This is a genomic window from Ferrimonas senticii DSM 18821 (assembly GCF_000422665.1).
In the GTDB taxonomy this organism is placed as follows: Bacteria; Pseudomonadota; Gammaproteobacteria; order Enterobacterales; family Shewanellaceae; genus Ferrimonas; species Ferrimonas senticii.
On the sequence record NZ_AUGM01000020.1, the window covers coordinates 1 to 57,671 of the forward strand.

Sequence of the window (57,671 nt, forward strand, 5' to 3'; positions counted from 1 at the left end):
TTCGCTTCAACTCTTAAAGAGGAGCGCCATTTTATTAAGTTAACTTCCGAAGTCAAGGACTTATTTTGAAAGTTTTCTTAGTGGCTGCTGCCTTATCAACCGTGGCCAACCGCGTTACCGCTGTGCCCCGTCGACAGGAGGCGCATTATAGGGAGCCTTTGAATTAGCGCAACCCCTTAAGCCAGATAATTTGTCTAATTTAACGCGAACGCTCATTATAGCAACGATCTGCCGCAACAACGGCGCAAAAACCAACAAAAAGGAGCCTTTATGGCGATCAAATCTTTCCTTGGCCAGCAGCCAACCTTAGCAAATGGGGTTTATGTTGAAGAAAGTGCGGTGCTCTATGGGGATATCAAACTGGCTGAAGACGCCAGCGTTTGGCCTTTGGTGGCAGCTCGCGGTGATGTGAACTTTATCCGTATCGGTAAACGCAGCAACATTCAGGATGGTTCGGTGCTGCACGTCACCCGCAAACACGAGGCGGTACCGGAAGGCTATCCACTATTGATTGGTGATGAGGTTACCGTTGGCCACAAAGTGATGTTGCACGGCTGCACCATCGGCAATCGAGTGTTGGTTGGGATGGGCGCCATCGTGTTGGATGGCGCGGTCATCGAAGATGAGGTGATGATCGGCGCCGGCAGTTTGGTGCCACCAGGTAAGCGCCTGCAGTCTGGCTACCTATATTTTGGCAGCCCAGTAAAACAAGCGCGGCCATTAACGGATGCCGAACGGGCGTTTTTAACCGAATCCGCTGACAACTACGTCAAGCTAAAGCAGGTCTATCTAGATCAGCAAGGTTGATGGCCTAACCACACCTGCCCTTGGGGATCGAAACTTTCCTCTTCTATTAGCAGTTCCGCTTGTTCTTCAAGATCGAAGCGGCACTGCTCAAACGCGGCCGAGGCTTGCTCGATGTTCTCAATCTGGCAGTTGGCCAGTTTCGCCAACTGCGCAATGGTGATCAGGCAAGGCACCACCTGCCCGGCCCATTGCGCATCAAATTGGATCCACTGTTGCGACCAATCCACCTCGATGCGGTCATTAAATAGAATTTGCTGATTCATTGCGCTACCTCTTACTCGGCAATCAAGCGGCTTAATACCGTCGCGGTATCCGGTTGGATCTGACGCCACAATTGGAAACTGGCGGCGGCTTGCTCGACCAGCATCCCTATGCCGTTGTAGTTGGCGTTTAGCCCTTGAGCTTGGCCCCACTGCTGAAACGGCGTCAAGCCAGTGCCATAAGAGAGATCATAACTGACTGCCTGCGGGCTTAAGGCAATTTTTGGTAATGATGGCAGTTCACCGGTCAATGACGCGGCGGTGCCATTCAGCACCAAATCAAACTCCCCCACAATCTGCTGCAATCCGACCCCTTGCACCGAGCCCAAATCGGCAAAATCGTTAGCTAACTGCTGGGCGGTGCTTTCAGTACGGTTCGCTATAACAATCCGCTGTGGCTGTTGCGCCAACAACGGTGCCAAGATCCCACGTACCGCCCCACCAGCACCGAGGATCAAGATCCGCTGATCAGCCAATGCGACTCCCAAGCGGATCAGATCGGTCACCAGGCCAATGCCATCGGTATTATCTCCTAGCAGACTGCCGTCGGCTTGCCAGTAAAGGGTATTAACGGCTTCGGCGCGCCGCGCTCGTTCGGTTAATTGCTGACAGAGGGCAAACGCTTGCTGTTTAAACGGTGCAGTAACGTTAGCACCGCAGCCGCCGGCCAGCCGAAACTGGGTCACCGCCTCAGCAAAGTTATCTGGTTCCGCCAGGGTTCGGTCGTAGTGAATGCTCTGCTGGGTTTGCTCGGCAAATTGCTGATGAATTTGCGGTGACTTACTTTGACTGATGGGGTTACCGAAGACGGTATAGCGATCCATGGGCACACATAGCAAAAAGGGCAATGACCGAGTTATACGTGTCACTGCCCTTAGATGGCAACCTCGCAATTAGTGCTCGCTCAGCTCCGATAACCAATCCCGAGGTTTCAGGTAGTCGCTTAGCCGCGCTTCATCACTACCAGGCTCGGGCTGGTATTGGTATTGCCAGCGTACCAGTGGCGGCATCGACATTAAGATCGATTCGGTACGGCCACCGGATTGCAGGCCAAATAGGGTGCCGCGATCAAACACCAAGTTAAACTCAACGTAACGGCCGCGGCGATAGAGTTGGAACTGACGCTGAAGATCGGTAAACGGCAGATCCTTTCGACGCGCGACAATCGGCGCGTAAGCCTCGGTAAAGCCATTACCGACCGCTTGCATAAAAGCAAAGCACTGCTCAAAGCCGTTCTGATTAAGGTCATCAAAGAACAGCCCGCCCACACCACGGGTTTCCTGACGATGCTTGAGATAGAAGTAGTCGTCACACCACGCTTTGTATTTAGGGTAGGTCGTTGCACCAAACGGAGCACACAGATCCGCCGCCACTTGGTGCCAATGGCGTACGTCTTCATCAAACGGATAACACGGGGTTAGATCGAAGCCGCCACCAAACCACCACACCGGCGGTTCACCTTGTTTTTCAGCGACAAAGAAACGAACGTTGGCATGGCTGGTCGGCACATAGGGGTTATTGGGATGGACCACCAACGACACCCCCATTGCCCGCCAGCGCCTACCGGCGAGTTCTGGCCGTTGGGCGGTAGCCGATGGTGGTAGTGTTTCACCGGCGACCTCGGAGAAATTGACTCCGGCTTGTTCAAAAACCGCGCCGCCGCTTAACACTCGACTTTCGCCGCCACCGCCTTCTGGCCGTTGCCACTTATCCGCGACAAATTGCCCCTGACCATCGAGCTGTTCAAGCGTATTGCAGATGTGATCTTGCAGCTGCCGCAGATAGGCGTACACCGCTTGATATTGTGACGTCATCGCTTCCCTCGTGACTGAAGATAAAACAAAAAAGCGGACCAACAAGTTATGTTCGATCCGCTTTTGCTACCGGCTGTTAGCCGCGCAAGATGTCGCCGCTGCGAGCGTCCATAATGGTTGAAGGCGCGAGATTACCACCGACCTCCCCCATCACAACGCCGTCGAGCAGATGACCCAGTTGCTCGACCACCTCACCCCCCAAGGTCAACGCCGGTTGACCGCTAAGGTTAGCGCTGGTGGAAACCACCGGACCGCCAGCGGCACAGCAGAGATCTTGCACCGCAGGGTGATCGCTCACACGCACAGCAAGGGTGTCGAATTGGCCAGTTAGCCACTTAGGCACGCCGGCGCGTACCGGCATTACCCAGGTGTATGGGCCAGGCCAACGACTGAAAATCTGCTGCTGACGCGCTTCATCCAGCACACTTTCATCAACAAACGGGCGCAATTGGCCAAAGCTGGCGGCCACCAGAATCAGTCCTTTCTCTACTGGCCGCTGTTTGATCTGCAAGAGTCGTTCTACCGCTGCTTGGTTCATCGGATCACACCCTAAACCAAATACCGCTTCGGTTGGGTAGGCGATAACCCCCCCTTGGTTGATGGTTACACCGGCCTCGGCCACGGTTAACAAACGACTCATAGACAATTAGATCTCCGCTAGTTTGGCTTGCAGTGCTGCATCTTTGGCTTGCACTGCGGCGGCCGCTTCGGCCCGTTCATATTTAACTTTAGACGCCAACGCATCGTCACCGACCGCCAACATCTGCGCTGCCAGATAGCCAGCATTCTTGGCGCCGGCACTGCCAATAGCAACAGTCGCCACCGGTACGCCACCTGGCATCATCACAGTAGACAGCAAAGCATCATGCCCTTGCAATGGGCCGTTGTTGATTGGCACGCCGATCACAGGTCGGGTGGTGATCCCAGCCACTGCTCCGGCAAGGTGGGCCGCCAACCCTGCGGCACAGACAAATACCTTGCAGCCGCGGGCTTCGGCATCGGTAACGTAGGCGTGGGTAGCGGCTGGAGTGCGATGCGCTGACGTTACTTTCGCCTCGAAAGGAATTTCAAAGGCTTTCAGCACATCAAGGGTCGCTTGCATGATCGGCAGATCAGAGTCAGAGCCCATTAAAACTGCAACGAATGGGGTGGTCATAGGATGGATCCTTAGTAGGGTACGTCGCTAAAACGACTTATGGTTATTTAGATCGCCGCGATTATAACCACTCACTTTGGTACTTACATGTCCGTTGTGGGCAACACAATGTTCTGTTTCCACGTACCTTTTTGACTACTAATAACTTCCAGCCACACTCAGGGCAGGATTGGCCGACCGGTTGCTCGTTAAGCAGATATTTGCACTTCGGATAGTCGCTGCACGCGTAGAATTTCTTGCCAAAGCGGTTGGTGCGCTCTTGCAGTTGGCCTTCGCCGCATTGCGGGCAACTTGGCAGGTCTGGCGCTTGTTCTGGCTCATCTTGACGAACGATGTGATCGCACTCAGGATAGCCGGTACAGCCGATGTAGAAACCATAACGACCGGACTTTAGCGCCAACTCGCGGCCACACTTAGGGCATTCGGTGCCCTCCATCACTTCATCTTCGCTGTGGGACTTCTCCACCAATGGTCGATGATAACCACAATCTGGATAGCCACTGCAGCCGATAAAACTACCGTGCTTGCCATGTTTTAGCTGAAGAGCTTGGCCGCACTCTGGGCACGCGCCATGGTCATGCTCTAACGCATGCTCATGTTGAGAAAACAAGGTGCTATCGATTTTGGCCATTGGCTAAGTTACATCCACTACGAGTATTACCACCAATTTACCAAAAAAGGCGCCGCAGCGCCTTTTTCTCAAGCCGTTGACTTGCTCTGTTTAGTGCAGCAGTCCTTCCGGTTGCTCGAAGATCAGATCTTCCATCTGGCTGTAGGCTTGTTCGTTGCCTGGCGCATTGAACAGCACCATCAGTACCACCCATTTCAGATCATCCAGCGACAGCGGCTCGCCATCCAGTGCCATTACGCGGTCGATCACCATCTCGCGAGTGTGGGCATCGAGTACCCGTATGTTTTCTAAAAACTGCAAAAAACCACGGCTAGCAACATCAAGTTGTTGTTGCTCTTTGTCATGATAGATACGGAAACTGCTGCTGGCCGCCCCAACCAGATAGGGCTGTTGTTCCGACTGTTGCAGATCCGCCAGCTTCTCAATCCAACCCAGCGCTTTGCCAATCTCTTGTTTGTGGAAGCCTGCACGGCTTAACTCATCCGTTAGCTCTTCGCGATCAAACAGCAACTCGACGTCGCTCTGAACATAGGTCTCAAACAGATACATCAGAATATCGAACATATCAGCCTCCCTTAAGCCTTACATAGCCACCGGGCACAGCCGCAACAACCCCATCCAGTTCTAGCTCGGTCAGTTGTGTCATCACAACCTCTACCGGTAGTTCGCTGCGTTGTACCACTACATCAACCGGTGTGACCTCATAACCCACACTATCTAACAACGGCGAGTCAGGCAACTTAGCCGCCAATAACGACGGTTGATAAGGACGTTGTAATGTTAACTCCTCAATAATATCGACCGGATCAGTCACCAATTTGGCACCTTGCTGGATCAACTGATGGCAACCTTGGCGATTTGGCTCTAACACACTACCGGGCACCGCAAACACCTCCCGTCCCTGTTCGGCCGCCAACCGGGCACTGATCAATGAGCCGCTTTTTAGCCCCGCCTCGATAACAACCAAACCATAACTGAGGCCGCTGACGATACGGTTGCGTTCAGGAAAGTGATGCCGCAGCGGCGGTTGGTTAGGCCAGTATTCCGACACCAGAGCCCCCTGTTCGATGATCTGGGTCGCTAAGCTACGGTGTTGACGTGGATACACATTGCTTAAACCGCTGCCCAGCACGGCGCTGGTCGCGCCGCCGCCAGCCAGCGCCCCTTGATGGCTGGCACCATCGATCCCCAAAGCAAGGCCAGAGGTAATGCCCCAGCCGCTGCTGGCCAACTGTTGGCTCCACTCAAAGGCCAACTGGCGGCCGACATGGCTGGCTTTGCGGGCCCCAACCAGCGCGATACTGGCGGCGCTTAAGCACGTCAGCTGGCCTTCGACAAACAGCAGCAGTGGAGGATCATCGGTAACCCGCAACGATTGCGGGTAGGCTTCATCCATCAAGGTGATGATATGGCGCGAAGGTGAGTTATCCTGCCAAGTTAATGCCTGTTCCAGCGACGCCACTGGTGGCGGCGCGAAACGTTCACATTTGCCCATAAAGAAGCCGGGCAACTGCCCGGCTTGTAAGGATTCGATAATCTGTTGCGGCGCCGCTTGTTGTAGCCATCGCCGTTTTTGGCTGCGAGTTAGGCCGCGCAAAGCGGCCAATTGCAGCCAGCTTTCAAGATCAGCCACGTTTGCTGCCAAACACCATCGGGCTTGGGGCCAAGATATGGTCTTCCACTCGCACCGGATTACGGCCGTTGACGATCAATCCCATCGAGACCTTGTTATAGGTCTTAAACAGCATCAGTTCACCGCTATACACCATTGGCAACTCAACAGAGCGGCCGTCACTGGTTAGTGCCATCACCTTATCATAGGCGCGGCGTACCGTTTGGTCGCGATAAGGGATGTCATCCTCACCGGTTACTAGGATCTCTTCATTGTCCTTGTGAATCGCATAGACCTGGCCAATTTCAGCACCGTCATCGCTGCCGCGATTGACTATCGCCACTTGGAACGGTCCCATCTCCCGTGCCTTGGCATCGGATGCAATGATCTGCCCTGTAATACCTGCAGGTGCCGCATGCGGTTGGAAATATGCAGGCAGCATTGCTGCATCAGAGATCGGCATTACCCATTGTCCGGGCAACACCTCTTGATCGGAACTGGCTAGGGTCACTCGTGAAATCTTGCCGGATTCAGTCACCTGACCGGCGGCGGTAAGTTCCATCTCCAGCCCAAGCAAGGTCTTGCCATCGACATCACGCAGCACTCGGCCCTTGCGATAAACGCCGTAACGCTGACCGAGCTGCAGTTCACCGTCAACAAACAACACATCGCCGCTGGCATAACCAACCGCTTGCCGCTCGCCGCCCATAACTCTTGGAATGCCAACCAATTGCTCTTCAGTCAGTACCTGCTGAAAGCTCAAGTACGGTTCGATAATCGATAGTGGCACTGCCGGGATGGCACCACCTTTAGGCTGAATTCCCATCTCTGGGCTCATCCGTACTGAGGCTTTGCGCACTAAACGTGGCTTGCCATCGATGTATACCAACGTCAGTTGGTCACCCGGGTAGATTAGATGCGGGTTGGCGATCTGCGGGTTGGCCCCCCACAGCGTTGGCCAGCGCCACGGATCATCTAAGAACAACCCCGAAATGTCCCATAGGGTGTCGCCCTTTTTCACTACATAGGTGTCGGGGTGCCCTGGTTTTAGGGTGAGGGTATCGGCCCATGCTGAGCCAACTAGTGCTACTGCGAGAAACACCGCCAATCTTTTCATGCCACTTCCTTGTGCGTCGCTGGTTGCCGGTTTCTGTCATTCCCACCAGCAACGGGTTAAAATTACCCATCCGCTGCCAAAGTTACCCAAGGCAGACACTATTTTTCAATAACTTATTTACGAGATACGCCATGGCCATCAGAGAAGTGCTTCGTTTCCCAGACGAGCGTCTGCGCACTGTCGCGCAACCAGTTACCGATTTTGGCCCAGAACTGCAGGCACTGATCGACGACATGTTCGAGACCATGTACGAAGAGCGCGGTGTCGGTTTGGCAGCGACCCAGATCGATCAGCACCTGCAGCTTATCGTTATGGACCTGTCTGAAGACAAAAGCGAACCACGCGTTTTCATCAACCCAAAAGTGGTTAAGCAAAACGGTAAATTCATCAACGAAGAGGGCTGTCTGTCAGTACCGGGCGTGTACGCCAAGGTAGAGCGGGCAGAGACCATCACCGTTGAAGCGCAAGACCGTCAAGGTAATACCGTGGTCACCGATGGCGATGAACTGCTGTCCATCTGTCTGCAACACGAGATGGATCACCTGCTAGGCAAACTGTTTGTTGATTACCTGTCGCCACTGAAGCGTCAACGGATCAAACAGAAGCTGGAAAAGAACGCGCGTCTTGACGCCAAAATGGGATAAGCGACACCGTGACAGCCCTTAAAATCGTCTTTGCTGGTACCCCAGAATTTGCTGCCGATCACCTGCAAGCGCTACTGGATAGCGAACACCAGGTGGTGGCGGTCTACACCCAACCGGATCGTCCTGCTGGCCGCGGCAAAAAGCTGACCGCCAGTCCGGTGAAACTGCTGGCAACCGAGCACAATCTGCCGGTTTACCAGCCTCGCACCCTGCGCGACGAGCAAGCGCAGCAGGAGTTGGCGGCGCTGGATTTCGATATCATGGTGGTGGTGGCTTATGGCCTGATCCTGCCAAAAGCGGTGTTGGATCTGCCGCGCCTTGGTTGCGTTAACGTCCACGGCTCGATTTTGCCGCGTTGGCGTGGTGCCGCGCCAATTCAGCGTTCTATCTGGGCGGGCGATGCGCAAACTGGCGTAACCATCATGCAGATGGACGAGGGCTTAGACACCGGCGCGATGCTGCACAAAGTATTCTGCGACATCGAAGATTCTGACACCTCCGCCAGTCTTTACCTGAAACTGGCTAAGCTGGGGCCACAGGGCCTGGTGGAAGCGCTGGCGCAACTGGCCGACGGCACTGCCGTCGCCGAAGTGCAAGATGACAGCCAAGCTAACTACGCCGAGAAACTGTCAAAAGAGGAAGCGGCGATTGACTGGTCCAAATCCGCTGTGGCGCTGTGGCGTGAGGTTCGAGCCTTTAACCCTTGGCCAATCAGTCACTTCCAGTGTGAGGCGCAGACCATCAAGCTGTGGCAGGCCGAGGTAGTTGAAGGCCAGCACAACGCCGCTCCGGGCACCATCATCGCAGCCGATAAGCAGGGCATCGTGGTCGCCTGTGGCGACAACGCCTTGCGACTGCTGTCGATCCAGTTGCCAAACAAAAAGGCGATGGCCGCCGCCGATGTTTTGAACGCTCGTAAAGAGTGGTTTGCCGAAGGCAACCGTCTGTCATGAGCCAAAAGTCACGCGCTTATAACCTGCGTGCCGACGCCGCCAGCATCATTCTGGCGGTGATCGACCAAGGTCAATCGATGGGCACCGCCCTACCAAAAGTTCAGCAACGCTACCGCGACGGCCGCGACAAAGGTCTGCTGGCCGAGATCTGTTACGGCGTGATGCGCACTCTGCCACAGCTGGACACCCAACTGCGGCGGCAGCTGCAAAACCCACTGAACGGCAAAAAACGGATCATCCACTGCCTGCTGATGGCGGGACTGTACCAGCTAAAGCACACTCGGGTGGCCTCCCATGCGGTGATCAGCGAGAGCGTCGAAGCCTGTCGGACCCTGCGTGCGCCGGGGATGACCGGCTTGGTCAACGGCGTACTGCGCAGCATGCAGCGCAACCTTGAAGCGCTACAGAATGAGCAATTCGAGGCGGAAACCGTACAAACCATGCACCCAAGCTGGCTGCTAAAGCGGCTGCAACAGGCTTACCCACAACAGTGGCCGCAAGTGGTAGCCGCCAACAATCAGCAACCGCCACTGTGGCTGCGAGCCAACGTTAGCCAGCAAAGCCGTGATGCCTACATGGTTAAGTTAACCGAACAACAGATTGCTTGTGAAGCCGGTGATAGCGCCGATTCGCTGCGGTTGTTGGAACCGATGGACGTTACCCAACTGCCGGGCTTCGAAACCGGCGCGGTATCAGTGCAAGATCTGTCAGCTCAGCGCAGCGCCGAACTGCTGGATTGCCAAGCCGGCGATGAAGTGCTGGATGTCTGTGCCGCCCCGGGTGGCAAAACCTGCCACATGCTGGAACGGCAGCCACAAATCGCCAAAATGATTGCCGTCGATCTGCACGGTGATCGCTTAGCGCGGGTCCAGCAAAACCTTGACCGTATCGGCCTTAATGCCGAACTGGTTGAAGGCGATGCCCGCTTTCCACAACAGTGGGCGCCGGGACAACGCTTCGATCGCATCTTGCTGGACGCCCCCTGCTCCGCCACCGGGGTTATCCGTCGTAATCCTGACAGCAAGTGGCTGCGACGTGACAGCGACATCGAACAACTGGCACAGGTGCAAGCCGAGATCCTGCAAGCGATGTGGCAGATCCTCAAACCAGGGGGCACCCTGTTGTACGCCACTTGTTCGGTGTTACCAGAGGAAAACAGCAAGCAGATCAGCGCGTTTCTTCAGCAAACTGAGGATGCTATGCTGATCCCAATCCACGCCGATGAGCAGCTCGACAATCCCGGTTGGCAGATCCTACCGAGCACCACCGGCGGCGACGGCTTCTACTACGCCCGTCTGCAAAAACGCAGCTAACGTATAACGATAATCACATGAAGATCATCATCTTAGGGGCCGGCGGTGTCGGCGGCACATTGGCTGAAAACTTAGTCGATGAAAACAACGACATCACCCTAGTGGACACCAACCATGACCGCTTGATTGAGCTACAGAATCGCTTCGATCTGCGGGTGGTTCATGGTCATGCAGCACACCCTCATGTGCTGCGCAGTGCCGGCGTCGAAGATGCGGATATGCTGATTGCGGTCACCAATTCAGACGACACCAACATGGTCGCCTGTCATACCGCTTATACCCTGTTTGGCACCCCGACTAAGATCGCTCGGATCCGCTCACCGGAACTGCTCAGCCACGCTAAGGAGTTGTTCCAACAGGGTGGCTCCAACCCCGATACCCGCGGCCGCTTCTATATCGACGAGATCATCGCCCCCGAACAGCTGGTGACTAACTACATCAGCCGTTTGGTGGAGTATCCCGGCGCCTTACAGGTGCTGACGTTCGCCGATAAAGAGCAAGCCAGTTTGGTGGCAGTTAAGGCCTATTACGGGGGCTCCTTGGTGGGCAGCGCGCTGTCAGCGTTGAAGCAGCATATGCCCAACATTGATGCCCGAGTGGCGGCGATTTTTCGCCAAGGCAAAGCGATTGTGCCCCGTGGCACCACGGTGATTGAAGCCGACGACGAAGTGTTCTTTGTCGCTGATACCGCCCACATTCGCGCGGTTATGAGCGAGATGCAGAAACTCGAAGCCAGCTACAACCACATTATGATCGCCGGTGGTGGTCATATCGGTGCCGGTTTAGCGCGAGTGCTTGAAGCCAACCACAGCGTTAAGTTGATCGAAAAAGACCCACTGCGCGCCGCCGAATTGTCAGAGCAGTTCAACAGTGTCCAGATCTTCCCTGGCGATGCCGCCGATCCGGAACTGTTGAACGATGAACTGATCGATCAGATGGACGTATTTATCGCGGTTACCAACAGCGATGAAGCCAACATCATGTCGGCGCTACTGGCCAAGCGGATGGGGGCGAAAAAGGTGATGGTGCTGATCCAAAAAGAGTCGTATATCGACTTGGCTCAAGACGCCAACATCGACATCGCCATCTCGCCACAACAAGCGACCATCTCGGCGCTGCTAACCCACGTTCGTCAGGGTGATATCAATAACGTGTACTCGTTGCGTCGTGGTGCCGCGGAAGCGATTGAAGCGATTGCCCATGGTGATGAGAACACCTCCAATGTGATTGGCCGCCAGGTGCAAGAGATCAAATTGCCGCCGGGCGCTACCATCGGTGCGATTATCCGCAAGGATCAGGTGCTGATGGCTCACGATAACACCGTCATTGAAGCGTTCGACCATGTGATCCTATTCTTGATCGACAAGAAGCACATTCGCGAAGTTGAGAAACTGTTCCAACCGCTGGCGCCGTTCTTCTGAAAAAGTCGTTTTAAGCTGATAGCTGATAGCTGATAGCTGATAGCTGATAGCTGATAGCTGATAGCTGATAGCTGATAGCTGATAGCTGATAGCTGATAGCATCAAACAAAAACAGGTTGCCCGTCGGCAACCTGTTTTTTTAGTATGTTAAAACGTTAGCCGTCGGTGCGCGCTTCGTGCAACTGCAACGCGAACGCTTCCACTTCGTTCCAGTCGGTGTAATCGATCACCGTATCGGAAGCGGTTGGGCCTTTGGTCATCACCATAATCAGCTTGATCGACAGGCTGTCGAAGAATCCCCAAGAGGGGTAATCCACTTTACCGGCAAACACCTTCAAGTGCTGCGGACGCCATGGCTGCTCGGCCATAAATTTCTGCATGTAGCGGTTGCCTTCCACGGTCGCTTTAGCCGGATTACGGGCCACCACCGACAAACAGAAGAAGCCATTGTGACGGGCATCGAGCTTATCCTGATGCTCAGCAATAAACGCCTTAATGCGCTTATCAAAATCACCGTACAACACCGGACAACCGATCACCACGGTATCGTACTTGTCCCAATCGATCCCCTCTTGCTGGGCCTCGACGATGTCCATCATTTCGCAGTCGCTGCCAGCCTGCGTCATGGTTTCCATAATCCGGCGGGTTACCCGAGCGGTGTGGCCACCACGGCTGAAATAGACAATTAGAGTCCCTGACATTGTTACCCCTTAAACCCCGTTTGTGCGGTGTAATTTTAGATGTTGCAATATGGTTTGCTGACTTACAACTGTCTAGCTTTTGGATCACATTCCGCCGTCATAGCCGGTAACAATGACAAATTTTCGCGATCTGGATCTTGCGATTATCAACGCCATAAAAAAGGAGCCATTATGGCTCCTATAGCTACTGGTATAGTTACTGGCGCTCTAAGCGCCACTAATTGCGCCAGAAGGTCGGAGTAAACAGCACCAGCAAGGTAAAGATCTCCAGTCGCCCAAACAACATGCCAACAATCAAAATCCACTTGGCCGGATCATTAATCAAACCGTAATGTGACGCCACATCACCAAGGCCCGGGCCTAAGTTGTTTAGGCTAGCAGCCACCGCGGTAAAGGCGGTAACGTTGTCTAAACCGGTGCCCATCAGGGCGATCATCAACACCACAAACACCAACGCGTAGGCGGCGAAGAACCCCCACACCGCATCCACCACTTTATCGGTGATCGCCTTGTTGTTAAGCCGAATCGAATACACCGCCCGCGGGTGTACCAAGCGTTTTAGCTCGCGCATCCCTTGCAGGGTTAGCAACATCATGCGGATCACCTTGATGCCACCTGCGGTCGAGCCCGCACTGCCGCCGACAAAGCTGGCGAGGATCAGCAACATCGGCAAAAACAGCGGCCAAGCGGCAAAGTTTTCGGTGGCAAAACCGGCAGTGGTCGACATCGAAACCGCTTGGAACAACGCCTGATCCAGAGAATTTTCAATGCTTTGCCCTACCGGTGCATGGCTCAGCAAGACCAAAAACACCACCGCCACCAACAGCAGTTGCACCAGCAAGAAGATCCGTACTTCCGGATCGTACCAGTACACCTTGAGGTTGAATTTGGCTTGGATATTTTTCTCCGAAAACGCCAATGGGAAAGCGGCGAAGTGCAATGAAAAGTTGATTGCAGAGATCAGCAAAAACACCACACAGATGAGGTTGATCAACGGGCTATCAAAGTAGCCCATCGACGCATCATGGGTGGAGAACCCGCCGATGGCGATAGTCGAAAATGAATGGCAGATGGCGTCAAATTCATCCATCCCCGCCAAGTAATAAGCCACCGCACAGATCGCAGTTAAAAACAGATAGATCTTCCACAGCGCTTTGGCCGTTTCGGCGATCCGCGGGGTCATTTTATTGTCTTTCACTGGGCCCGGGGTTTCGCAGCGATACAGCTGCATGCCACCTACGCCCAACATCGGCAGCACCGCTACCGCCAAGACGATGATCCCCATACCACCGAGCCATTGCAGCATATGGCGGTAGAGCAAAATCGCTTTCGGTAAGCTATCGAGCCCGGTGATCACCGTGGCGCCGGTAGTAGTCAACGCCGAGAACGATTCAAACATCGCATCGGACAAGCTCAGATCAGGGCGCTCGACCAGCATAAACGGGATCGCCCCAATGGCGCCCAGTACCGTCCAAAACAGCACCACAATCAAAAAGCCTTCGCGATTACGCAATTCCGCCTTGGCATCGCGATTGGGGTACCACAGCAGGGCGCCAATGATGCAAGAGATAATAAAGGCTCGAACAAAGGCATTACCGCCGCCATCTTCATAGTGCCAGGCCGCGGCAACGGACGGCAGCATGGTGGTGCTAAACAGCGCCACCAAAATGCCGATGATCCGAGTAATAGTGCGATATTCCATGGGAGTAACTTAAACCAATTTGGCGCTAAGGATACTCCGATGGCTAAAAGCAATACAGCATCGCTAAATCAGTCGGTCATCAAGGTTGGCAATAAGCGACCGCGACTGCCATCCGCCAGCGCTGCACAAAACGCCTGTTGCTGCGCTTGTGGCAGGCTCAATTGCAGTTCAATCTGCTGGCCATAGTGCTGTTCGACAATATGGCCGTGATGTTGGCTAAGCAGGTGCTCTACCAGTGACAGATCCGGATAGTCACACTGCAATTGCAGCGTCATGTGCGGCACAAATGGCTTGGTTTCAAGCTGCGCCAGCACATCCTTAACACAACCACCGTAAGCCCGCACTAAGCCGCCGACACCCAGTTTGGTGCCACCGAAATAGCGCACCACCACCACCGCAAATTGGCCGACATCCGCGCCCAGCACCACATTCAACATTGGCTTACCGGCAGAACCGGCGGGTTCGCCATCGTCACTGCAACCGATATCTCTGGTACTGCCCGGGGGGCCGGCATTAAACGCCAGACAGTGATGGCTGGCATCCGGATGTTCAGCCCGCAGTCGCGCTTGCAAGGCGCGCGCTTCAGCGGCGCTTTGCACCGGCTCCAACACCGTAATAAAGCGGCTGCGCTTGATGATCTGTTCCACCACCAGCGGTCCAGTTGGCACTAAAAATCCTGCGGTCATATTCATAAATCATCAACCAAAACGGCCAGCCGCCGGCCACTACCAGATCCACCAGTAGCCACCGTCGACTGGCCGTGCACCAGTATTACAGGCCGAACTGACGAGTTAAGTTGTCAATGCCGTCCGCCAGCACCACCACGTCGTCTTCGATACGCACACCGCCGTAAGGGCGCAATTCGTCGATGCGAACTGGGTTGAGCAGCGCTTTAGCCTCATCGGACAGATCGTTCAGCAGCGAATCAATCACATACAGACCCGGCTCAATGGTCAGCACCATGCCTGCTTCGATGATCCGAGTGCAACGTACGGTCACGCCTTCCGGTGGCATCTGCTCGGTGCCGTCGGCGCTTTGCATAAAGCCAGCCACGTCGTGCACCTGCAACCCGATTGGGTGGCCTAAGCCATGCGGGTAGAACGCTTTGGTGATGCCCAGATCGATCAGCTGCTGCTCACTACCAGAGGCCAATTCAAACTGATTCAGCATCTGCGCTACTCGACGGTGCATATCCAGATGCAGATCCAGATAAGCCACACCCGGCTTGATCATCGCCAGGATCTGCTGCTGATGGGCGTCCATCGCGGCCACCAATTCGGCGTACAGACCGGTAGATTCATAGGCGTAGCTGCGGGTGATGTCCGAAGCGTAGCCATTTACCTGCGCGCCAGCGTCAATCAGAAAGCTCAAACGCTGTGCCGGCACGGTTTGTTCCAGCTTGGTGTAGTGCAAAATCGCGCTGTTTTGGTTCAAGGCGATGATGCTGCCGTACGGCACTTGGTTTTCACCTTGGCCAACGGCGGACAGGTAAGCTTGCTGAATCGCAAACTCGGAGGCACCCGCCATAAAGGCATCGCGCGCCGCTTGGTGGCCGATCACCGCAATGCGGTTGGCTTCACGCATGCACTCGATCTCGTACTGGGTCTTAATACTGCGGCTAAAGTGAATGCCATCCATCAGCGGCTTCGGGTTCACCAGGGTCAATCCCAGCGAGGCGGCGTGATCGGCGTGGGCACCAATATAGGCAAACTGCTGTTTGTCTTGCGGCATCAGTTCGAGCAGTTGCTCCAAACGAGCAAACTCAATCAATTCAACCTGTTCCACCCAAGATTCGGTTGGTAACGGCGCCACTTTGTGCCAGAAATCGACTGGACGGTAGAACAGCAATTGCGGCTTTGCGCCTTGGCGGATCACCAGCATACAGTGCGGGTTATCTGTCAGCGGCACCCACTGCTTAAAGTGCGGGTTAGCCTTAAACGGATACTCCATATCATCCAAAAAGATGGCGGCAGGGTAACCGGCGTCGATCACCATACCGGCCAGATTATGCTCGGCTAGTAAGGCATCGCTGCGTTGACGAAGGGTGGCAATGTGTTGTGGGTAATGCTGGGCAATCGCGTCCATAACGGGGGCTCTTGTTATCGGCTAAAAAACAGAAGGGTCGAGTGTACCATCGCCGCACTAAAGCACCATGGTAGTGCAACAAAAGCCCTCCTTAGCCAAGGTTATCGATGTTCGCCAATTGGCAATAGTTGCGAGGTTAAAACCGCCACCATCGCCAAGTTAAACGGTCGTTTTAAAAGCACTTGCAGTTTGTTGTGACTCAAGTCACACTGCTTTTCGATGCCGGCGTGACGTCCACGACAGCGACGACACCTGCGGCAACACGGATGTAATCACTGACGTGGTAATAAGGAACCCGACCATGATCTTTCAGAGTCCTGATCTACGTGTCGATTGGCTAGAACCCGGCATTGCTCAGCTGCAATTCGCCGCCCAAGGTTCAGTTAATAAATTCGACCGCTCTACCCTCGATCAATTCAACCAAGCGCTAGACACCTTAGCCAGCACCGACGGCCTGCAAGGGGTGGTGGTAAGCTCTGCCAAAGCTACCTTTATCGTTGGCGCCGATATCACCGAATTCCTACAAAGCTTTGCTCAGCCCGACGCCGAAATCCTAGCGTGGCTAAAACAGACCAATGAGATCTTCAATAAACTGGAAGATCTGCCGGTACCCACTATCGCTGCGGTCAACGGTTTTGCCCTTGGCGGCGGCTGCGAAGCGATTCTGGCCTGTGATCTGCGAGTCGCCGACAGCAGTGCTTCCATTGGTCTGCCAGAAGTGAAACTGGGTTTGATCCCCGGCTTTGGTGGCACCGTGCGCCTGCCACGGGTTATCGGCGCCGATAACGCGCTGGAGTGGATCACCACCGGCAAACCGCACAAGCCAGCGGCCGCCCAGAAAGTCGGGCTGGTCAATGCGGTGGTGGCGCCAGAACTGCTGCAACAAGCGGCGGTCGATATGCTCAAGAGTGCCATCGCTGGCGACATCGATTGGCAAGGCCGTCGCGCCGAGAAACAAGCGCCGCTGAAGCTCAATAAAATCGAAGCGATGATGTCGTTTACCACCGCCAAAGGGATGGTGGCACAGCAAGCTGGGCCGCACTACCCAGCCCCCCACGCCGCTGTAGCGGTGATTGAAGCGGCTGCGACTCATGGCCGAGAGCAAGCGTTGTTGATTGAAAACCAAGCGTTCCTAGAACTGGCCAAATCCGACGCCGCCAAAGCGCAGATCGGCATCTTCCTGAACGACCAATACGTTAAAGGCTTAGCCAAAAAGGCCACCAAAACCGCCAAGGACACCGGCTCTGCGGCCGTACTGGGCGCTGGCATCATGGGCGGTGGCATCGCCTACCAAAGTGCCAGCAAAGGCGTACCGGCGGTAATGAAAGACATCAACCAGTCGGCGCTGGATCTGGGTCTGGCTGAAGCCTCGAAGCTGCTGGGGGCGCAACTGGCACGCGGCCGCATCAAGGCCGACAAAATGGCTAAAGTGCTCAACAGCATCGTTCCAAGCCTCGACTACACCGCCGTTAAAGACGTTGATGTGGTGGTCGAAGCGGTAGTGGAAAACCCTAAGGTGAAAGCGATGGTGCTGGCGGAAGTGGAAAGCCACGTCAGCGACGAGGCGATCATCACCTCCAACACCTCGACCATCTCCATCAACCAACTGGCCAAGAGCGTGAAGCGCCCAGATAAGTTCTGTGGCATGCACTTCTTTAACCCAGTACATAAGATGCCACTGGTGGAGATCATTCGTGGTGAACACACCTCGGAAGAGACCATCGCCAGCGTGGTGGCCTACGCCGCCAAGATCGGCAAAACCCCAATCGTCGTTAACGACTGCCCGGGCTTCTTGGTGAACCGAGTGCTGTTCCCCTACTTCGCCGGCTTCAACCTGTTGCTGCGCGACGGCGGCGATTTCCAACAGATCGACAAAGTAATGTCGAAGCAATTCGGCTGGCCAATGGGCCCCGCTTACCTGTTGGATGTGGTCGGCATGGATACCGCCCACCATGGCAACGACACCATGGTTGAAGGTTTCCCTGAGCGGATGAAGTTCGACTTCACCAGCGCGGTGGATCTGATGTACGGCGCCCAGCGTCTGGGGCAGAAGAACGGCAAAGGCTTCTACCAGTACACCCCAGATCGCAAAGGCAAGCCGAAAAAAGCCAAGGATGATGACGCCATCGCCCTGTTGGCGGCGGAATATGGTGCGGCGAAGCCAATGGACGCTGAAGCGATCATCGCCCGGATGATGGTGCCGATGATCAACGAAACCGTGCGCTGCCTCGAAGAAGGCATTGTCGCCACCCCAGCGGAAGCCGATATGGCGCTGCTGTATGGCATCGGTTTCCCACCGTTCCGCGGTGGTGTGTTCCGCTATCTGGACACCATCGGTTTGGACCGTTATGTGGCGATGGCCGACCAATACGCGCACTTGGGCAACATGTACCAAGTGACCGACAAACTGCGTGAAATGGCTGCCAACGGCGCCCGTTTCTACCAAGGATAAGGAACGCAAAATGAATCAAGCTGTCGTTGTCGATTGCATCCGTACCCCAATGGGCCGCTCTAAAGGCGGGGTATTTCGCAATGTCCGCGCCGAGGATCTGTCGGCGCATCTGATGCGTTCACTACTGGAGCGCAACAGCGCCTTGGATCCCAACGAGCTGGAAGACGTGATTTGGGGCTGTGTTCAGCAAACCCTAGAGCAAGGCTTTAACATCGCCCGTAACGCGGCATTGATGGCTGGCCTGCCAAAATCCGTTGGTGGCGTTACCGTTAACCGCTTGTGTGGCTCCTCCATGCAAGCGCTGCACGACGCCACCCGCGCCATCATGGTCGGTGATGGTGACGCCTTTATCATCGGCGGCGTTGAGCACATGGGGCACGTGCCGATGATGCATGGGGTCGACTTCCACCCAAGCATCGCCAAAACCGTCGCCAAGGCCTCGGGAATGATGGGCCTGACTGCCGAGATGCTGGGCAAGCTGCATGGCATCAGCCGCGAGCAGCAAGACGCCTTTGGCGCGCGCTCTCATCAAAAAGCGCACGAAGCCACCCTATCTGGCCGCTTCGATAAAGAGATCGTCGCCATTGAGGGGCACGACGCCGAAGGTCGGCTGATCAAGATTAAGCACGATGAGGTTATCCGTCCGGAAACCACCATCGAAACCCTGTCGGCACTGCGTCCGGTGTTTGATCCAGTCAATGGCACCGTGACCGCGGGCACCTCCTCGGCGCTGTCCGATGGTGCAGCGGCGATGCTGGTGATGTCGGAAGCCAAAGCCAAAGCTTTGGGCTTGCCAATTCGCGCACGCATTCGCTCAATGGCGATCTCCGGCTGTGACGCCTCCATCATGGGTTATGGCCCGGTACCGGCCACCCAAAAAGCGCTCAAGCGTGCCGGCCTGACCATCAACGACATCCAATACGCCGAGTTCAACGAAGCGTTCGCGGCGCAAGCGCTGCCATGCCTAAAAGAGCTGGGGCTGATGGATAAGATGGAAGATATGGTGAACCTTAATGGTGGCGCCATCGCCTTGGGCCACCCTCTGGGCTGCTCTGGGGCGCGGATCTCCACCACCTGCATCAATATGATGGAGCATCAGGATGTGGAACTGGGTCTGGCGACCATGTGCATTGGTCTGGGCCAAGGGATCGCCACCGTGTTCGAGCGCGTTTAATGTGTTAGCCAATGGCTAAACTTATTAGGGCAGCTTCGGCTGCCCTTTTTGATGACCGGATCACAGCGACACTCTTGATCATCAATGTCATCGGCGTATGATGGCCGCCTTATTTTTGACCGGATCCGAACATGCCAGAGTTTCAAAACGCCAATCACCAACTAGATGCCATCGGTCTGCGTTGCCCAGAGCCGGTGATGATGGTGCGCAAAACCGTACGTAATATGGCGGTCGGCGAAACCCTGTTAGTCACCGCCGATGATCCGTCGACCACCCGTGACATCCCAAGCTTCTGCACCTTTATGGATCACGTGCTGGTCGCCAGCGATGTCGCCGCGGCGCCGTACCGCTACCTAATCAAAAAAGGCAACTAGCAGTAAAAAACCGAAGCAAATGCTTCGGTTTTTTATCAACACAGAAAAACTTACCGGCCAAGGGTCACAACTTCATAATTAAATTTGCTAATAGCTTCGCTATACTCAGTCGCCGTCATCGTCGTTGCGTCAATCGCAACCAGACCATAAGTAGATTCACTACCATTAGCAATCAAAAATACACTAAGTTCTTCAAATGATTGAGATTCATATTTAGTTTGCAGTGCTTCTGGCAATTGTAGTTGGTTGATAGTACCAATTAATGGGGCACTAACAGACCACACAAAATTGGTGTTTTGCTGACCGATAGAAATTCCTGTCTTTGCCAACCCAAGACCGCTGAAATCATAATCGATTTGAGTATCCATAAAATAGTTTTGCCAATCTGTCACTTTCTCTGCAAATAATTCTTTAGCATGCACATCAGTAAAGTTTGCGACACCATCAACCACTTTGCTATGTGAAACCGACTGATAATATTCTCCGCCTGATAACACTTCAAAATCACCAGCTATAGCAATATGTTCTGAAAAATTATTTGGGAACTGCCAGATGTTATCGCCATCAGTATCAATGTTTCTAATGCTAATTATTTCTAAACCGGCGACCACAATTGCGCTTTGATATGCATCATAAGCATAAGTAGAGTTAATCGTCAGGCGCTCTCCCTCAGAGAAATCAGCCATCTCGAGTGTAATTATTGAGGTTTCAGTTGGGTCTATATCGTATTTGGCGGAATATGAAGATGAAACTGAACTTTCGTCATGCAAAAAAACATTAATCGATGGCCAAGCACCATCCGTCGAGCGACATATCGATACGGTATTATCATCATCGTGAAAATCTTCATTATAAATAAACTTATAGGTAGGTAATTGTGCTTTAAGGTCAGCATCATCAATAGTAACTGACTCACAGCTGCAGTTTTCTTGTTGCAAACTTATAAAACTAATTGGCAACACTTCTTCAGAGAAATAAAGGAAACTGTCTATCGAAGTTTGTCGAAGTCCTTCATCGCCATAAACGCTAATATGAACTGCATTTTCAGGCCGATCAATTGTTAAAGTTCCTTGCTCATCGACAGAATTAGAACTGATCAGGTCGCCATTGATATCGTGCATCAAAACCGTTGCATCAGCATAAGGAAAACTGCTATCACAGTTATATGTTTTAGCACTAGCGACAACGGTTAGTGTGTCAGGGATGGCAAAATTTGATGGTGGCGCTTCCGTTACACCATCTGTATTATTATCACTACTTAGATCAATATTAATTGATTCCTCACTATCGCCACCACAACCAACCAAAATAACAACAATTAACGGAACAAAACTCTTCTTCATAAAATCCCTTTTATCAGAAAGCTTAACCAAGTAAAAATCCCAAGCGTAGTCACCCATTAAATAACTGACACGCATAGTTTATCGAACAATACAAATTTATATGCTCATTCGATAATATTAGAAAACGGCATTTAATCATCTATAAGCTAATAAAGTTTACATCTGGAAATGCTTTTGTTACGCCGCTGCCTGTCAGCGGCGTTTTTGTTTGCGGTAAGGTTGGCAGATAACAAAAAATGAACAGGGACTGTCATGCCAACTACACCGCTTCGCCACCGACCACGTTTGAGTGCGGTCGCCATCCTATGCGCCAGCCTTACGCCATTCGCCCACGCAAGCGACACCTCAGAAAAAGCGCCTAAGTGGGACGTCAACGCCCCACAAGATGCGCCGCTGCAAACCATCAATATCCGGGTCGACCAAGGCACCTGGATGAATCTGGACATCAGCCCCGATGGTAAAACCATCGTGTTTGATCTGCTGGGCGACATCTACACCATGCCCGCCAGCGGCGGCCAAGCGACCCCATTAGTTAAGGGCATCGCTTGGCATATGCAGCCGCGCTTTAGCCCCGATGGCAAACGCATCGCCTTTACCTCGGATCAGGATGGCGGCGATAACCTCTGGATCATCAATGTCGATGGCAGCGAGATGCAGCCGGTCACCGAGGAAACCTTCCGGCTACTGAATAGCCCGGCGTGGAGCCCTGACGGTCAGTACCTGATTGGTCGCAAACACTTCACCGCCCAGCGCAGCCTTGGTGCCGGTGAGGTCTGGCTCTATCACGTTAGCGGCGGCAACGGCGTTAAGCTGACCGAACGGCCGAACGACCAAAAAGATCTCGGCGAACCGGCATTCAGCCCCGACGGCCAGTACATCTACTTCTCGCAAGACGATACTCCCGGCAAAACCTTCCACTACTCCAAAGACTCGGTGAAAGGGATCTACAAGATCAAACGTTATGACCGCCATAGCGGCGAGATTGAGGTGTTGCTTGAGGGCAGCGGCGGGGCGATCCGGCCAACCCCAAGCCCAGATGGGCGTCACTTAGCCTACATCAGCCGCGATGGCTTCCAATCCAGCCTCTACCTATACAACCTCGCCTCCGGCGAAAAGCGCAAAATCTACGGCGAGCTCGACCGTGATATGCAGGAGACTTGGGCGATCCACGGGGTCTACCCAACCATGGCTTGGACTCCAGACAACGACGCCCTGCTGTTCTGGGCCGGCGGTAAAATTCGCAAGCTGGAGATCAACAGCGGCGAGCTGGAAACCATCGAGTTTCAGGTCGACACCGAAAAACAGATGCAACCGGCGGTACGCTTCCAGCAGAACCTCGATCACAATCAGGTGGATCTGAAGATGCTGCGGCAAGTGCAGATCTCCCCCAACGGCAAGCAGGTGGCGTTTGAAGCCCAAGGTAAGATCTGGCTGCGAGAACTGCCTAACGGCAAACCAAAACGGTTGACCAAACAGGACGAACAATTCGAGCTGTTCCCCGCTTGGTCACGGGACGGCCGCAAACTGGCGTATGTTACTTGGGATGATAACGACCAGGGGCAAGTGGTGGTGCGCGATCTCCGCCGCAAGCGCAACAAAGTGGTGACTACCGAGCCGGGTAAATACGTCGAGCCGGCATTCTCGCCGGATGGCGAAGCGCTGGTGTTTCGCCGCAGCAAAGGCTTCTACATTACCCCGCGTAGCTGGAACCGCGATGCTGGGATCTATCACGTCGATCTCACCGACAAAAAACCGCAGCCGCGGCGGATCAGCAAACAGGGTCATCAGCCGCACTTTGGCGCCGACAACGACCGCGTCTACTACCTGACCATGGACAACAAGATGCCGGCACTCGGCAGCGTTGGTCGCCACGGTTTCGAGCCACGAATCCATTACCGCTCTGAGCACGCTACTGAATTTCGGGTTGCCCCAAATGGCGAGCAACTGGCGTTCGCCGAACGCTTTAAGGTGTTCGTCACGCCGCTCACCAGCCACGGTGAAACCATTAAAATCGGCCCCAATGGCGGCGGTCTGCCGGTAGCGCAACTGTCACAACGGGCCGGCGAAAGTCTCAGTTGGGGCGCCGATAGCCAAAGCCTGTACTGGAGCCTTGGTCCGGATCTGTACCAAGTCGCCACCGATAAGCTATTTGTCCCCGGCAGCACCGTTGAGGTTACCCCAACGGTGACCGATATTGGCTTTAGCGTCGATGCCAACGTTCCACGTGGAACCATCGCCTTTGTTGGTGGCAAGGTGCTGACCATGGAAGGCGAACAGGTGATTGAGAACGGCACGGTGATCGTTACCGACAACAAGATTGTCGCCGTCGGTGCCGATGTGGCGCTCCCAGAAGACGCCGACGTTATCGACATCAGCGGCAAAACCATTATGCCGGGACTGTACGATGCCCACGCCCACGGCAGCCAAGGTCAGGATGAGATCATCCCCGAACAAAACTGGCTTAACTTTGCCGGATTGGCGCTGGGGGTGACCGCAATTCACGATCCCTCCAACGACACCACCGAGATCTTTGCCGCCAGCGAGATGCAGAAAACCGGCGTGATTGATGCGCCGCGACTGTTCTCCACCGGCACCATTTTGTACGGAGCCAACGGCCCCGGTTACACCGCCCACATCGACAGCTTAGAGGACGCCAAATTCCATCTGCAGCGACTGAAAGCGGTCGGCGCCTTCAGCGTTAAAAGCTACAACCAACCCCGTCGTAACCAGCGCCAGCAGGTGATCACCGCCGCCCGCGAACTGGAGATGATGGTGGTACCGGAAGGCGGCTCACTACTGCAGCACAACCTGACGATGATCGCCGACGGTCACACCGGCATTGAACACGCCATTCCGACCGCCGCCTTGTATGACGACGTTAAGCAGTTCTGGTCGCAAACCGACGTGGGCTATACCCCGACTTTGGTGGTCGCCTACGGCGGCATTTGGGGCGAGAACTACTGGTATGACAAAACCGACGTTTGGGCCCATCCACGGCTGTCGAAATACGTGCCGAGCGATATCCTTCGCAGCCGCTCGATGCGTCGTCCGACCGCCCCGGATGAGCACTACAACCACTTCAATGTGGTACGGGTTGCCAACGAGCTAAACCAGTTGGGGATCGATTCCAATATCGGTGCCCACGGCCAACGTGAGGGCTTAGGTGCTCACTGGGAGATCTGGATGTTTGCCCAAGGCGGCATGAGCAATCTCGACGCCCTGAAAACCGCCACCATTAACCCCGCTAAGCACTTTGGGATGGATCATCAGCTCGGCTCAATTAAGGTCGGCAAACTGGCGGATTTGATCGTGATTGATGGCGATCCACTGGCCAACATCCGCGATTCTGACAAGGTGCAGTACACCATGGTCAACGGTCGCCTGTATGACGCCGAAACCATGGAACGCCTTAACGGCGATGGCGAACCACGGGATAAATTGTTCTTCGAAAAGTAAGTGGTTACTTAGTGCGCAACACCAATAAAACTCTGGGAGCCGCTAGGCTCCCTGTTGTTTAATTTGCCACCGAAATTGACTCTCACTGATAACTAATCACTACCAACTAATGACTAAAGTGACTCACTGCAACTGCATGCACGCCTGCCGACAGTGACAATCCAATAAGTGATCATTAATCAGCCCACAGGCCTGCATAAAGGCGTAAGTGATGGTGGGGCCAACAAAGGTAAAACCGGCTTTTTTAAGCGCCTTGCTCATCGCTTCCGACTCCGCCGAGGTGGTGGCGATATCCGCCAGCGTCTGCGGCCGATTAACCACCTGCCGATGGCCGACAAAGCTCCAGATAAAGTCGCTGAACTCAATCCCTTGCTGTTGCAGCTTGAGATAGCCTTTGGCGTTTTTGATGATCGAGTTCACTTTCAAGCGGTTGCGAACGATGCCGGGATCTTGCAGCAGTTGCTCGATTTTTTCCTGGTCATACAGGGCAATTTTGTGCGGATCGAAATTATCAAAGGCGGCGCGATAACTTTCGGTTTTGCGCAGAATAATCAGCCACGACAGCCCCGCTTGCTGACCATCCAAACAGAGCTTTTCAAACAGCGCCAAGCTGTCGGTTTCCGGTCGCCCCCACTGGCTATCGTGATAGGCCACGTATTGCGGATCGGTGCCGCACCAACCACAACGGACTGGCTCGTTCATCTGCAATTTTCCTTATGATTTCCACGCAACTAGGCAAAAGTTTAACCTACATTGATTGCCGCTCAGCGGTTATAATTGCCCCCATTTACCCATCTATTCTTGAGATCCCATGAATAAGTACGATACCAAGACGTTCCAAGGGCTGATTTTGGCCCTGCAGGACTACTGGGCTCAGCACGGCTGTGCCGTGGTTCAGCCACTGGATATGGAAGTGGGTGCCGGCACCTCACACCCACTGACTTGTCTGCGCGCCATCGGCCCTGAGCCATTTGCGGCCGCTTACGTGCAGCCATCGCGCCGCCCGACCGACGGTCGTTACGGTGAAAACCCAAACCGCCTGCAGCACTACTACCAGTTCCAGGTGATGATGAAGCCATCGCCAGACAACATCCAAGAGCTGTACCTCGACTCGCTGCGCGCTATCGGCATGGATCCAGAAACCCACGATATCCGCTTTGTTGAAGACAACTGGGAAAACCCAACTCTGGGTGCCTGGGGGCTGGGCTGGGAAGTGTGGATGGATGGCATGGAGATCACCCAGTTCACCTACTTCCAACAAGTGGGCGGCTTGGAATGTAAGCCAGTAACCGGCGAGATCACCTACGGTCTAGAGCGTCTGGCGATGTACGTTCAGGGCGTAGACAGCGTGTACGATCTGGTTTGGGCCGATGGTCCATTTGGCAAGATCACCTACGGCGACGTGTTCCATCAAAACGAAGTGGAGCAATCCACCTACAACTTCGAACACGCCGACGTCGACTTCCTGTTTGGCATGTTCGAACAGTGCGAAAAAGAGTGTCAGCAGCTACTGGCGCTGGAAACCCCACTGCCGCTGCCAGCGTACGAGCGTATCCTTAAAGCCGGTCACGCCTTTAACCTGCTGGATGCCCGCAAAGCGATCTCGGTTACCGAGCGCCAACGCTACATCCTGCGTATTCGTACCCTGACTAAGTCTGTGGCCGAAGCCTACTACGCCTCTCGTGAAGCGCTGGGCTTCCCGATGTGCAACAACCAGTGAGATCGCCGATGCAAGCACAAACTTTTCTTGTAGAACTGGGCACCGAAGAGCTTCCACCAAAAGCCCTGCGTACCCTAGCCGAAGCCTTCCGCGACAACTTGGTTGCTAACCTGGCCCAAGCCGAACTGAGCCACGGCGCCGTGGAATGGTTCGCTTCCCCACGTCGTATGGCGGTAAAAATTGCCGAATTGTCAGCGCAACAGCCAGACAAAGAGGTCGAAAAACGCGGCCCTGCCGTACAGGCCTGTTTCGACGCCGACGGCAACCCAACCAAAGCCGCTGAAGGCTGGGCCCGCGGTTGTGGCATCACCGTTGACCAAGCTGAGCGCCTGAAAACCGACAAAGGCGAATGGCTGCTATACCGTGCCCAAGTGGCTGGTAAAGCCGCCACAGAACTGCTGCCAGAACTGGTCGAGCAAGCGCTGGCCAAACTGCCAATTCCAAAGCCGATGCGTTGGGGCGCCTACGACACCCAATTTATCCGTCCAGTGAAAACCCTGACCATGCTGCTGGGCAACCAGTCGATTGCCGCCACCATTTTGGGCAAGCAATCCGGCACCACCCTGCAGGGTCACCGTTTCTTGGGCGAGCAGTACATCAACATCGACAACGCTGAGCAGTACCCACAGATCCTGCTGCAAGACACCAAGGTGATGGCCGACTTCGAAGCCCGTAAAGCGAAGATCATCGCCGACGCCAAAGCCGCTGCTGAGGCCATTGGTGGCATCGTTGAACTGGACGACGAGCTGGTTGAGGAAGTGACCTCTCTGGTGGAATGGCCAGTAGTACTGACCGCGTCCTTTGAAGCGGAGTTCTTGAAGGTGCCAGCGGAAGCGCTGGTGTACACCATGAAGGGCGATCAGAAGTACTTCCCGGTATACGATGCCGACGGCAAGTTGATGCCGAAGTTCATCTTCGTTTCCAACATCGAATCGAAAGATCCAGCGGTGGTGATCGCCGGTAACGAAAAGGTAGTTCGTCCACGTCTGGCGGACGCCGAGTTCTTCTTCAACACCGACCGTAAGCAGACTCTGGAAAGCCAACTGCCACGTCTGGCGACCGTGCTGTTCCAGCAGCAGTTGGGTACCCTGAAGGACAAAACCGACCGCATTCAAGCGATCAGCGGCCACATCGCTGAACTGATCGGCGCCGACAAAGCCAACGCCGAGCGCGCTGGACTACTGTCTAAGTGCGATCTGATGACCTCAATGGTGTTCGAATTTACCGACACCCAAGGGATCATGGGCATGCACTACGCTCGCCACGATGGTGAAGCGGAAGAAGTGGCGGTTGCCCTGAACGAACAGTACCAGCCGCGCTTTGCCGGTGATCAACTGCCGGCCTCTGGCGTCGCTCAAGCGCTGGCGATCGCCGACAAGATGGATTCACTGGTGGGCATCTTCGGCATCGGTCAGCCACCAAAAGCCGACCGCGACCCATTTGCCCTGCGCCGCGCCGCCATTGGTGTACTGCGTATTGCGGTAGAGAAAAACCTGCCACTGGATCTGAGCGAGCTGGCGGGCTTTGCCTACGACCAATTCGTTGCCCAAGGCAAACTGGACGCGGCCAAACGCAAAGAGACCATCACTCAAGTGGTGGACTTTATGCTGGCGCGTTTCCGCGCTTCTTACCAAGAAGCCGGTTTCCCAGTCGACGTGATCCAAGCGGTACTGGCAGTACGTCCAACCCGCCCTGTGGATTTCGATAACCGCGTCAAGGCCGTACAAGCGTTCCGTGCTCTGGACGCCGCCGAAGCCTTGGCCGCCGCCAACAAGCGTGTTGGTAACATCTTGGCGAAGGTCGAAGGTGAAATCCCAGCGTCTGTTGATGCCGCCCTGCTGCAAGAAGCAGCTGAGCAGCAACTGGCTGACAAAGTGGCTGCGATCAGCGCTGAAGTGATGCCGCTGTACCAAGCTGGCGATTACCAGCAAGGTCTGCAAATTCTGGCGCAACTGCGCGAACCAATTGACGCCTTCTTCGACAATGTGATGGTGAATGCCGAAGATCCAGCGCTGCGCGCTAACCGCCAAGCGCTGCTGCAACAACTGCATCAGTTGTTTATGGTTGTAGGCGATATTTCTGTTCTGCAGCAATAACTTAGCCAGCAACTAAGGTTGTATCTAAAGGCCACCGTCAGGTGGCCTTTTTGCTTTTGTCTTTTTATGCGAACAAACCGTTCGATCGCATCTGATTGCCGCCAGCAACTTTCTGTATAGAATGCCCAAAACCGGTGCGAACGCTTTTTCCGGGGCGTCGTGTATCGGTCACAACATCACACAGCTCACCACTGATGTTGTTCTCCACACTCTCCCCGAAAGCAAAGATTTTTAAGTTGTAAATCTCACTCATCGGGGTCAAACCATGCATATCGAATCTGACATCAAATTGGGCTTTAAAGACGTTCTGTTCCGCCCTAAGCGTTCTACTCTGAAAAGCCGCTCTGAAGTCGATATTCGCCGTACCTTCAAGTTCCACCACGCCAAAACCGAATGGACCGGCGTACCAGTCATTGCCGCCAACATGGATACCGTAGGTACCTTCGAAATGGCGGAAGAGTTCCTGAAGCACGAGATGCTGGTTGCGATCCACAAGCACTACTCCGTAGAGCAGTGGCAACAGTGGTTGGCGACTCAACCAGAAGCGATCTACAACCACATCATGGTGTCTACCGGCACCTCCGAATACGAATTCGATAAGCTGTGCACCCTACTGAATGCCGAGCCACGCCTGCGCTTTATCTGCATCGACGTTGCCAACGGCTACCAGCAAGCGTTCGTCGAGTTCGTTGCCAAAGTACGCGCCACCTTCCCACAGCACGTGATCATGGCTGGTAACGTGGTAACCGGCGAGATGGTGGAAGAGCTGATCCTCAACGGTGCCGACATCGTTAAGGTGGGCATCGGTCCAGGCTCCGTGTGTACCACCCGCGTTAAAACCGGTGTTGGTTACCCGCAACTGTCTGCGGTAATCGAGTGCGCTGACGCGGCCCACGGCATGGGTGGCCAAATCGTTTCTGACGGCGGCTGTTCTTGCGCTGGTGACGTGTCCAAAGCCTTCGGCGGCGGTGCTGACTTTGTGATGATCGGCGGCATGTTTGCTGGCCACGATGAGTCCGGCGGCGAGCGCGTTGAGATCGACGGCAAGACCATGGTGAAGTTCTACGGCATGAGCTCTGACACCGCTATGAACAAGCACAACGGTGGCGTAGCTAAGTACCGCGCCTCCGAAGGCAAAACCGTACTGCTGCCATACCGTGGCCCAGTGGAAGAAACCATCCTCGACGTGCTGGGCGGCGTACGCTCCACCTGTACCTACGTGGGTGCCGCTAAGCTGAAAGAGCTGACCAAACGCACCACCTTCATCCGCGTGCAGGAACAAGAAAACCGCATCTTCGGCTAAGCCGAGCCGTTTTTCGGTTAGCCAAAAAAGAGGTTCCACGTGGAACCTCTTTTTGATCATCAGACCTGACACTTCTTTACAGAGCTTGCCGGCAAAAGCCGCTAACTTCTCTAGCAACTAGAGTCACTAGCGAGCAGAAGATGACAACACGGTCAGCAATCATCCTTTCTTTGGTTATCCTACTGTATGGCTGTGGCGGGTCCAGCGATGCAACCCAAAGCGGTGCCGTAACCGATCCGGCAATCAATAACGACAACAGCAATCAAGCGGCTAATAGTACCCCGCTCCGCTGGTCACTGCCGGCCTCCTTACACCAGTACGCCAATCGGCCACTGCCCACTCACTTTACCAGCAATCAATTCCCTGGCGATCGCGCTGGCCAAACGGCCGCCAGCGCCAGCGATAATACCCCAGCCAATAACCCAATTACCGACGCCGGTGCCACCCTTGGACGAGTGCTGTTCTACGACCCTTGGCTTAGCCAAAACCGCCAAATTGCTTGCGCCAGTTGCCATCAGCAAGCCGCTGGCTTTAGCGATCCCAATCGCCTTAGTCGCGGTTTTGATGGTGGCGAGACCCGCCGCCACTCCATGGGGCTAAGCAACGCCCGCTTCTATTCCAGTGGCAAATTCTTTTGGGATGAGCGTGCCGAGACCTTAGAGCAACAGGTATTGCAACCAATCCAAGATCCGCTGGAGATGGGGATGACCCTACCCGAATTAGAGATCCGACTCGCCGAAGACAGCAACTACCAAGCGCTATTCCAAGCAGCTTTTGCCGATGAGCAGATCACCAGTGAGCGGATAGCCCTAGCACTGGCGCAGTTTATTCGCAGCCTCGATAGCTTCAGTGCCCGTTATGATGTCGGCCGTGCACAAGTAAGCAACCCGATAACGGATTTTCCCAATTTCAGCGCCGAAGAAAACCAAGGCAAGCGGTTATTTTTTGGCGCCGGCAGTTGCAGCGGTTGCCACAGTAGCGAAGCTTTTATCGCTGCAATGCCAAACAATCCGAACCTCCGGAGCAACGGCTTTAATAATGGTCTTGAGGCACTATCCAGTGACGATCTTGGCATCGCCGAAAGCAGCGGTAACCCCAGAGATGAGGGCAAATTTAAGGTTGGCTCATTGCGTAATATCGCGGTAACGGCACCGTATATGCACGACGGTCGCTTGGCGACGCTAGCGGAGGTAGTGCGCTTTTACAATCAGCAGATCCAACCCCATCCGAATCTGGCACCAATATTACAAGATCCCCAAGGCAACCCGCGCCGCTTCAACTTTAGCGATGCCGAGCAGCGCGCGCTGGTGGCCTTTATGGAAACGCTAACCGACTCAACATTCCTCAGCGATCCACGCTTTGCCGATCCATTTATCGACTGATCCCGTTGCTAATCCGAATGTTCCACGTGGAACTAATACTAAAAATCAGCCACAAAAAAGCAGCTCCATGGAGCTGCTTTGCAAAGATGGTATCGACTGGCGATTACACGTCGAGGTTGGCTACCGCCAGCGCGTTCTGTTCAATGAACTCACGACGCGGCTCTACTTGGTCGCCCATCAAAGTGTTAAACAGTTGGTCAGCACCAACCGCGTCTTCGATGGTCACCTGCAGCATCCGGCGAGTTTCTGGATCCATGGTGGTTTCCCACAGCTGATCGGGGTTCATCTCACCCAGACCTTTATAGCGCTGGATGTACAGACCACGCTTGGATTCCTTAATCAACCACTCCAGTGCTTGCTCGAAGCTGGCCACTGGCAGGCGACGCTCGCCACGGCTAACGTAGGCGTCAGCTTCCAGCAGGCCAATCAGCGATTCACCCAGTTTGATGATGCGCTGGTAGTCGCTGGAGTTAAGGAAGTCGTAGGTCAGCAGGTAATCGCTTTCGACACCGTGCTGACGCAGGATGAACTTCGGCAGCCACAGCTGACGCTCTTCATCTTTAGCCAGCTCCAGACGGTAGGACGCGCCTTCCAGATCTTGCTCGTTCAGTTCGTTCAGCAGTGATTCGGACCACGCCTGAACGGCCGCTTCGTCAGCCATCTCTTGCAGCGCCGGTACGTAAACCAGCTGCTTCAGCAGCGATACTGGGAAACGACGGCTTTGACGTTGAATTACCGCTTCCACCTCGCGGAACTGGTTAACCAAACGCTCTAACGCTTCACCGGCGATCGCTGGTGCATCCGCATTAACATGCAGCGCGGCATTATCCAGCGCCAAGGTGGTCAGGTATTCAGTCAGCACTTCATCGTCTTTGATGTAGCGTTCCTGCTTACCCTTCTTCACTTTGTACAGTGGTGGCTGAGCAATGTAGATGTAACCGCGTTCAATCAGTTCTGGCATCTGACGGTAGAAGAAGGTCAACAGCAGGGTACGAATGTGCGAGCCGTCGACGTCCGCATCGGTCATGATGATGATCTGATGGTAACGAGTCTTATCTGGGTTGTACTCGTCGCGGCCGATGCCTGTACCCATCGCGGTAATCAGGGTCGCCACCTCTTGCGAGGACAACATCTTGTCGAAACGGGCTTTCTCTACGTTCAGGATCTTACCTTTCAGTGGCAGGATCGCTTGGTTCTTACGGTTACGGCCCTGCTTGGCGGAACCGCCCGCAGAGTCACCCTCCACAATGTAGAGTTCAGACAGTGCTGGATCTTTCTCTTGGCAATCCGCCAATTTGCCTGGCAGACCGGCCAAGTCCAACGCGCCTTTACGACGGGTCATCTCACGGGCTTTACGGGCCGCTTCACGGGCACGAGCGGCGTCGATGATCTTGGTCACCACCTGCTTGGCTTCGGCTGGATGCTCCAGCAGGTACTCAGACAGTTTCTCACCCATCGCCTGCTCTACTGCGGTTTTCACCTCAGAAGAAACCAGCTTGTCTTTGGTCTGGGAAGAGAACTTTGGATCCGGCACTTTCACCGAGATAACCGCAGTCAGACCTTCACGGGCGTCGTCGCCGGAAGCGGAGGTCTTGGCTTTCTTGGAGTAGCCTTCCTTGTCCATGTAGGTGTTCAAGGTACGGGTCAGCGCCGAGCGGAAGCCCGCCAAGTGAGTACCACCGTCGCGCTGTGGAATGTTGTTGGTAAAGCAGTAGATGTTTTCAGAGAAACCGTCGTTCCACTGCATCGCCACTTCTACCGCCAAGCCATCTTCACGTTCACTGTTGAAGTAAAACGCTTGCTGGTTGATTGGGGTCTTGTTGGTGTTGAGGTAATCAACGAACGCTTTAATACCACCTTCATAGCAGTAGTGCGATTCTTTGCCGTCGCGCTCATCCACCAAACGGATCGACACGCCGGAGTTCAGGAACGACAGTTCACGTACTCGCTTAGCCAGAATCTCGTAATGGAAAGTGGTGTCAGAGAAGGTTTCAGCGCTTGGCCAGAAACGGATGATGGTGCCGGTTTTGTCGGTATCGCCGATCACTTTCAGCGCTTCAACCGGTTCGCCGTGAACAAACGTCTGCTCATAGACGTGACCTTGACGACGAACGGTCAGTTCCAGCTTGTGCGACAAGGCGTTTACTACTGAAACGCCCACACCGTGTAGACCACCAGAAACTTTGTAGGAGTTGTCGTCGAACTTACCGCCAGCGTGCAGTACGGTCATGATTACCGTGGCTGCCGACACCCCTTCTTCTGGGTGAATATCAACCGGAACACCACGGCCATCGTCTTGTACTGACACGGATCCGTCGGAGTGGATGGTGATCACGATATCACTGCAGTGACCCGCTAAGGCTTCATCGATGGAGTTATCCACCACTTCAAACACCATGTGGTGCAGACCAGTGCCGTCATCGGTATCGCCAATGTACATGCCTGGGCGCTTACGCACGGCATCGAGGCCTTTTAAGACCTTAATACTCGAGGAATCGTAGTTTGTTTCTGACATACACCTGTCTCTATTTATCTTGCTGTTCCGTAATCCGACCCTGTTCCACGTGGAACCTTTTGTCCCATGGGATCATCGCCAACTGTTCAGGTTCGATGGCAGTAACAAACACCTGGCTACCAGTTTGCTGTAACTGTTCCAGTAATAAGGTGCGTCGCTGTTGATCGAGCTCGGAAGCTAAATCGTCCACCAAAAATACGCATTGGCGCTGCTGCTGTTGGCTTAACACCAACCCCTGTGCAATTTTCAAAGCACACACCAGCAGCTTTTGTTGCCCTCGGGATAAACCATCCTGAGCGGGCAAGTTATCAACCCTTAGGCGGAGATCGGCTTTATGGGGGCCGGAGACGGTGTAACCCAACTGCAGATCCCGCTGAAGACCAGCGCTGTAGACCTGTTGTAATTCGGTTTTACTATCCCATCCCTGGCTAAAACTGACCCGGATCGGCACATCAGGTAAAAACTGATTTATTATACCCTCCAACGCCTCATTTAACGAATTTACCCATCGTTTTCGGGCATCGGTAAGCCATTGACCATACTGCACAAGCTGCTGGTCCCAAATGCTAATCTGGCGCGCTGGTGCTTGTTGCCGCAGCAATTGATTGCGCTGCTTTAGCAACCGGCGAAAGCGACTCCACACCAACATAAATTGCGGATCGCTATGAAACGCCCCCCAATCGATAAATTCCCGCCGTGCTTGCGGGCCATCCAACAACAAACTGAAGCTTTCTGGGCTGATTAATTGCAACGGCAACAGCGCGGCCAACTCCGCTAACCGTTTCGCCGGTTCGCCATTCACCCGCAGCTGATGATGGTCGCCACTGCGCTCACGCTGAATGCCGATGCGATCGCCACTGCTAAGCTGGCTAAACAGAGTAAAGTGCGGTTGCTGATGCTGGATCACCCGCTGAGTAAGGTGACTGCGAAAGGAGCGGCCAACGCTGAGGAACCAGATCGCTTCCAGCACGCTGGTTTTGCCGCTGCCGTTGGCACCGTAGATAAGATTCAGGCCGGCCGCGGGAGATACGCGGCCGGCCTGAATATTGCGAAAATTCGCTAATTGCAGAGTTTCAATCATTGTGCGGTTAGAGGCGCATCGGCATCACAACGTACATTGATTCGCTGTTATCAGCATGCTCAAACAAGGCACTGCTCATTGGCCCACCTAAGGTCACTTTGACCTTATCGGACTTCAGCGCATTGAGCACATCCAGCACGTAGGAGACGTTAAAGCCGATCTCCAATTCTGGGTGTGGGAAGCTGACATCCAACTCCTCTTGCGCTTCTTCTTGCTCTGGATTGTTGGCGGTGATGGTCAGCTTGTCGCTGTCCAGCAGCAACCGCACCCCACGGAACTTCTCATTCGACAGAATCGACGCCCGTGCGAACGATTGCTTCAGCAGATCCCGTTCGGCTAGCAACTCTTTGTCGCCATCTTTTGGCAATACCCGGCGGTAATCCGGGAAACGACCGTCCACCAACTTCGAAGTAAAGGTGGCGTTAGCGGTTACCGCTCGAATCGAACCATCACCAATGCACAAGGTGATCAGCTGGTTTTCATCGTCAAATAGACGAGTCAGTTCCACCACCCCTTTACGCGGAACGATCACCTGTTTTGCCGGCAGATCCGCGTCGATTTGACGCGAGCTCACCGCTAAGCGGTGGCCGTCAGTGGCAACGGTACGCAACTGATTGCCTTCGGTTTCAAACAGCATGCCGTTCAAGTAGTAACGGACATCCTGATGGGCCATCGAAAACTGAGTGGCATCGATGATCGATTTTAAGGTGCCTTGGGTCAGCGAAAATTGCAGTTCGCCCTGCCAATCGCCCAGATCCGGGAACTCCTCGGCAGATAAGGTCGCCAATGAAAAACGGCTGCGGCCAGAGCGGATCAGCAGCCGGTTTTCCTGCTGCTCAATCTTAATCTCGGCGCTGTCTGGCAGACTCTTACAGATATCTAAGAACTTACGCGCCGGCACGGTGGTGCGGCCCGGTTGCACTTCGCCTTGCAACTGCACTTGGCCAATCAGTTCCACTTCCAGATCGGTACCGGTGATCTTCAGCAGATCACCGCTGATCTCCAGCAGTACGTTGGAAAGAATAGGCAGGTTGTGGCGACGTTCCACCGCACCACAAACCAATTGCAGCGGCTTAAACAGCGCGTCCTTAGTAATGGTAAATAGCATTCAGGCTCCCGTTAGGAGGACAAAGTACGGATCAAGTTGGCGTAGTCTTCTTTAATATCATGACTTTCCTCCTTGAGCTGTTCAATCTTGCGACAAGCGTGCAGCACCGTGGTGTGGTCACGACCGCCAAAGGCATCGCCAATTTCTGGCAGGCTATGGTTGGTCAGTTCTTTAGCCAACGCCATCGCCACCTGACGCGGACGGGCAACCGAGCGAGAGCGACGCTTCGACAGCAGATCCGCCACCTTAATCTTGTAGTACTCCGCTACCGTCTTCTGAATGTTATCAACGGTCACCAGTTTTTCTTGCAGCGCCAGCAGATCCCGCAGCGCTTCACGGACGAAGTCGATGGTGATCGGTCGCCCAGTGAAGTTGGCGTTGGCGATCACCCGATTGAGCGCGCCTTCCAATTCACGGACGTTAGAGCGCAGACGCTTAGCAATAAAGAACGCCACTTCATCCGGCAGATGGATTTTCGATTCTTCCGCTTTGCGCATCAAAATCGCCACTCGGGTTTCTAACTCCGGTGGCTCAATCGCCACGGTCAGACCCCAACCAAAGCGAGACTTCAAACGATCCTCGACGCCGTCGATCTCTTTCGGGTAGCGATCCGAAGTCAAAATGATCTGATGATTGCCTTCCAACAGCGCGTTAAAGGTGTGGAAGAACTCCTCTTGCGAGCGATCTTTATTAGCAAAGAACTGGATGTCATCGATAAGCAACGCATCAACACTGCGGTAGTAGCGCTTAAATTCAGCGATGGCGTTGTTTTGCAGCGCTTTCACCATATCTTGAACAAACCGCTCAGAGTGCATGTACACCACTTTGGCGTTTGGTTTGTTCTTCATGATGCCGTTGCCTACGGCATGCAGCAGGTGAGTCTTACCCAGACCAGTGCCGCCGTAGAGAAACAGTGGGTTGTAAGCGCCGCCCGGGTTATCCGCCACCTGGCTGGCCGCTGCGCGTGCCAACTGGTTGGATTTACCCTCAACGAAGTTATCAAATTGATAGTTTAAGTTGATGTTGCTGCGCACCGGACCATTGTGCGCCACCGGCGCACTATTAATAGAGGGTGATGGCATCGCTGGCGCAGGTGCCGATGGTGCCGTCACCGGTCGGGTGGTTTCAGCCATCGCCACTTTCGGCCGCGCTTCTGGTTTGCTGCCAATATCAAACTTCAGCGTTGGCGCTCGATCGGCCAATTCGCTGTGCAGGTAAGCGGTGATCTTGTCTAAGTACTTGTCGCGCACCCAGTCCAGTACGAACCGGTTCGGTGCGTACAACACTAGGGTGTCCCCCAGCATCTCGGATTGCAGTGGACGGATCCACATGCTGAACTGCTGCGCCGGCAGTTCTTCTTGCAGCCAAGCTACACAGCGCTGCCAAATCGGTACACTCACCGCCGAAACCCCAAAATTTTTTAACGGAATAGCGGTCAATTTTACCTAGGTTACCGCTTGATCGCCATATCTAAACCGGGGTTATCCCCAGATCCGATCCTCGATCATAGCCACTTTTAGGATCCCCAGATCGATCCCAAGATCGCCATCTTAACCCCAGTAAAAACATGGGCTGGAAAGCGATCGCAATGATCTCTATAATCGCGCCAGTTCGATCCGATCGTGGATCGAGTTGTCTATATCTAGTGGTACGTACACAGTTTTATCCACAACAACTGGGGTGAGATAAGGCTGCAGCGATTGCCGCACATTTTAGATTGACGTAGGTGGTCGATTTTTACTAAAATTCGGCCTCTTTTTAAGCCGCCGGCGTCTACCCATCTTCCGATAGGTATATAAAGGCAGCAAAAGTTAATCTGTACAGTTAACTGAATTACGGTAAAAAGCTATGAAACGTACTTTTCAACCGAGCGTACTGAAGCGTAAGCGTAACCACGGTTTCCGTGCTCGTATGGCCACCAAAAATGGTCGTCAGGTGCTGGCCCGTCGTCGCGCTAAAGGCCGCGCTCGCCTGTCTGCATAATCCCGATTATGCAGTGCGCCTCGAATCAGGTGCGATACACCTTCAGCCGGGAGTTACGTCTGTTAACTCCCGGCGATTTTAAATCCGTCTTTGCAAACCCGACTCGGGCTGCCTCTCCGCATCTTACGTTGCTCGCCATTCCCAACGGCAATCAACACCCCCGCCTTGGCCTCACGGTCGCCAAAAAGCATGTAAAAAAAGCCAATCAACGCAACCGCATCAAGCGTGTCGTGCGCGATAGCTTTCGCCTGCATCAATACGACTTACCGCAAGTCGATATTGTGGTGGTCGCCAAAAAAGGCATCGATGAATTGGATAACGCAGCAATCCACAAACTGGTAGACAAGCTATGGCGCAAACTTACTCGCCGTTGCAACGAATCCTGATCGGTTTCGTCCGTTGCTACCAACGTTGGATTAGTCCCCTACTCGGGCCCAACTGCCGGTTTTCGCCAACGTGCTCTCAATACTCCGTGGAAGCGATCAGCCGCCACGGAGTGTTGTATGGTTGTTGGTTAACTATCGCACGCATTATAAGATGTCACCCTTTGAACGAAGGTGGACACGATCCGGTCCCACCAGCCAAACAAGGCAGAGACTGTTAATTTATGGAATCCCAACGCAATTTACTTTTGATTGGGTTGCTGTTCGTCAGCTTCTTGCTGTTCCAACAGTGGCAGCTTGATCAAAACCCACCACAGCACACCGAAGCGACCACTTCACAAGCAACAACCAATGTCGCTAACGCCGATGTGCCACAATCTGCCGCTGCTGTACCTGCCAGTGCGGGTATCTCTGCCAAACAGATCACCGTAACCACCGACACTCTGGAACTGCGTATCGACACCAAAGGTGGCGATATCGTGTTTGCTTCCCTACCAGAGCACAAAGTGGAACAGGGTGGTGAGCAATCACTAACCATCCTTGATAGCAACTACATCGCCCAAAGTGGTCTGATCGGCGCCCAAGGCCCAGATGCCTCCGGCGAACGCCCGCAGTACACCACTACCGCTGAGTCATTCACCCTGACTGGCGACACTCTGGTGGTGCCACTGAGCTACACCGACGCTAACGGCATCACCTTTGAGAAGCGTTTTACCTTCCACAAAGGCCGTTACGATGTATTGGTAGAGTACGTGATTAACAACGCCTCTGCGCAAAACGCTCAGGTGCAACTGTACACCCAGCTGAAACAGCAAACCGGCGTGGAAGAAGGCAGCATGTTTATGCCGACTTACCGCGGTGGCGCTTACAGCACCGAGGACAGCCGTTACGAGAAATACAGCTTTGACGACATCGCTGATGAAAATCTTAACGAGCTGACCAAGGGCGGCTGGATCGCCATGCTGCAGCACTACTTCGTATCCGCTTGGGTTCCGAATGCTGACAGCAATAACGAGATCTACAGCCGCAGCGTAGGTAACTCTGCCATTATCGGCATGAAGCAGCCTGGCCAAGTGATTGCCGCTGGCACCAGCGCGACTCTGGCCGCCGAGTTCTACGTCGGTCCAAAGGATCAACAGGCACTGTCTGCCCTGTCTGAAACCCTAAACCTGACTGTAGATTACGGCTGGTTATGGTTCCTAGCGGAGCCACTGTACGCGCTGCTGATGTTCCTGCACGGCTTGGTTGGTAACTGGGGCTTCGCGATCATCCTGATGACCCTGATCATCCGCGGTATCATGTACCCGCTGACCAAGGCGCAGTACACCTCGATGGCGAAGATGCGTAACCTGCAACCAAAGATGCAGGAGCTGAAAGAGCGTTTTGGTGACGATCGTCAGCGCATGAGCCAAGCCACCATGGAGCTGTACCAGAAGGAAAAAGTGAACCCAATGGGTGGTTGTTTCCCAATGCTGCTGCAATTCCCAATCTTCATCGCCTTCTACTGGGTGCTGCTGGAATCGGTTGAACTGCGCCACGCGCCATTTATCGGCTGGATCCAAGACTTGTCCGCGCAAGATCCGTACTACGTACTGCCAGTGCTGATGGGGATCTCCATGTTCGCCATGCAGAAGTTGTCACCAACTCCGGCGGGTATGGATCCGATGCAGGCGAAGATCATGCAGTACCTGCCAGTGATGTTTACCTTCTTCTTCTTGTGGTTCCCATCCGGTCTGGTGTTGTACTGGCTGGTTGGTAACTTGGTGGCGATTGCGCAGCAGTTGATCATCTACAAGAGCCTGGAAAAACAAGGTATCACCGAACCAAAGAAGAAAAAGTAATCCTTTAGTCTTCTGAACCAAGCCCCGCCACCGCGGGGCTTTTTCGTTTCAGCAAATCGGTGATAACTGGCGCCAGAAAAACCGTTCGCAGCGACCGAAAAAGCACACCATTGCGCGACGAATAAACCAGATTGCTGGCGCAACTGGTATCATTAGCACAGACTTTTAAGCGACCAATTTTTATGACCGATCATCAAGATACCATCGTTGCCCAAGCCACCGCCCCTGGCCGTGGTGGTGTCGGCATCGTCCGCGTTTCCGGCAAATTGGCTGAAACCGTGGCTACCAGCCTGTTAGGCAAAGTGCCGAAGACCCGCTATGCCGAATACTTGCCATTTAAAGACCACGACGGTCTGGTGTTGGATCAAGGCATCGCGCTGATGTTTAAGGCGCCAAACTCATTTACCGGCGAAGACGTACTGGAACTGCAAGGTCACGGCGGCCCAGTAGTTATCGATATGCTGATCCGCGCGATTTTGGCGGTACCCGGGGTACGGACTGCCCGCCCGGGTGAGTTTTCCGAACGGGCGTTTTTGAACGACAAACTGGATCTGGCGCAAGCCGAAGCGATTGCTGATCTGATTGAAGCGTCCTCTGAACAGGCGGCTCGCAGCGCGTTGTCATCGCTGCAAGGCGAGTTCTCGGCGCAGATCAACGAACTGGTGGAACAACTGACCCACCTGCGGATCTACGTCGAAGCGGCCATCGATTTTCCTGAAGAGGAAGTCGATTTTCTGGCCGATGGCAAGATCGCCGCGGCGCTGGCAAACGTTCAACAACAACTGGCTAAAGTATTAGGCAGCGCTCAGCAAGGGGCACTGCTGCGAGAAGGGATGAAGGTGGTGATCGCTGGCCGTCCCAATGCCGGTAAATCGTCGCTGCTAAACGCGCTCGCAGGTCGTCAATCGGCGATCGTCACCGACATTGCCGGCACCACCCGCGATGTGCTGCGCGAACACATCCACATCGATGGCATGCCACTGCACATCATCGACACCGCCGGTCTGCGTGACGCCAGTGACGAAGTTGAACGGATAGGTATTGAGCGCGCTTGGGCCGAGATTGAGCAAGCCGATCGGGTGCTGCTGATGGTTGATGGTACCGAAACCGACGCCTGCGATCCTCGCGCCATCTGGCCGGAGTTTATCGATCGCCTACCCGCTGGAATGGGGCTGTCGATCGTCCGTAACAAAGCGGATCTAACCCAAGAGGCGCTTGGCCAAAGCGTCGATAACGGCATTCCGGTATTTCGTTTGTCCGCCAAAACCGGCGACGGCGTCGATGAGATCAAACAGCATCTGAAAGCCTGTATGGGTTTCCAAGGCACCAATGAAGGCGGCTTTATGGCGCGTCAGCGTCACCTTGAAGCGCTGCACAGCGCTAGCGAGCGGCTCGCACTGGGTGCCGAACAATTGGAGATCTTCCACGCCGGAGAGTTGCTGGCTGAGGAGCTGCGTTTAGCCCAACAAGACCTGGCGGAGATCACCGGCGAATTCTCCAGCGATGACCTGCTGGGACGGATCTTCTCCTCATTCTGTATCGGCAAATAACTCAGATTCTGCTGCAAAAACCCGCCGAATTGGCGGGTTTTCTATAAGGAAAAAACCACCATGACTACCCCACTGTTGCTGATCGTTGGGACCACTATGGGCAACGCCGAAGCGGTTGCCGACGAACTGGAACCAGCGCTGACGGCACGCGGATTTAGCGTCACCATTAGCCAAGATCCACAAGTAGATGAGCTGCAACACGCCCAAAAATGGTTGATCGTTTGCTCGACTCATGGCGCCGGTGAAGTGCCAGATAACCTGCAACCATGGCTCAATTGGATCGAACAGCAGGCCGATCTTAGCGATCGTCAGTACGCCTTATGCGGGATCGGTGACCGCAGCTACGACACCTTCTGTGGTGCCATCAAACAACTTGAAAGTCTGTTGCAAAGCCGCGGTGCAACCGCCTTTGTGGACAACATTGAGATCGATGTACAACATCTAGATCTTCCAGAAGATCAAGCACTAAGCTGGATCGAAAGCTGGCCGAAAAGGATCCTTTGATCGCCATTTGCGATCAGTTGATCACAGCTTAAACTAAGTTACCCACAATTAGATCAGTTAATAACAGCATCCTGTGAATATCTTTGGGTCGTTCTGTGATCAACGCGGGTATTACTCAAGGCCGAGATCCAAATGGATCTCGGCCTGTGTATAAGATCGCGATCTATACACCGGTTACGATCGAGTTGATCGCGATCTGATCACAGCAAACGATCGCCCGCAAAGCCTTGCTGTGCCTAGACTTGTGACAGTTATAAACAGCGATCGCCGGATCTAATAAGAGTAACAACAAAAGATCTATATAAAGATCTTATTTAATTAAGAGCTTTTCAGAAGCGTGAAAAGCTTAAAAAGTGCGCTTTGGTATTGCCGAAAAGCAGTGCTAGAATGCCCCCCTTTTTTTGACGCCCTGGGTTTAGGTAAAGAGGTAGCACTTATGCAGGCTCAGCAACATTATGATGTGATCGTCGTTGGCGGTGGTCATGCTGGTACCGAGGCCGCACTCGCCAGTGCTCGTACCGGCAGTCGTACCCTGCTGCTTACTCACAACCTAGATACCTTAGGGCAGATGTCCTGTAATCCGGCCATTGGTGGTATCGGTAAGGGTCACTTGGTTAAAGAGATCGATGCGCTTGGCGGTGCCATGGCATTGGCCACCGACAGCGCGGGTATTCAGTTCCGTACCCTGAATGCCTCCAAAGGACCAGCGGTACGAGCCACCCGTGCGCAGGCGGATCGCGCCTTGTATCGTCAAGCGATCCAACAGATCCTTTTTGCTCAAGAAAACCTGGAGATCTTCCAGCAAGGGGTAAACGATCTGATCCTCGATCAAGACCGCGTCGCTGGGGTGATCACCGAAGGTGGCATGCGTTTTACCGCCAATGCGGTAGTGCTGACCGTAGGTACCTTCCTGGACGGTAAAATTCACATCGGTTTGGATAACTACCAAGGCGGTCGCATCGGTGATACCAATGCAGTGGCCTTAGCCCACAAACTGCGTGAGATGCCGTTCCGCATGGATCGCTTAAAGACCGGTACTCCGGCGCGTCTTGATGCTCGCAGCCTTGATTACAGCGTGATGCAGGAACAGCCAGGTGATAACCCGACTCCGGTGTTCTCCTACATCGGCGATCGCAGCCGTCAACCGCGACAGATCTCCTGCTACATCACTCATACCAACGAACGTACCCACGAAATTATTCGTGGCGGTCTGGATCGCAGCCCGATGTACACCGGGGTGATTGACGGTATCGGTCCGCGTTACTGTCCATCGGTTGAAGACAAGATCATGCGCTTTGCCGATAAAACCTCGCACCAGATCTTTGTCGAGCCAGAAGGCTTAAACAGCATTGAGATCTACCCGAACGGGATCTCAACCTCGCTGCCGTTTGATGTACAGGTGGCACTGATCCACTCAATCAAAGGGTTTGAAAACGCCAAGATCCTGCGTCCAGGCTACGCCATTGAGTACGACTACTTTGATCCACGCGATCTGAAACTGTCGCTGGAAAGCAAATACATCAATGGTTTGTTCTTTGCCGGCCAAATTAACGGCACCACCGGTTACGAAGAAGCCGGCGCCCAAGGTCTGCTGGCTGGTCTCAACGCTGCCCGTCACGGCCGAGGTGAATCGGTATGGACTCCACGTCGTGATGAAGCGTATCTGGGCGTACTGGTTGATGATCTGTCGACCCTGGGTACCCAAGAGCCGTACCGGATGTTCACTTCGCGGGCTGAATACCGTCTGTTGCTGCGTGAAGACAACGCCGATCTGCGTTTGACCCCAATGGGGCGCGAACTGGGTTTGGTGGATGATCACCGCTGGGCGCTGTTCAACCAAAAAGTGGATGCCATCGAAACCGAGCGTCAGCGTCTGCGTGACACTTGGGTACAAAAAGATTCTGAGCTAGCGCAGAAGATCAACCCATCGCTGAAGGCGCCACTGGCTCGTGAAGCGAATGTGGAAGATCTGATCCGTCGCCCTGAAGTGACTTACGAGCAACTGATGGCGCATGAAGAGCTGGGCCCAGCATTGGCCGATCCTCGTGCCGCAGAGCAGGTTGAGATCCAAATTAAGTACGCCGGTTACATCGACCGTCAGAAAGATGAGATCGAAAAAGCCCGTCGTCATGAGAACACTTTGTTGCCACTGACGCTGGATTACACCGACGTTAAAGGGTTGTCCAACGAAGTGGTTATCAAGCTTAATCAGCATAAGCCAGAGACCATCGGTTCTGCCTCGCGGATCTCTGGGGTAACCCCGGCGGCTATCTCATTGCTGCTGGTCTATCTGAAAAAACACGGCTTGCTACGCAAAAGCGCGTAATCGCAACATTCGATACTGACAAAGGGGCTTTTCAAGCCCCTTTGTCGTCCCCATAATGGCAAATTAATTCGTTTCTAAGGAGTCGTCCGTGCTGGCGCAACGCCTTTCTGGCCTGATCAATCGTACCGATCTCAACATCACCGAACTGCAGCAGCAACAATTGGTGCAGCTTGTCGAACTACTGGATAAGTGGAACAAAGCGTACAACCTAACTTCAGTACGCAACCCAGACGAGATGTTGGTGCGTCACATCATGGACAGCATCGTGGTTGGCCCGTACCTTAAGGGCGAACGCTTTATCGATGTCGGCACCGGTCCGGGACTGCCGGGGTTACCACTGGCGATCTGCAACCCAGATAAGCAATTTGTGCTGCTCGATAGCCTTGGTAAACGGATCCGCTTTATCCGCACCGTGATCCATAAGTTGGGCTTGACCAACGTGATTGCGGTGGAAAGTCGCGTTGAAGCGTTCCAGCCAGAGCAAGGCTTCGATGGTGTCATCAGCCGTGCTTTTGCGTCGCTGCATGACATGCTTAGCTGGTGCCATCATCTGCCTGCAGCGCACGGCAACTTCTACGCCTTAAAAGGGCAGCTGGACGAGCAAGAGCTGGGTCAGATCCCAGACGGCTTTACCATCACCGAACGCCATATCCTGGATGTGCCAGAGCTGGACGCTCAACGCCATCTGGTGTTAGTTCGGGCCAACTAAACAAGCAGTAATCCGGAGAGAGACTGTGGCTAAGATCATTGCCATCGCCAACCAAAAAGGGGGAGTTGGCAAAACCACTACCAGCATCAACCTAGCCGCATCGATGGCGGCAACGCGCCGCAAGGTGCTGTTGATTGATCTGGATCCCCAAGGCAATGCCACCATGGGCAGCGGCGTCGATAAATATTCGGTACCGCACACCGCCTACGATCTGCTGGTGGATGAACTGCCGGCTGAGCAGGTTATCCAAACTGAAACCAGCGGTAAGTTCCATCTGATCGCCGCCAACGCTGATGTTACTGCGGCGGAGATCAAACTGATGGAGGTCTTTGCCCGTGAAGTGCGACTGCGCAACGCCCTAGCCCCGATCCGCGATAACTACGACTACATCTTCATCGACTGCCCACCGTCGCTGAACATGCTGACGGTTAATGCGCTAGGCGCCGCCGATGCGGTGCTGATCCCGATGCAGTGTGAATATTACGCTCTGGAAGGGTTAACCGCATTGATGGACACCATCGGCAAATTGGGACAGTTGGTTAATCCGAAACTGCAGATCGAGGGGATCTTGCGGACCATGTACGATCCCCGCAATCGCCTCGCTAATGACGTTTCCGATCAGCTGAAAAACCATTTTGCCGAGCAGGTGTATCGCACCGTCATCCCGCGCAATGTGCGGTTAGCGGAAGCCCCAAGCTTCGGTGCCCCGGCAATGTATTACGACAAAAGCAGTGCCGGTGCCAAAGCCTATCTGGCGCTCGCTGGCGAGATGCTACGCCGCCAAGAGGCGGGGCAGATCACCCAGTTAGTGACCGAATAAGACCGTTAATCGCAAAGGATTGGCGGCGCCAAAGTAATGCAAGAGGAATGTTCTAGGTGAAAAAACGCGGTTTGGGTAAGGGGCTGGACGCTCTGTTAGGTAGCAGCCAAGCTGCCGCGGTGCAGCAACAAGCCACAGCGGTGGCGGCAAGCACCCCAGTTAACGTTGACCATGGCCTAGTGCAGCTGCCGGTAGAAAGCCTGCGTCGCGGCAAATACCAACCTCGGCGGGATATGTCCGATGAAGCGCTAGAAGAGCTGGCGGCTTCGATTAAAGTGCAAGGCATTATCCAGCCGATCGTGGTACGCCAGTTAAGCGGCGATCGCTATGAAATCATTGCCGGTGAGCGCCGTTGGCGCGCGGCGCAACTGGCCGGTATTGATCGGGTTCCCTGTTTGCTCAAGCAAGTGGATGATAACGCGGCGGTGGCCATTGCCCTGATTGAGAACATCCAACGGGAAGATCTTAATGCCATGGAAGAGGCGATTGCACTTAAACGTCTCGCCGATGAATTTGAACTGACCCACGCTCAAGTGGCGGAAGCGGTTGGTAAGTCTCGCACCACCGTGACCAATCTGCTGCGCTTGAACAACCTTAACGACGAAGTTAAAACCCTGCTGGAACACGGCGATCTGGAGATGGGCCATGCCCGCGCGCTGTTGGCGCTTAGTGGTGATGAGCAAACCCTGGCAGCCCGGCAAATTGTCGCTAAAGCTCTGACCGTACGCGATACCGAAAAGCTGGTACAGAAGCTGCAAAATCCGGCCGAGGCTAAAATTGCTGCGGTGGTGGATCCCGACATCAGCCGCTTGGCGGAACGCTTGTCGAGCCGATTAGGCGCGGAAGTGGCGATCAACCATGGCAGCAAAGGCAAAGGTAATGTCGTCATCAAGTATGCTGATCTCGACCAGTTAGATGGTTTACTGGCGCTGTTACAGATCAGCAACGATTAGCCTCTGTCGTTATTTATCGCCCGCGTTTATCGCGGGCTTTTTTATGCTTCGACGCTAATGAATAAGCCGGTGTCGATACAGATGGAGCGATAAACAACGTCAATAATCAGGGTAAATGTTGCTGATTTATTAGCCTTGGCGTGATCTGGGTTGGCTTTTGGTTTTTAGGTTGGTGATCTGGATTGCACCTTGTGCGACTTACCCGCAACCAAAGTAAAATCACTGCAGATGGCTAACAACCGCCTTTGTGAATTTTTTTCATTTTATTAAGATGTTGTTTAATAACGCTTTAATTGCTTATTTTTGAAATTTATTTGGGCGCCTGACGGCAAAAGTGTGAACTGGCTTGGATGGTTGTCACTTGGGTTGTGACCAACTTGGCAAATTAACCAAATTATTTGCAGCGGCGTGAATTGGGTTCTGCACAGAAGGTAGGCAAAGAATGTTCTCTTAAGCAGCAGATTATTGTGTTTTAGATCGCGTGAAAAAGTTTAAGGCTCTGATTTTTAAAGAAACTGTTTATTGTTAATCAGACCTGCCAGTTGTCGTCTTGTTGGCCGTTTTGCCTAATTTGCATCCCCTTTACTTAAAGGTATACTTTCGCTTGATTTTTTGAGCCTTGGTCCGATTTTCGGAAGCGAGGTCAAAAGCATACGGCAATGTTCAAGGGTGCGTTTGGTCAACCAAGCACGGCTTTGGATGTTGAAGTGGATTGACGGATAGAGTTGCTTTGATCAAACACCCATCTCAGATTGGCAGGGAACGCGCCTTTCGCTTCATTCTCCTGCAAGCTGTCGTGGTCAGTCTGATCAGCGTTGCTTGTTTCGTCTTTTGGGATGTTCAGCAAGCGCTGTTGCTGCTTATCGGTGGTGGTATTGCCGTCCTTCCCAACCTAGTTTTCGTTGCTCTAACCATGGGTCCTGCAAAGGGGCGTGGTCCTGGTCAGTTGGCGCAAGCCTTCTACCGTGGGGTAACGATTAAGCTGTTGTTAACCATGCTGCTGTTTGCAGTGACGTTGGCGTTGCTAAAGCCTCAAGGGGTGGCGGTATTTGTTGGCTTCATTGTGGTCCAGCTTCAGCACTGGTTAGCACCTTTGTTGTTTCAACCAAAACAATTGGGATGATTCATGGCTGATACTCCTAAGGGCTATATTCAGCACCACCTGCAGAACCTTCAAGTATGTTCAACTGACAGCGGTTTAACCGTTAATACGCAGTTGGCAGACGGGGTTTATGCCTGTGCCGATGCTGGGTTTTGGACCTGGAACGTGGATTCATTACTGTTTTCGGTTGGACTCGGCGTTTTCTTCCTTTGGCTGTTCCGTAGCGTAGGTAAAAAAGCGACTACTGGCGTTCCTGGCAAGCTGCAATGCTTTGTCGAAATGATCGTCGAGTTCGTTGATACCAGCGTGAAGGAATCCTTCCACGGCAAAAACAAGCTGATTGCTCCGTTGTCTTTGACCATCTTCGTCTGGATCTTCCTGATGAACTTGATGGATCTGATCCCGGTAGATTGGCTGCCAGGCGCTGCTTACGCAATGGGCGTTCCGTACACGAAAGTGGTTCCAACCACCGACTTGAACGTGACCCTAGCGATGGCGGTAGCGGTATTCTTCTTGATGGTGTTCTACAGCATCAAAGTGAAGGGTGCTTCTGGTTTTGCTAAGGAGCTGACGCTCCAGCCGTTCAACAACAAGTTGATGATCCCTTTCAACTTCGTACTCGAAACTGTCGCTTTGCTGTCTAAGCCTATCTCTTTGGGTCTTCGACTGTTCGGCAACATGTATGCGGGTGAGTTGATCTTTATCCTTATTGCACTGATGTACACCGGCAACGTGGCCCTAGGCACACTTGGTGGCGTGTTGCAGATTGCTTGGGCAATCTTCCACATCCTGGTGATCACTCTGCAAGCATTTATCTTCATGATGCTGACGATCGTGTATCTCAGCATGGCGCATGAAGATCATTAATAAATTTTTTAATAACTTAGTTATTCTCTGGAGAGAAAAATGACTGCTATTGCTGTTGCTCTGCTGATTGGCCTGGCTGCTCTGGGTACTGGTATTGGTTTCGCCCTGCTGGGTGGTAAGTTCCTGGAAGCTACTGCTCGCCAGCCTGAAATGGCCCCTACCCTGCAAACCAAGATGTTCATCATGGCGGGTCTGCTGGACGCGGTTCCAATGATCGGTGTTGGTATCGCTCTGTACATCCTGTTCGTAGGTGTATAAGACGTCCGTTAATCCATTGTCTGCATGTTTCGACGTAAGTCAGGAACAGACTTTTAACGGATAAGGAGGAGTCGGCGTGAGTATCAACGCGACTTTTATTGGCCAAACTATCGCTTTCTTCGTATTCGTGTGGTTCTGCATGAAGTACGTATGGCCGCCACTGATGGCTGCCATCGAAGAGCGACAGAAAACCATCGCTGATGGTTTGGCAAGCGCTGAGCGCGCTGGCAAGGATCTTGAACTGGCACAAAACGAAGCCGTCGAGAAACTGAAAGAAGCCAAAGCGCAAGCGGCTGAAATTATTGAGCAGGCCAACAAGCGTGGCGCTCAGATCGTCGAATCTGCCAAAGAAGAAGCCACCGCGGCGCGTGAGAAAATCATCGCCCAAGGTGAAGCTGAAATCGAAGCAGAGCGTAACCGTGCGAAAGAGCAACTGCGTGCCCAAGTGGCCGTATTGGCTATCGCCGGTGCCGAGAAGATCATCGAGCGTTCAATCGATGCGTCTGCGCACAGTGACATCATCGATAAACTGGCTGCTGAGCTGTAAGCAAGGGAGAGGGCTAAATGTCTGAATTGACCACGGTTGCTCGCCCTTACGCTAAAGCGGCTTTCGATTTTGCTGTCGAAAAGCAAGCGGTAGAGCATTGGGCCGGGATGCTGGCCTTTTTGGCGGAAGTTGCAGGTAACGAAACCGTTGCTGCAATGATGACCAGCCAAATGAATGCCGAGCAGCTGGCTGACGTCTTCGTCAAAATTGGCGGCGAGCAAGTCGATGAGCACGGCCAGAACCTGATTAAGGTGATGGCAGAAAATGGACGCCTAGTGGCGCTGCCAGCAGTAGCACAGCAGTTCATGCTGATGCGCGATGAGTGGCAACAGGAGATCACCGCTGAGGTGGTTTCTGCTACGGAATTGACTGCTGAGCAACAAAACAAAATCGCAGCGTCTCTGGAACAACGTTTGGCACGCAAGGTGAAGCTGAACTGCACTATCGACACCGCACTGGTGGCTGGCGTAATTATTCGCGCCGGTGACACCGTGATTGACGGCTCGGTACGTGGCAAGCTCGACCGCCTTGCGGACAAGCTGCAATCCTAATTGGGGATTTGAGCATGCAACTGAACTCCACTGAAATCAGTGAACTGATCAAGAATCGCATTGAGCAGTTTAATGTTGTCAGCGAAGCTCGTAACGAAGGTACCATCGTTTCTGTAAGCGACGGTATTATCCGCATCCACGGCCTGGCCGACGTGATGCAGGGTGAGATGATCGAACTTCCTGGCAACCGTTTTGCTATCGCATTGAACCTGGAGCGTGACTCTGTGGGTGCGGTAGTGATGGGCCCATACGCCGATCTGGCGGAAGGCATCAAAGTTAAGTCCACTGGCCGTATTCTGGAAGTTCCAGTAGGTCGTGGTCTGCTGGGCCGTGTGGTTAACACTCTGGGTCAGCCTATCGACGGTAAAGGTCCAATCGACAACGACGGCTTCTCGCCTGTTGAAGTGATTGCCCCTGGCGTTATTGATCGTCAGTCAGTAGACCAGCCAGTGCAAACTGGTTACAAGTCTGTTGACTCGATGATTCCAATCGGCCGTGGCCAGCGTGAGCTGATCATTGGTGACCGTCAGACCGGTAAGACCGCGATGGCGATCGACGCCATCATCAACCAGAAAGACTCTGGCATCTTCTCCGTATACGTCGCTATTGGTCAGAAAGCTTCTACCATCGCTAACGTAGTACGTAAGCTGGAAGAGCACGACGCCCTGAAGAACACCATCGTGGTTGTGGCTTCTGCGTCTGAGTCTGCGGCTCTGCAATACCTGGCGCCATACTCTGGCTGTGCCATGGGTGAATACTTCCGTGACCGCGGTGAAGATGCCCTGATCGTATACGATGACCTGTCTAAGCAGGCTGTTGCATACCGTCAAATCTCCCTGCTGCTGAAGCGTCCACCAGGCCGTGAAGCGTACCCAGGTGACGTATTCTACCTCCACTCCCGTCTGCTGGAGCGTGCTGCTCGCGTAAGTGCTGCTTACGTTGAGAAGTTCACCAACGGTGAAGTGAAAGGCAAAACCGGTTCTCTGACCGCCCTGCCAATCATTGAAACTCAAGCCGGTGACGTATCTGCGTTCGTACCGACCAACGTAATTTCCATTACTGACGGTCAGATCTTCCTGGAAACCGACCTGTTTAACGCTGGCCTACGTCCTGCGGTTAACCCAGGTATCTCGGTATCTCGTGTAGGTGGTGCTGCGCAAACCAAGATCATCAAGAAACTGTCCGGTGGTATTCGTACCGCATTGGCACAGTACCGTGAACTGGCTGCGTTCGCGCAGTTCTCTTCCGATCTGGATGACGCCACCAAAGCTCAGCTGGAGCACGGTCAACGTGTTACCGAGCTGATGAAGCAAAAGCAATACGCGCCAATGTCTGTAGCTGAACAAGCTGTAGTGATTTTCGCTGCTGAGAAAGGCTTCCTGAAAGCCGTTGAAGTGGCCAAGATCGGTGCGTTTGAGGAAGCTCTGCTTTCCTACATGACCAGCGAGCAAGCCGACCTGCTGAAACTGATCAACGAGACTGGCGATTACAACGCCGACATCGAAGCTCAGCTGCAAGCAGCTATGGATAAGTTCGTTGCCACTCAAACCTGGTAAGCCAGGGAAAGGAGAGTAAGAGATGTCCGGCGCTAAAGAGATCCGTACCAAGATCGCGAGTGTCAAAAACACTCAGAAGATCACTTCTGCGATGGAGATGGTAGCCGCTTCGAAAATGCGTAAAGCGCAAGATCGTATGCACGCTTCCCGTCCCTACGCAGAAAGCATGCGTAAGGTGATCGGTCACATCGCGCAGGGCTCTCTGGAATACAAGCATCCATACATGCAAGAGCGTGAGGTCAAGAGCGTAGGGTACATCGTTGTATCTTCCGATCGTGGCCTCTGTGGCGGCTTGAACATCAACGTCTTCAAACAGGTTTTGAAAGCTTCCGCCCAGTGGCGTGAGCAAGGCGTTGATGTGCAACTGGCAACCATCGGTAACAAGGGCGCTCTGTTCTTGCCTGCCGTTGGTGGCAACGTAGTTGCTCAGGCAACCGGGTTGGGCGATGCCCCAGCCATGGCTGATCTGATCGGTGCCGTTAAGGTGATGTTGGATGCCTACGATGAGGGCAAGCTGGATCGTCTGTTTGTGGTGTACAACAAGTTTGTAAACACCATGAAGCAGGAGCCAGTGATCGATCAACTGCTGCCGTTACCGAAAGGTGACACCGGCCACGCTGGGAACAGCTGGGATTACGTTTACGAGCCTAGCAACCCGCAACCACTGTTGGACATGCTGCTGAAACGTTACGTGGAAGCAACCGTGTACCAAGGCGTGGTAGAAAACGTCGCATCAGAACAAGCTGCCCGAATGGTAGCGATGAAAGCCGCAACCGATAACGCCGGCAACCTGATCGACGATCTGCAGCTGGTATACAACAAAGCTCGTCAGGCTGCGATTACGCAGGAACTGTCCGAGATTTGTTCCGGCGCTGCAGCGGTGTAAGCCAGCAGAACAGAGATAATCAGAGGATTAATCATGAGCACAGGTACTGTCGTTCAAGTGATTGGTGCGGTTGTTGACGTGGAGTTTCCACAGAACGCCGTACCACAGGTATACGACGCCCTGCACATCGACAACGATGGCGCCAAACTGGTGCTGGAAGTTCAGCAGCAGCTGGGCGGCGGCGTTGTTCGTACCATTGCAATGGGTGCGTCTGAAGGTCTGCGTCGCGGACTGGTTGCTACCAACACCGGTAGCGCAATCAAGGTACCAGTAGGTTCTGCGACCCTAGGTCGTATCATGAACGTACTGGGCGACCCAATTGATGAGTGTGGCGAAATCGGCGAAGACGAGCGTTGGGTAATCCACCGCGAAGCGCCAAGCTACGAAGATCAAGCTAACTCTACCGAGTTGCTGGAAACCGGCATCAAGGTAATCGACTTGGTTTGTCCATTCGCTAAGGGTGGTAAAATCGGTCTGTTCGGTGGTGCCGGTGTAGGCAAAACCGTAAACATGATGGAGCTGATCAACAACATCGCGAAGGCACACTCCGGTCTGTCTGTATTCGCGGGTGTTGGTGAGCGTACTCGTGAAGGTAACGACTTCTACTACGAGATGGCTGAATCCGGCGTTGTAAACCTGGATGACAAGGCGATGTCTAAAGTAGCGATGGTTTACGGCCAGATGAACGAGCCACCAGGCAACCGTCTGCGTGTAGCTCTGACCGGTCTGACCATGGCAGAGAAGTTCCGTGACGAAGGCAAAGACGTACTGTTGTTCGTGGACAACATCTACCGTTACACCCTGGCTGGTACCGAAGTATCAGCACTGCTGGGTCGTATGCCTTCTGCGGTAGGTTACCAGCCAACTCTGGCGGAAGAGATGGGCGTTCTGCAGGAGCGTATTACCTCTACCAAGACTGGCTCTATCACCTCCGTACAAGCGGTATACGTACCTGCGGATGACTTGACTGACCCGTCTCCAGCGACCACCTTCGCTCACTTGGACGCAACCGTAGTACTGAGCCGTGATATTGCTGCTCGTGGTATCTACCCTGCGATCGACCCACTGGATTCCACCTCTCGTCAGCTGGATCCACTGGTAATCGGCACCGAGCACTACGAAGTGGCCCGTGGCGTGCAGTCTAACCTGCAGCGTTACAAAGAGCTGAAAGACATCATCGCGATTCTGGGTATGGACGAACTGTCTGAAGAAGACAAGCAGACCGTATCTCGTGCGCGTAAGATCGAACGTTTCTTGTCTCAGCCATTCTTCGTAGCTGAAGTATTTACCGGTTCTCCAGGTAAGTACGTACCGCTGAAAGACACCATCCAGAGCTTCAAAGGCATTCTGAACGGTGAGTACGATCACCTGCCAGAGCAAGCGTTCTACATGGTTGGTACCATCGAAGAAGCGGTTGAAAAGGCCAAGAAACTCTAATCTTTCCGGGAGGATAAGATGGCAATGACTGTTCATCTGGATGTCGTCAGCGCACAAGAACGTATGTTCTCTGGCCTGGTAGAACAGATCTCTATCACCGGTGTTGAAGGTGAACTGGGGATCCTGCCTGGTCACGTGCCTCTGCTGACTGCCATCAAGCCCGGCATGGTTCGTATCGTTAAACAACACGGTCACGTGGAAGTGATGTACCTGTCCGGCGGTGTGCTGGAAGTGCAACCTGACTGCATTACTGTGTTGGCTGATGTCGCGGTTCGCGCTGCTGATATCGACGCTGAAGCTGCAACTGCCGCAATGCAGGCTGCGCAACAGCAACTGGCTGCGGCCGGTAAAGACTTCGACCATGATGCCGCTCTGATTGAGCTGCAAAAGGCGATGGCACAGCTGCGAGTGGTGGAAACCATCCGTAAAAATCTGGGCAAGTAATTGTCTTCAGAGTAAAAAAGCGCCGCATTTGCGGCGCTTTTTGTTTCTGGCGTGGCAACACTCTGGCTGCCTCGTTTCTAATACTGATTAGATTAATGTTTTGATCTTTTGCTGCGAAGTAGAAGCCACCAGATAAGTTTTCTGATTGGTATTTGCCTCCGGCGGGAAAGGGTTTCACCCTTTTCAATCCCAAAAGCCTCCAGCACGGCGACAACCCTTCGCTCCTTGTGCTGCTCCTTTCGGCACTGCGCGGATTCATCGTCCCTGATTTAGCCGCGCACTTCGGCCATCCATGGCCTCCGGCCTCAATGCGCAGCACACCGCTCAGCGCCGCGAGTCGGCCAAAGCCCGTTGGCGCAACCGTTGCTAGAAAATCACTCCCCTTAATGCTTCTGATGACGGTTGCTATGGCGGCTCTAAGCCGACTTGTTGACGCCGAGTGAAACCGCGAACGCAGCGGCAAGCCGAGGGCAGGATGCCCGAGAGGCCCGTGAAGGCATGGATGCCGCCTCGGGCCGATGCTGCCGCGCAGTGCGGTGAGAACGAGGGGGCTTTCGTCAACCTTGGAGGCGAAGGGGATTTCAAAGGGCACCGCCCTTGACCGCCGGAGGCCAAAGCAAGAAAGTTCAACGGGAAAGCTGGATAGACCAGATGATTAAGTTAAATGGTATCAGCCTCACTGGCTATTGCGACTCCGCCTTAATCCCTACTTCAGCAAAGTCGATGCTGCGATCGCAGCAGCGCTCAATCACCTGACGATCGTGGCTGATCAGCATCAATGCACAACCTTGCTCTCGCGCCAGCTCGACCAGCAGTTCGGTGATCTGTTTGGCGGTGATTGGATCCAGTCTCGAGGTTGGTTCATCAGCCACCAACAACAGTGGTTGCAGCAACAGAGCCCGCAAAATCGCAAACCGTTGCAGCTCGCCACCGGACACTTGATTACTGCGACGCTGCAGCAGTTGCGGCTCAAGATGTAGGCGCTGCAGCAGCGGCGTGATTTGACTGCCATCAAGCTGATGCAGGGCGATAAGATCCGCCAATAAGGTGCCAAGGGTAACGCTGTCGGTAAACGCTGCCGGTGGATCTTGATACAGTTTCAGATAGCGATGGCGAGCTAAATTCGTCGGTTTGCTGATGGTGCCAGAGAGTGCTGGTAGCAGCCCGAGCAGGGTGTCGCCGAGACTGCTTTTGCCGCAGCCGCTGTCGCCGATTATCCCGATCACTTCACCGGCTCGAACGGTTAGCGATAATGGCTGAGTTAACGGTTGCTGGCGGCCAACCACCAGTTCTTGGGTGATTAGTACCACCGGATTGTTGGCGGTTGCTCCACGTTGTTGCGGCCAGTGCCGTGGCATCGCTGCGATCAGCGCTTGGGTGTAAGGATGCTGAGGCTGCTCCAGCAGTTGCTGGCAAGGGCCCTGCTCGACCACCTGTCCCTGTTTCATGACGATGATGTCACCGCCTAGTGCGGCGGCCACCTCAATATCGTGGGTAATGGTCAGCAATCCGCCTTGTGGGTTGTCGGCATACTGGCGCAGCAGCTCGATCACCGCTGCGACGCGGCTGCGATCCAGCCCTTTGGTTGGCTCATCCGCCAGCAACAGTTGCGCTCCAGCTGCGGTGGCGGCGGCAATCGCCAGCCGCTGGGCCATGCCACCAGACAGTTGATCGGGACGGTGCAAGGCACTGCGCTGCAAGCCAAAGCGCGTTAGGGCGGTCATCGCCTTGGCAAACGCCGTTGGCGCTGACTCGCCATTGACCCATTGATGAACCTCGGCCACCTGCTGATAGGCTGGCATCAGCGGATCCAGCGCATGCCAAGGTTCCTGTGGCAACATCGCTATCTTGCGTCCCCAAAGCGCGGTTAACTGCGTAGCGGTATGGGGTTGGCCAAACAGTTCAATCTGACCGCTGACGGTTAACTCCTTGGGCAGTAACCCCATGATCGCTTGCGCCAGTAAGCTTTTGCCGGCGCCGGTTTGCCCCAAAATGGTTAATGGTCGGCCGCTGTCGAGAGTGAGTGACAGCGGCTGTAACAGGATCCCATCAGCACTGCTGATTTGCAGTTGTTGCAGGTTAATCAGCGTGGTCATGCGCGCCTCGTTGTTGGTTCGTACCGCCCGCCAGCAGCTGCAAACTCAATACCAATAGGCCAATCATCAGCAGGGGTTGCAGTAACACCCACGGCGCTTGGCTGTAGTAAGGGAACAGTTCTACCGCCATCAATCCCAGCTCGGCGGTGGGCGGCTGAATGCCAACGTAAACAAACCCCAATGACGCCATCATCAAGATCGCGTTGGCGCCGCCAAAGGCGGCCATGGTAAATATCGACGGCGCCAGTTTCGGCCACAGATGCCGGCGCAACAGATAGCGCCGACCAAACCCCATCATTTGTGAGGCTTGCAACTCTGGGCTGGCGAGCAGTGGCTTGCTGATGGCCCGGGTAACGCGGTAGTACTCGACCCATTGCACCAGTGATATCGCCAGATACAGGGCGATAAACGATCCCGGTGCGATGGCGGCCAGCATCAGCACCAGCACCAACCCCGGCAACGCCAGCAGGATGTTGACCATAACTTCGCAGAGCTGCTCTGCCCGTCCGCCTTGCCAAGCGGCGACTAACCCCAGCGTCACCCCGAGGATGGCGGCGGTGAGGACACAGAGACCACTTAATAACAGCGACAGGCCGACGGCACTGGCTAGTCGAGTCAGCATGTCGCGGCCTAAGTGA

The 57,671-nt window shown here is 54.0% G+C and carries 54 protein-coding genes (1 of these 54 running past the window's edge); 32 read left to right on the forward strand and 22 right to left on the reverse strand.

Annotation, left to right across the window (positions count from 1 at the left end; genetic code table 11):
* Positions 1 to 270: 270 nt before the first annotated feature.
* Positions 271 to 807: a gamma carbonic anhydrase family protein gene (locus tag G506_RS0111180; protein ID WP_028116935.1), complete on the forward strand. Its 537-nt coding sequence runs from the start codon at positions 271 to 273 to the stop codon at positions 805 to 807.
* Here G506_RS0111180 and G506_RS0111185 read toward each other — a convergent pair.
* The 9 genes from G506_RS0111185 to G506_RS0111225 all read right to left on the reverse strand — a co-directional run bounded on the left by G506_RS0111185 (position 795) and on the right by G506_RS0111225 (position 7,397).
* Entirely contained in the window at positions 795 to 1,070 is a 276-nt protein-coding gene (locus tag G506_RS0111185) for a DUF1488 family protein (protein ID WP_028116936.1), read from the reverse strand. The genes G506_RS0111180 and G506_RS0111185 overlap by 13 nt on opposite strands.
* An 11-nt stretch (positions 1,071 to 1,081) precedes the next feature.
* Positions 1,082 to 1,891, reverse strand: coding sequence for a shikimate dehydrogenase (gene aroE / locus G506_RS0111190; protein ID WP_028116937.1), 810 nt, complete (start codon positions 1,889 to 1,891; stop codon positions 1,082 to 1,084).
* Between the two features lie 69 nt (positions 1,892 to 1,960).
* A complete protein-coding gene (gene hemF, locus G506_RS0111195) occupies positions 1,961 to 2,881 on the reverse strand; it encodes an oxygen-dependent coproporphyrinogen oxidase (protein WP_028116938.1) in 921 nt (306 codons plus the stop codon).
* A gap of 76 nt (positions 2,882 to 2,957) precedes the next feature.
* Positions 2,958 to 3,521, reverse strand: coding sequence for an L-threonylcarbamoyladenylate synthase type 1 TsaC (tsaC, locus tag G506_RS0111200; RefSeq protein WP_028116939.1), 564 nt, complete (start codon positions 3,519 to 3,521; stop codon positions 2,958 to 2,960).
* 6 nt (positions 3,522 to 3,527) lie between these two features.
* Positions 3,528 to 4,037, reverse strand: coding sequence for a 5-(carboxyamino)imidazole ribonucleotide mutase (gene purE, locus G506_RS0111205; protein ID WP_028116940.1), 510 nt, complete (start codon positions 4,035 to 4,037; stop codon positions 3,528 to 3,530).
* Positions 4,038 to 4,098: 61 nt separating this feature from the next.
* A complete protein-coding gene (locus tag G506_RS0111210; RefSeq protein WP_028116941.1) occupies positions 4,099 to 4,668 on the reverse strand; it encodes a DNA topoisomerase family protein in 570 nt (189 codons plus the stop codon).
* A gap of 90 nt (positions 4,669 to 4,758) precedes the next feature.
* The gene (locus tag G506_RS0111215) at positions 4,759 to 5,232 is read right to left on the reverse strand and encodes a DUF494 family protein (protein ID WP_028116942.1); all 474 of its coding nucleotides are present in this window, start codon (positions 5,230 to 5,232) and stop codon (positions 4,759 to 4,761) included.
* A 1-nt stretch (position 5,233) separates the two neighbouring features.
* Positions 5,234 to 6,301: a DNA-processing protein DprA gene (gene dprA, locus G506_RS0111220; protein WP_028116943.1), complete on the reverse strand. Its 1,068-nt coding sequence runs from the start codon at positions 6,299 to 6,301 to the stop codon at positions 5,234 to 5,236.
* On the reverse strand, positions 6,294 to 7,397 hold the full coding sequence (locus G506_RS0111225; RefSeq protein WP_028116944.1) for a LysM peptidoglycan-binding domain-containing protein: 1,104 nt from the start codon (positions 7,395 to 7,397) through the stop codon (positions 6,294 to 6,296). Before G506_RS0111225 ends, dprA begins: the two co-directional genes overlap by 8 nt.
* A gap of 131 nt (positions 7,398 to 7,528) precedes the next feature.
* On the opposite strand from G506_RS0111225, the gene def reads away from it, so the two are divergent.
* From def to trkA, 4 genes are read left to right on the forward strand one after another with little or no spacing between them, the layout of a single operon-like run.
* On the forward strand, positions 7,529 to 8,041 hold the full coding sequence (gene def / locus G506_RS0111230) for a peptide deformylase (protein ID WP_028116945.1): 513 nt from the start codon (positions 7,529 to 7,531) through the stop codon (positions 8,039 to 8,041).
* Between the two features lie 8 nt (positions 8,042 to 8,049).
* Entirely contained in the window at positions 8,050 to 8,994 is a 945-nt protein-coding gene (gene fmt / locus G506_RS0111235; protein WP_028116946.1) for a methionyl-tRNA formyltransferase, read from the forward strand.
* Complete coding sequence (gene rsmB, locus G506_RS0111240) at positions 8,991 to 10,307, forward strand: 16S rRNA (cytosine(967)-C(5))-methyltransferase RsmB (RefSeq protein WP_028116947.1); 1,317 nt, start codon at positions 8,991 to 8,993, stop codon at positions 10,305 to 10,307. Before fmt ends, rsmB begins: the two co-directional genes overlap by 4 nt.
* A 17-nt stretch (positions 10,308 to 10,324) precedes the next feature.
* The gene (gene trkA / locus G506_RS0111245; protein WP_028116948.1) at positions 10,325 to 11,728 is read left to right on the forward strand and encodes a Trk system potassium transporter TrkA; all 1,404 of its coding nucleotides are present in this window, start codon (positions 10,325 to 10,327) and stop codon (positions 11,726 to 11,728) included.
* 155 nt (positions 11,729 to 11,883) lie between these two features.
* Here trkA and hemG read toward each other — a convergent pair whose 3' ends face one another.
* The 4 genes from hemG to pepQ all read right to left on the reverse strand — a co-directional run bounded on the left by hemG (position 11,884) and on the right by pepQ (position 16,216).
* On the reverse strand, positions 11,884 to 12,429 hold the full coding sequence (gene hemG / locus G506_RS0111260) for a menaquinone-dependent protoporphyrinogen IX dehydrogenase (protein WP_028116949.1): 546 nt from the start codon (positions 12,427 to 12,429) through the stop codon (positions 11,884 to 11,886).
* 217 nt (positions 12,430 to 12,646) lie between these two features.
* Positions 12,647 to 14,131 (reverse strand): TrkH family potassium uptake protein, encoded by a 1,485-nt coding sequence (locus tag G506_RS0111265; RefSeq protein ID WP_028116950.1) that lies wholly within the window; start codon positions 14,129 to 14,131, stop codon positions 12,647 to 12,649.
* 68 nt (positions 14,132 to 14,199) lie between these two features.
* Positions 14,200 to 14,817, reverse strand: coding sequence for a YigZ family protein (locus G506_RS0111270; RefSeq protein ID WP_035387283.1), 618 nt, complete (start codon positions 14,815 to 14,817; stop codon positions 14,200 to 14,202).
* An 85-nt stretch (positions 14,818 to 14,902) separates the two neighbouring features.
* A complete protein-coding gene (gene pepQ / locus G506_RS0111275) occupies positions 14,903 to 16,216 on the reverse strand; it encodes a Xaa-Pro dipeptidase (RefSeq protein ID WP_028116952.1) in 1,314 nt (437 codons plus the stop codon).
* Between the two features lie 301 nt (positions 16,217 to 16,517).
* On the opposite strand from pepQ, the gene fadB reads away from it, so the two are divergent.
* The 3 genes from fadB (at position 16,518) to tusA (ending at position 20,216) form a co-directional block, all read left to right on the forward strand.
* Positions 16,518 to 18,668 carry a fatty acid oxidation complex subunit alpha FadB gene (fadB, locus tag G506_RS0111285; protein WP_028116953.1) on the forward strand — a complete coding sequence of 717 codons (2,151 nt, stop codon included), beginning with the start codon at positions 16,518 to 16,520 and terminating at the stop codon, positions 18,666 to 18,668.
* A 10-nt stretch (positions 18,669 to 18,678) separates the two neighbouring features.
* Positions 18,679 to 19,842, forward strand: coding sequence for an acetyl-CoA C-acyltransferase FadA (gene fadA, locus G506_RS0111290; protein ID WP_028116954.1), 1,164 nt, complete (start codon positions 18,679 to 18,681; stop codon positions 19,840 to 19,842).
* Positions 19,843 to 19,973: 131 nt separating this feature from the next.
* On the forward strand, positions 19,974 to 20,216 hold the full coding sequence (tusA, locus tag G506_RS0111295; protein WP_028116955.1) for a sulfurtransferase TusA: 243 nt from the start codon (positions 19,974 to 19,976) through the stop codon (positions 20,214 to 20,216).
* A 50-nt stretch (positions 20,217 to 20,266) separates the two neighbouring features.
* Here tusA and G506_RS0111300 read toward each other — a convergent pair whose 3' ends face one another.
* Entirely contained in the window at positions 20,267 to 21,634 is a 1,368-nt protein-coding gene (locus G506_RS0111300; RefSeq protein WP_156904880.1) for a hypothetical protein, read from the reverse strand.
* A 177-nt stretch (positions 21,635 to 21,811) separates the two neighbouring features.
* Here G506_RS0111300 and G506_RS0111305 point away from each other — a divergent pair, with 177 nt between their 5' ends.
* Entirely contained in the window at positions 21,812 to 25,015 is a 3,204-nt protein-coding gene (locus tag G506_RS0111305) for an amidohydrolase family protein (RefSeq protein WP_028116957.1), read from the forward strand.
* Between the two features lie 123 nt (positions 25,016 to 25,138).
* Here the strand turns inward: G506_RS0111305 and G506_RS0111310 are convergent, their stop codons facing one another.
* Complete coding sequence (locus G506_RS0111310; protein ID WP_028116958.1) at positions 25,139 to 25,717, reverse strand: DNA-3-methyladenine glycosylase I; 579 nt, start codon at positions 25,715 to 25,717, stop codon at positions 25,139 to 25,141.
* Positions 25,718 to 25,826: 109 nt separating this feature from the next.
* Between G506_RS0111310 and glyQ the strand changes: the two genes are divergently transcribed.
* Both glyQ and glyS read left to right on the forward strand, forming a co-directional pair.
* Positions 25,827 to 26,735 carry a glycine--tRNA ligase subunit alpha gene (gene glyQ / locus G506_RS0111315; protein WP_028116959.1) on the forward strand — a complete coding sequence of 303 codons (909 nt, stop codon included), beginning with the start codon at positions 25,827 to 25,829 and terminating at the stop codon, positions 26,733 to 26,735.
* Positions 26,736 to 26,743: 8 nt separating this feature from the next.
* Entirely contained in the window at positions 26,744 to 28,831 is a 2,088-nt protein-coding gene (gene glyS / locus G506_RS0111320) for a glycine--tRNA ligase subunit beta (RefSeq protein ID WP_028116960.1), read from the forward strand.
* A gap of 64 nt (positions 28,832 to 28,895) precedes the next feature.
* Here the strand turns inward: glyS and G506_RS0111325 are convergent, their stop codons facing one another.
* Positions 28,896 to 29,084: a hypothetical protein gene (locus G506_RS0111325; RefSeq protein ID WP_156904881.1), complete on the reverse strand. Its 189-nt coding sequence runs from the start codon at positions 29,082 to 29,084 to the stop codon at positions 28,896 to 28,898.
* A 12-nt stretch (positions 29,085 to 29,096) separates the two neighbouring features.
* On the opposite strand from G506_RS0111325, the gene G506_RS0111330 reads away from it, so the two are divergent.
* Together G506_RS0111330 and G506_RS0111335 are read left to right on the forward strand one after the other, a co-directional pair.
* Positions 29,097 to 30,134, forward strand: coding sequence for a GMP reductase (locus tag G506_RS0111330; protein WP_028116962.1), 1,038 nt, complete (start codon positions 29,097 to 29,099; stop codon positions 30,132 to 30,134).
* Between the two features lie 140 nt (positions 30,135 to 30,274).
* A complete protein-coding gene (locus tag G506_RS0111335) occupies positions 30,275 to 31,516 on the forward strand; it encodes a cytochrome-c peroxidase (RefSeq protein WP_028116963.1) in 1,242 nt (413 codons plus the stop codon).
* 103 nt (positions 31,517 to 31,619) lie between these two features.
* Here the strand turns inward: G506_RS0111335 and gyrB are convergent, their stop codons facing one another.
* Genes gyrB through dnaA form a run of 4 tightly spaced genes read right to left on the reverse strand, consistent with a single transcriptional unit; the run spans position 31,620 to position 37,620 of the window.
* The gene (gene gyrB, locus G506_RS0111340) at positions 31,620 to 34,031 is read right to left on the reverse strand and encodes a DNA topoisomerase (ATP-hydrolyzing) subunit B (protein ID WP_028116964.1); all 2,412 of its coding nucleotides are present in this window, start codon (positions 34,029 to 34,031) and stop codon (positions 31,620 to 31,622) included.
* Between the two features lie 10 nt (positions 34,032 to 34,041).
* Positions 34,042 to 35,112 carry a DNA replication/repair protein RecF gene (recF, locus tag G506_RS0111345; RefSeq protein WP_028116965.1) on the reverse strand — a complete coding sequence of 357 codons (1,071 nt, stop codon included), beginning with the start codon at positions 35,110 to 35,112 and terminating at the stop codon, positions 34,042 to 34,044.
* A 7-nt stretch (positions 35,113 to 35,119) separates the two neighbouring features.
* Complete coding sequence (gene dnaN / locus G506_RS0111350; protein ID WP_028116966.1) at positions 35,120 to 36,220, reverse strand: DNA polymerase III subunit beta; 1,101 nt, start codon at positions 36,218 to 36,220, stop codon at positions 35,120 to 35,122.
* Between the two features lie 11 nt (positions 36,221 to 36,231).
* On the reverse strand, positions 36,232 to 37,620 hold the full coding sequence (dnaA, locus tag G506_RS0111355; RefSeq protein WP_028116967.1) for a chromosomal replication initiator protein DnaA: 1,389 nt from the start codon (positions 37,618 to 37,620) through the stop codon (positions 36,232 to 36,234).
* 448 nt (positions 37,621 to 38,068) lie between these two features.
* Here dnaA and rpmH point away from each other — a divergent pair, with 448 nt between their 5' ends.
* From rpmH to G506_RS0111445, 19 genes are all read left to right on the forward strand, one after another.
* Positions 38,069 to 38,203, forward strand: coding sequence for a 50S ribosomal protein L34 (gene rpmH / locus G506_RS0111360; protein WP_013347301.1), 135 nt, complete (start codon positions 38,069 to 38,071; stop codon positions 38,201 to 38,203).
* An 8-nt stretch (positions 38,204 to 38,211) separates the two neighbouring features.
* Positions 38,212 to 38,589: a ribonuclease P protein component gene (gene rnpA, locus G506_RS0111365; RefSeq protein ID WP_028116968.1), complete on the forward strand. Its 378-nt coding sequence runs from the start codon at positions 38,212 to 38,214 to the stop codon at positions 38,587 to 38,589.
* Complete coding sequence (yidD, locus tag G506_RS20720; RefSeq protein WP_084631331.1) at positions 38,553 to 38,807, forward strand: membrane protein insertion efficiency factor YidD; 255 nt, start codon at positions 38,553 to 38,555, stop codon at positions 38,805 to 38,807. Before rnpA ends, yidD begins: the two co-directional genes overlap by 37 nt.
* Before the next feature lie 3 nt (positions 38,808 to 38,810).
* Positions 38,811 to 40,427: a membrane protein insertase YidC gene (yidC, locus tag G506_RS0111370; protein ID WP_028116969.1), complete on the forward strand. Its 1,617-nt coding sequence runs from the start codon at positions 38,811 to 38,813 to the stop codon at positions 40,425 to 40,427.
* Positions 40,428 to 40,609: 182 nt separating this feature from the next.
* The gene (gene mnmE / locus G506_RS0111375) at positions 40,610 to 41,977 is read left to right on the forward strand and encodes a tRNA uridine-5-carboxymethylaminomethyl(34) synthesis GTPase MnmE (RefSeq protein WP_028116970.1); all 1,368 of its coding nucleotides are present in this window, start codon (positions 40,610 to 40,612) and stop codon (positions 41,975 to 41,977) included.
* Positions 41,978 to 42,037: 60 nt separating this feature from the next.
* Positions 42,038 to 42,481, forward strand: coding sequence for an FMN-binding protein MioC (gene mioC / locus G506_RS0111380; protein WP_028116971.1), 444 nt, complete (start codon positions 42,038 to 42,040; stop codon positions 42,479 to 42,481).
* A gap of 436 nt (positions 42,482 to 42,917) precedes the next feature.
* Positions 42,918 to 44,807 (forward strand): tRNA uridine-5-carboxymethylaminomethyl(34) synthesis enzyme MnmG, encoded by a 1,890-nt coding sequence (gene mnmG, locus G506_RS0111385; protein WP_028116972.1) that lies wholly within the window; start codon positions 42,918 to 42,920, stop codon positions 44,805 to 44,807.
* Between the two features lie 88 nt (positions 44,808 to 44,895).
* A complete protein-coding gene (rsmG, locus tag G506_RS0111390) occupies positions 44,896 to 45,516 on the forward strand; it encodes a 16S rRNA (guanine(527)-N(7))-methyltransferase RsmG (RefSeq protein ID WP_205619502.1) in 621 nt (206 codons plus the stop codon).
* A gap of 25 nt (positions 45,517 to 45,541) precedes the next feature.
* Entirely contained in the window at positions 45,542 to 46,336 is a 795-nt protein-coding gene (locus tag G506_RS0111395; protein WP_028116974.1) for a ParA family protein, read from the forward strand.
* Positions 46,337 to 46,392: 56 nt separating this feature from the next.
* The gene (locus tag G506_RS0111400) at positions 46,393 to 47,289 is read left to right on the forward strand and encodes a ParB/RepB/Spo0J family partition protein (RefSeq protein WP_028116975.1); all 897 of its coding nucleotides are present in this window, start codon (positions 46,393 to 46,395) and stop codon (positions 47,287 to 47,289) included.
* Positions 47,290 to 48,019: 730 nt separating this feature from the next.
* A complete protein-coding gene (locus G506_RS0111405) occupies positions 48,020 to 48,412 on the forward strand; it encodes an ATP synthase subunit I (RefSeq protein ID WP_028116976.1) in 393 nt (130 codons plus the stop codon).
* Positions 48,413 to 48,415: 3 nt separating this feature from the next.
* On the forward strand, positions 48,416 to 49,258 hold the full coding sequence (atpB, locus tag G506_RS0111410) for a F0F1 ATP synthase subunit A (RefSeq protein ID WP_028116977.1): 843 nt from the start codon (positions 48,416 to 48,418) through the stop codon (positions 49,256 to 49,258).
* A gap of 39 nt (positions 49,259 to 49,297) precedes the next feature.
* A complete protein-coding gene (gene atpE, locus G506_RS0111415; protein WP_028116978.1) occupies positions 49,298 to 49,516 on the forward strand; it encodes a F0F1 ATP synthase subunit C in 219 nt (72 codons plus the stop codon).
* A gap of 76 nt (positions 49,517 to 49,592) precedes the next feature.
* Complete coding sequence (atpF, locus tag G506_RS0111420; protein WP_028116979.1) at positions 49,593 to 50,063, forward strand: F0F1 ATP synthase subunit B; 471 nt, start codon at positions 49,593 to 49,595, stop codon at positions 50,061 to 50,063.
* 17 nt (positions 50,064 to 50,080) lie between these two features.
* On the forward strand, positions 50,081 to 50,614 hold the full coding sequence (atpH, locus tag G506_RS0111425; protein ID WP_028116980.1) for a F0F1 ATP synthase subunit delta: 534 nt from the start codon (positions 50,081 to 50,083) through the stop codon (positions 50,612 to 50,614).
* Positions 50,615 to 50,628: 14 nt separating this feature from the next.
* Entirely contained in the window at positions 50,629 to 52,170 is a 1,542-nt protein-coding gene (atpA, locus tag G506_RS0111430) for a F0F1 ATP synthase subunit alpha (protein ID WP_028116981.1), read from the forward strand.
* A 22-nt stretch (positions 52,171 to 52,192) separates the two neighbouring features.
* Positions 52,193 to 53,056 carry a F0F1 ATP synthase subunit gamma gene (gene atpG / locus G506_RS0111435; RefSeq protein ID WP_028116982.1) on the forward strand — a complete coding sequence of 288 codons (864 nt, stop codon included), beginning with the start codon at positions 52,193 to 52,195 and terminating at the stop codon, positions 53,054 to 53,056.
* Between the two features lie 33 nt (positions 53,057 to 53,089).
* Positions 53,090 to 54,493, forward strand: a complete 1,404-nt coding sequence (atpD, locus tag G506_RS0111440; protein ID WP_028116983.1) for a F0F1 ATP synthase subunit beta — start codon at positions 53,090 to 53,092, stop codon at positions 54,491 to 54,493.
* Between the two features lie 18 nt (positions 54,494 to 54,511).
* The gene (locus G506_RS0111445; protein WP_028116984.1) at positions 54,512 to 54,937 is read left to right on the forward strand and encodes a F0F1 ATP synthase subunit epsilon; all 426 of its coding nucleotides are present in this window, start codon (positions 54,512 to 54,514) and stop codon (positions 54,935 to 54,937) included.
* 683 nt (positions 54,938 to 55,620) lie between these two features.
* On the opposite strand, the gene G506_RS19560 is transcribed toward G506_RS0111445, so the two are convergent.
* Both G506_RS19560 and G506_RS0111465 read right to left on the reverse strand, forming a co-directional pair.
* Positions 55,621 to 57,033, reverse strand: coding sequence for an ABC transporter ATP-binding protein (locus tag G506_RS19560; RefSeq protein WP_051202082.1), 1,413 nt, complete (start codon positions 57,031 to 57,033; stop codon positions 55,621 to 55,623).
* Positions 57,017 to 57,671 carry the 3' portion of an ABC transporter permease gene (locus G506_RS0111465; protein WP_028116986.1) on the reverse strand. Its footprint extends 158 nt past the window's final position, so the window shows 655 of its 813 coding nt (coding positions 159-813); its start codon lies beyond the right edge, outside the window; its stop codon occupies positions 57,017 to 57,019. The genes G506_RS19560 and G506_RS0111465 overlap by 17 nt, the downstream gene beginning before the upstream one ends.

Excerpts from the sequence above, each read along its gene's own strand:
- G506_RS0111265 (WP_028116950.1), bottom strand. The coding sequence starts at position 14,131 with ATGGAATATCGCACTATTACTCGGATCATCGGCATTTTGGTGGCGCTG.
- mioC (WP_028116971.1), top strand. The coding sequence starts at position 42,038 with ATGACTACCCCACTGTTGCTGATCGTTGGGACCACTATGGGCAACGCC.
- G506_RS0111185 (WP_028116936.1), bottom strand. The coding sequence starts at position 1,070 with ATGAATCAGCAAATTCTATTTAATGACCGCATCGAGGTGGATTGGTCG.
- G506_RS0111300 (WP_156904880.1), bottom strand. The coding sequence starts at position 21,634 with ATGCGTGTCAGTTATTTAATGGGTGACTACGCTTGGGATTTTTACTTG.
- G506_RS0111325 (WP_156904881.1), bottom strand. The coding sequence starts at position 29,084 with ATGAGTGAGATTTACAACTTAAAAATCTTTGCTTTCGGGGAGAGTGTG.
- yidD (WP_084631331.1), top strand. The coding sequence starts at position 38,553 with ATGGCGCAAACTTACTCGCCGTTGCAACGAATCCTGATCGGTTTCGTC.
- glyQ (WP_028116959.1), top strand. The coding sequence starts at position 25,827 with ATGAATAAGTACGATACCAAGACGTTCCAAGGGCTGATTTTGGCCCTG.
- mnmG (WP_028116972.1), top strand. The coding sequence starts at position 42,918 with ATGCAGGCTCAGCAACATTATGATGTGATCGTCGTTGGCGGTGGTCAT.
- G506_RS0111305 (WP_028116957.1), top strand. The coding sequence starts at position 21,812 with ATGCCAACTACACCGCTTCGCCACCGACCACGTTTGAGTGCGGTCGCC.
- trkA (WP_028116948.1), top strand. The coding sequence starts at position 10,325 with ATGAAGATCATCATCTTAGGGGCCGGCGGTGTCGGCGGCACATTGGCT.
- fadB (WP_028116953.1), top strand. The coding sequence starts at position 16,518 with ATGATCTTTCAGAGTCCTGATCTACGTGTCGATTGGCTAGAACCCGGC.
- pepQ (WP_028116952.1), bottom strand. The coding sequence starts at position 16,216 with ATGGACGCGATTGCCCAGCATTACCCACAACACATTGCCACCCTTCGT.
- G506_RS0111210 (WP_028116941.1), bottom strand. The coding sequence starts at position 4,668 with ATGGCCAAAATCGATAGCACCTTGTTTTCTCAACATGAGCATGCGTTA.
- G506_RS0111225 (WP_028116944.1), bottom strand. The coding sequence starts at position 7,397 with ATGAAAAGATTGGCGGTGTTTCTCGCAGTAGCACTAGTTGGCTCAGCA.
- rpmH (WP_013347301.1), top strand. The coding sequence starts at position 38,069 with ATGAAACGTACTTTTCAACCGAGCGTACTGAAGCGTAAGCGTAACCAC.
- recF (WP_028116965.1), bottom strand. The coding sequence starts at position 35,112 with ATGATTGAAACTCTGCAATTAGCGAATTTTCGCAATATTCAGGCCGGC.
- G506_RS0111445 (WP_028116984.1), top strand. The coding sequence starts at position 54,512 with ATGGCAATGACTGTTCATCTGGATGTCGTCAGCGCACAAGAACGTATG.
- rnpA (WP_028116968.1), top strand. The coding sequence starts at position 38,212 with ATGCAGTGCGCCTCGAATCAGGTGCGATACACCTTCAGCCGGGAGTTA.
- G506_RS0111215 (WP_028116942.1), bottom strand. The coding sequence starts at position 5,232 with ATGTTCGATATTCTGATGTATCTGTTTGAGACCTATGTTCAGAGCGAC.
- rsmB (WP_028116947.1), top strand. The coding sequence starts at position 8,991 with ATGAGCCAAAAGTCACGCGCTTATAACCTGCGTGCCGACGCCGCCAGC.
- G506_RS19560 (WP_051202082.1), bottom strand. The coding sequence starts at position 57,033 with ATGACCACGCTGATTAACCTGCAACAACTGCAAATCAGCAGTGCTGAT.
- atpG (WP_028116982.1), top strand. The coding sequence starts at position 52,193 with ATGTCCGGCGCTAAAGAGATCCGTACCAAGATCGCGAGTGTCAAAAAC.
- atpH (WP_028116980.1), top strand. The coding sequence starts at position 50,081 with ATGTCTGAATTGACCACGGTTGCTCGCCCTTACGCTAAAGCGGCTTTC.
- atpA (WP_028116981.1), top strand. The coding sequence starts at position 50,629 with ATGCAACTGAACTCCACTGAAATCAGTGAACTGATCAAGAATCGCATT.
- purE (WP_028116940.1), bottom strand. The coding sequence starts at position 4,037 with ATGACCACCCCATTCGTTGCAGTTTTAATGGGCTCTGACTCTGATCTG.
- yidC (WP_028116969.1), top strand. The coding sequence starts at position 38,811 with ATGGAATCCCAACGCAATTTACTTTTGATTGGGTTGCTGTTCGTCAGC.
- hemF (WP_028116938.1), bottom strand. The coding sequence starts at position 2,881 with ATGACGTCACAATATCAAGCGGTGTACGCCTATCTGCGGCAGCTGCAA.
- dnaN (WP_028116966.1), bottom strand. The coding sequence starts at position 36,220 with ATGCTATTTACCATTACTAAGGACGCGCTGTTTAAGCCGCTGCAATTG.
- atpE (WP_028116978.1), top strand. The coding sequence starts at position 49,298 with ATGACTGCTATTGCTGTTGCTCTGCTGATTGGCCTGGCTGCTCTGGGT.
- G506_RS0111330 (WP_028116962.1), top strand. The coding sequence starts at position 29,097 with ATGCATATCGAATCTGACATCAAATTGGGCTTTAAAGACGTTCTGTTC.
- G506_RS0111270 (WP_035387283.1), bottom strand. The coding sequence starts at position 14,817 with ATGACCGCAGGATTTTTAGTGCCAACTGGACCGCTGGTGGTGGAACAG.
- fadA (WP_028116954.1), top strand. The coding sequence starts at position 18,679 with ATGAATCAAGCTGTCGTTGTCGATTGCATCCGTACCCCAATGGGCCGC.
- glyS (WP_028116960.1), top strand. The coding sequence starts at position 26,744 with ATGCAAGCACAAACTTTTCTTGTAGAACTGGGCACCGAAGAGCTTCCA.
- G506_RS0111180 (WP_028116935.1), top strand. The coding sequence starts at position 271 with ATGGCGATCAAATCTTTCCTTGGCCAGCAGCCAACCTTAGCAAATGGG.
- aroE (WP_028116937.1), bottom strand. The coding sequence starts at position 1,891 with ATGGATCGCTATACCGTCTTCGGTAACCCCATCAGTCAAAGTAAGTCA.
- def (WP_028116945.1), top strand. The coding sequence starts at position 7,529 with ATGGCCATCAGAGAAGTGCTTCGTTTCCCAGACGAGCGTCTGCGCACT.
- atpB (WP_028116977.1), top strand. The coding sequence starts at position 48,416 with ATGGCTGATACTCCTAAGGGCTATATTCAGCACCACCTGCAGAACCTT.
- hemG (WP_028116949.1), bottom strand. The coding sequence starts at position 12,429 with ATGTCAGGGACTCTAATTGTCTATTTCAGCCGTGGTGGCCACACCGCT.
- gyrB (WP_028116964.1), bottom strand. The coding sequence starts at position 34,031 with ATGTCAGAAACAAACTACGATTCCTCGAGTATTAAGGTCTTAAAAGGC.
- mnmE (WP_028116970.1), top strand. The coding sequence starts at position 40,610 with ATGACCGATCATCAAGATACCATCGTTGCCCAAGCCACCGCCCCTGGC.
- atpD (WP_028116983.1), top strand. The coding sequence starts at position 53,090 with ATGAGCACAGGTACTGTCGTTCAAGTGATTGGTGCGGTTGTTGACGTG.
- G506_RS0111335 (WP_028116963.1), top strand. The coding sequence starts at position 30,275 with ATGACAACACGGTCAGCAATCATCCTTTCTTTGGTTATCCTACTGTAT.
- tusA (WP_028116955.1), top strand. The coding sequence starts at position 19,974 with ATGCCAGAGTTTCAAAACGCCAATCACCAACTAGATGCCATCGGTCTG.
- tsaC (WP_028116939.1), bottom strand. The coding sequence starts at position 3,521 with ATGAGTCGTTTGTTAACCGTGGCCGAGGCCGGTGTAACCATCAACCAA.
- G506_RS0111310 (WP_028116958.1), bottom strand. The coding sequence starts at position 25,717 with ATGAACGAGCCAGTCCGTTGTGGTTGGTGCGGCACCGATCCGCAATAC.